At 65.7% G+C, this 40,830-nt stretch carries 38 protein-coding genes; 16 read left to right on the top strand and 22 right to left on the bottom strand.

All coding sequences use genetic code 11. The features are described 5' to 3' along the window. Positions 1 to 95 precede the first annotated feature (95 nt). The 4 genes from OXG30_03405 to OXG30_03390 all read right to left on the bottom strand — a co-directional run bounded on the left by OXG30_03405 (position 96) and on the right by OXG30_03390 (position 5,500). Entirely contained in the window at positions 96 to 386 is a 291-nt protein-coding gene (locus OXG30_03405; protein MCY4133947.1) for a hypothetical protein, read from the bottom strand. Positions 387 to 1,549: 1,163 nt separating this feature from the next. After that, on the bottom strand, positions 1,550 to 2,707 hold the full coding sequence (locus OXG30_03400) for an amidohydrolase family protein (protein MCY4133946.1): 1,158 nt from the start codon (positions 2,705 to 2,707) through the stop codon (positions 1,550 to 1,552). A 21-nt stretch (positions 2,708 to 2,728) separates the two neighbouring features. Next, positions 2,729 to 4,243, bottom strand: a complete 1,515-nt coding sequence (locus tag OXG30_03395) for a GMC family oxidoreductase (GenBank protein MCY4133945.1) — start codon at positions 4,241 to 4,243, stop codon at positions 2,729 to 2,731. A gap of 54 nt (positions 4,244 to 4,297) precedes the next feature. Then, positions 4,298 to 5,500 carry an amidohydrolase family protein gene (locus OXG30_03390; GenBank protein ID MCY4133944.1) on the bottom strand — a complete coding sequence of 401 codons (1,203 nt, stop codon included), beginning with the start codon at positions 5,498 to 5,500 and terminating at the stop codon, positions 4,298 to 4,300. Between the two features lie 76 nt (positions 5,501 to 5,576). On the opposite strand from OXG30_03390, the gene OXG30_03385 reads away from it, so the two are divergent. After that, positions 5,577 to 7,292 (top strand): amidohydrolase family protein, encoded by a 1,716-nt coding sequence (locus OXG30_03385; GenBank protein ID MCY4133943.1) that lies wholly within the window; start codon positions 5,577 to 5,579, stop codon positions 7,290 to 7,292. A 60-nt stretch (positions 7,293 to 7,352) separates the two neighbouring features. Here the strand turns inward: OXG30_03385 and OXG30_03380 are convergent, their stop codons facing one another. The 3 genes from OXG30_03380 to OXG30_03370 all read right to left on the bottom strand — a co-directional run bounded on the left by OXG30_03380 (position 7,353) and on the right by OXG30_03370 (position 8,605). Continuing rightward, positions 7,353 to 7,553, bottom strand: a complete 201-nt coding sequence (locus OXG30_03380) for a hypothetical protein (protein MCY4133942.1) — start codon at positions 7,551 to 7,553, stop codon at positions 7,353 to 7,355. A gap of 360 nt (positions 7,554 to 7,913) precedes the next feature. Beyond that, entirely contained in the window at positions 7,914 to 8,330 is a 417-nt protein-coding gene (locus OXG30_03375) for a type II toxin-antitoxin system VapC family toxin (GenBank protein MCY4133941.1), read from the bottom strand. Beyond that, positions 8,327 to 8,605: a type II toxin-antitoxin system Phd/YefM family antitoxin gene (locus OXG30_03370; protein ID MCY4133940.1), complete on the bottom strand. Its 279-nt coding sequence runs from the start codon at positions 8,603 to 8,605 to the stop codon at positions 8,327 to 8,329. The genes OXG30_03375 and OXG30_03370 overlap by 4 nt, the downstream gene beginning before the upstream one ends. A gap of 81 nt (positions 8,606 to 8,686) precedes the next feature. Here OXG30_03370 and OXG30_03365 point away from each other — a divergent pair, with 81 nt between their 5' ends. Beyond that, positions 8,687 to 10,399 carry an amidohydrolase family protein gene (locus OXG30_03365; protein ID MCY4133939.1) on the top strand — a complete coding sequence of 571 codons (1,713 nt, stop codon included), beginning with the start codon at positions 8,687 to 8,689 and terminating at the stop codon, positions 10,397 to 10,399. Between the two features lie 63 nt (positions 10,400 to 10,462). Here the strand turns inward: OXG30_03365 and OXG30_03360 are convergent, their stop codons facing one another. Continuing rightward, positions 10,463 to 10,678, bottom strand: coding sequence for a helix-turn-helix domain-containing protein (locus OXG30_03360; GenBank protein MCY4133938.1), 216 nt, complete (start codon positions 10,676 to 10,678; stop codon positions 10,463 to 10,465). Between the two features lie 585 nt (positions 10,679 to 11,263). Between OXG30_03360 and OXG30_03355 the strand changes: the two genes are divergently transcribed. Beyond that, complete coding sequence (locus tag OXG30_03355; GenBank protein MCY4133937.1) at positions 11,264 to 13,369, top strand: DUF3516 domain-containing protein; 2,106 nt, start codon at positions 11,264 to 11,266, stop codon at positions 13,367 to 13,369. Positions 13,370 to 13,850: 481 nt separating this feature from the next. Further along, complete coding sequence (locus OXG30_03350; protein MCY4133936.1) at positions 13,851 to 14,018, top strand: hypothetical protein; 168 nt, start codon at positions 13,851 to 13,853, stop codon at positions 14,016 to 14,018. Positions 14,019 to 14,024: 6 nt separating this feature from the next. Here OXG30_03350 and OXG30_03345 read toward each other — a convergent pair whose 3' ends face one another. After that, the gene (locus OXG30_03345; protein ID MCY4133935.1) at positions 14,025 to 14,975 is read right to left on the bottom strand and encodes an alpha/beta hydrolase; all 951 of its coding nucleotides are present in this window, start codon (positions 14,973 to 14,975) and stop codon (positions 14,025 to 14,027) included. Between the two features lie 61 nt (positions 14,976 to 15,036). On the opposite strand from OXG30_03345, the gene OXG30_03340 reads away from it, so the two are divergent. Then, entirely contained in the window at positions 15,037 to 15,840 is an 804-nt protein-coding gene (locus OXG30_03340; GenBank protein MCY4133934.1) for a thioesterase family protein, read from the top strand. Positions 15,841 to 15,859: 19 nt separating this feature from the next. Here the strand turns inward: OXG30_03340 and OXG30_03335 are convergent, their stop codons facing one another. From OXG30_03335 to OXG30_03325, 3 genes are read right to left on the bottom strand one after another with little or no spacing between them, the layout of a single operon-like run. After that, positions 15,860 to 16,645, bottom strand: a complete 786-nt coding sequence (locus OXG30_03335) for an SDR family NAD(P)-dependent oxidoreductase (protein ID MCY4133933.1) — start codon at positions 16,643 to 16,645, stop codon at positions 15,860 to 15,862. Positions 16,646 to 16,654: 9 nt separating this feature from the next. Then, positions 16,655 to 19,036 carry an MMPL family transporter gene (locus tag OXG30_03330; protein MCY4133932.1) on the bottom strand — a complete coding sequence of 794 codons (2,382 nt, stop codon included), beginning with the start codon at positions 19,034 to 19,036 and terminating at the stop codon, positions 16,655 to 16,657. Between the two features lie 33 nt (positions 19,037 to 19,069). Further along, positions 19,070 to 19,837: an ROK family protein gene (locus OXG30_03325; GenBank protein ID MCY4133931.1), complete on the bottom strand. Its 768-nt coding sequence runs from the start codon at positions 19,835 to 19,837 to the stop codon at positions 19,070 to 19,072. 141 nt (positions 19,838 to 19,978) lie between these two features. On the opposite strand from OXG30_03325, the gene OXG30_03320 reads away from it, so the two are divergent. Genes OXG30_03320 through OXG30_03310 form a run of 3 tightly spaced genes read left to right on the top strand, consistent with a single transcriptional unit; the run spans position 19,979 to position 23,512 of the window. Continuing rightward, positions 19,979 to 20,773: an SDR family oxidoreductase gene (locus tag OXG30_03320; protein MCY4133930.1), complete on the top strand. Its 795-nt coding sequence runs from the start codon at positions 19,979 to 19,981 to the stop codon at positions 20,771 to 20,773. 25 nt (positions 20,774 to 20,798) lie between these two features. Next, positions 20,799 to 22,502: a thiamine pyrophosphate-binding protein gene (locus tag OXG30_03315; GenBank protein ID MCY4133929.1), complete on the top strand. Its 1,704-nt coding sequence runs from the start codon at positions 20,799 to 20,801 to the stop codon at positions 22,500 to 22,502. Continuing rightward, on the top strand, positions 22,499 to 23,512 hold the full coding sequence (locus OXG30_03310) for an LLM class flavin-dependent oxidoreductase (GenBank protein ID MCY4133928.1): 1,014 nt from the start codon (positions 22,499 to 22,501) through the stop codon (positions 23,510 to 23,512). The genes OXG30_03315 and OXG30_03310 overlap by 4 nt, the downstream gene beginning before the upstream one ends. On the opposite strand, the gene OXG30_03305 is transcribed toward OXG30_03310, so the two are convergent. Next, a complete protein-coding gene (locus tag OXG30_03305; protein ID MCY4133927.1) occupies positions 23,509 to 23,916 on the bottom strand; it encodes a hypothetical protein in 408 nt (135 codons plus the stop codon). The two genes, OXG30_03310 and OXG30_03305, sit on opposite strands and share 4 nt — an antisense overlap. Before the next feature lie 137 nt (positions 23,917 to 24,053). Here OXG30_03305 and OXG30_03300 point away from each other — a divergent pair, with 137 nt between their 5' ends. Next, entirely contained in the window at positions 24,054 to 24,839 is a 786-nt protein-coding gene (locus OXG30_03300) for an SDR family oxidoreductase (protein ID MCY4133926.1), read from the top strand. Positions 24,840 to 24,855: 16 nt separating this feature from the next. Here the strand turns inward: OXG30_03300 and OXG30_03295 are convergent, their stop codons facing one another. Then, on the bottom strand, positions 24,856 to 27,255 hold the full coding sequence (locus tag OXG30_03295; GenBank protein MCY4133925.1) for a CoA transferase: 2,400 nt from the start codon (positions 27,253 to 27,255) through the stop codon (positions 24,856 to 24,858). Positions 27,256 to 27,314: 59 nt separating this feature from the next. On the opposite strand from OXG30_03295, the gene OXG30_03290 reads away from it, so the two are divergent. Beyond that, the gene (locus OXG30_03290; protein MCY4133924.1) at positions 27,315 to 27,719 is read left to right on the top strand and encodes a nuclear transport factor 2 family protein; all 405 of its coding nucleotides are present in this window, start codon (positions 27,315 to 27,317) and stop codon (positions 27,717 to 27,719) included. A gap of 3 nt (positions 27,720 to 27,722) precedes the next feature. On the opposite strand, the gene OXG30_03285 is transcribed toward OXG30_03290, so the two are convergent. From OXG30_03285 to OXG30_03270, 4 genes are read right to left on the bottom strand one after another with little or no spacing between them, the layout of a single operon-like run. Continuing rightward, positions 27,723 to 28,625 carry a DUF6159 family protein gene (locus OXG30_03285; protein MCY4133923.1) on the bottom strand — a complete coding sequence of 301 codons (903 nt, stop codon included), beginning with the start codon at positions 28,623 to 28,625 and terminating at the stop codon, positions 27,723 to 27,725. Between the two features lie 53 nt (positions 28,626 to 28,678). Beyond that, the gene (locus OXG30_03280) at positions 28,679 to 29,779 is read right to left on the bottom strand and encodes a hypothetical protein (GenBank protein ID MCY4133922.1); all 1,101 of its coding nucleotides are present in this window, start codon (positions 29,777 to 29,779) and stop codon (positions 28,679 to 28,681) included. Continuing rightward, positions 29,776 to 30,000 (bottom strand): hypothetical protein, encoded by a 225-nt coding sequence (locus OXG30_03275; GenBank protein MCY4133921.1) that lies wholly within the window; start codon positions 29,998 to 30,000, stop codon positions 29,776 to 29,778. Before OXG30_03275 ends, OXG30_03280 begins: the two co-directional genes overlap by 4 nt. A 21-nt stretch (positions 30,001 to 30,021) precedes the next feature. Further along, the gene (locus OXG30_03270) at positions 30,022 to 30,303 is read right to left on the bottom strand and encodes a hypothetical protein (GenBank protein MCY4133920.1); all 282 of its coding nucleotides are present in this window, start codon (positions 30,301 to 30,303) and stop codon (positions 30,022 to 30,024) included. An 18-nt stretch (positions 30,304 to 30,321) separates the two neighbouring features. On the opposite strand from OXG30_03270, the gene OXG30_03265 reads away from it, so the two are divergent. From OXG30_03265 to OXG30_03255, 3 genes are read left to right on the top strand one after another with little or no spacing between them, the layout of a single operon-like run. Further along, the gene (locus tag OXG30_03265; protein MCY4133919.1) at positions 30,322 to 31,917 is read left to right on the top strand and encodes a PQQ-binding-like beta-propeller repeat protein; all 1,596 of its coding nucleotides are present in this window, start codon (positions 30,322 to 30,324) and stop codon (positions 31,915 to 31,917) included. Between the two features lie 21 nt (positions 31,918 to 31,938). Next, positions 31,939 to 32,064: an alpha/beta hydrolase gene (locus tag OXG30_03260; protein MCY4133918.1), complete on the top strand. Its 126-nt coding sequence runs from the start codon at positions 31,939 to 31,941 to the stop codon at positions 32,062 to 32,064. 29 nt (positions 32,065 to 32,093) lie between these two features. Beyond that, positions 32,094 to 32,930 (top strand): NAD(P)-dependent oxidoreductase, encoded by an 837-nt coding sequence (locus OXG30_03255; GenBank protein ID MCY4133917.1) that lies wholly within the window; start codon positions 32,094 to 32,096, stop codon positions 32,928 to 32,930. Positions 32,931 to 32,968: 38 nt separating this feature from the next. On the opposite strand, the gene OXG30_03250 is transcribed toward OXG30_03255, so the two are convergent. Then, positions 32,969 to 33,832 carry a MaoC/PaaZ C-terminal domain-containing protein gene (locus tag OXG30_03250; protein ID MCY4133916.1) on the bottom strand — a complete coding sequence of 288 codons (864 nt, stop codon included), beginning with the start codon at positions 33,830 to 33,832 and terminating at the stop codon, positions 32,969 to 32,971. Positions 33,833 to 33,909: 77 nt separating this feature from the next. On the opposite strand from OXG30_03250, the gene OXG30_03245 reads away from it, so the two are divergent. Beyond that, positions 33,910 to 34,632, top strand: a complete 723-nt coding sequence (locus tag OXG30_03245; protein ID MCY4133915.1) for a hypothetical protein — start codon at positions 33,910 to 33,912, stop codon at positions 34,630 to 34,632. Between the two features lie 21 nt (positions 34,633 to 34,653). Here OXG30_03245 and OXG30_03240 read toward each other — a convergent pair whose 3' ends face one another. The 3 genes from OXG30_03240 to OXG30_03230 all read right to left on the bottom strand — a co-directional run bounded on the left by OXG30_03240 (position 34,654) and on the right by OXG30_03230 (position 37,625). Then, a complete protein-coding gene (locus tag OXG30_03240; GenBank protein ID MCY4133914.1) occupies positions 34,654 to 35,985 on the bottom strand; it encodes a cytochrome P450 in 1,332 nt (443 codons plus the stop codon). A 75-nt stretch (positions 35,986 to 36,060) separates the two neighbouring features. Next, positions 36,061 to 36,309 carry a DUF2461 family protein gene (locus OXG30_03235; GenBank protein ID MCY4133913.1) on the bottom strand — a complete coding sequence of 83 codons (249 nt, stop codon included), beginning with the start codon at positions 36,307 to 36,309 and terminating at the stop codon, positions 36,061 to 36,063. Positions 36,310 to 36,353: 44 nt separating this feature from the next. After that, a complete protein-coding gene (locus OXG30_03230; protein MCY4133912.1) occupies positions 36,354 to 37,625 on the bottom strand; it encodes a cytochrome P450 in 1,272 nt (423 codons plus the stop codon). A 107-nt stretch (positions 37,626 to 37,732) separates the two neighbouring features. Between OXG30_03230 and OXG30_03225 the strand changes: the two genes are divergently transcribed. After that, the gene (locus OXG30_03225) at positions 37,733 to 40,156 is read left to right on the top strand and encodes a CoA transferase (GenBank protein MCY4133911.1); all 2,424 of its coding nucleotides are present in this window, start codon (positions 37,733 to 37,735) and stop codon (positions 40,154 to 40,156) included. Between the two features lie 27 nt (positions 40,157 to 40,183). Then, positions 40,184 to 40,830 (top strand): alcohol dehydrogenase catalytic domain-containing protein (locus tag OXG30_03220; GenBank protein MCY4133910.1); only part of this gene is annotated, 647 nt, incomplete at its 3' end.

The raw sequence follows: 40,830 nt of genomic DNA, 5'->3' as shown, positions 1-40,830 counted from the left end.
CGGCGGGCGAGCACATCGCGGCCGCTCTGGTGCGCTGCAACCCGGCGTGGGCCAGTCAGCCCGGCGAGAACGCCGTGGAGCCGATGCCGGCTCGATTAGCCCGACGTGTTACGGGCGCGGTGCCGCTCGGCTATCTGCCTCCAGCGCCCGGAGAAATACCCGGAGGTATACAAGAACGAAATCCCGGGCACCACACCACCAATGGTGCGAAACCGGGCGAACCCCTGCTCGGTGATGAGTTCGATGACACCAAACGGAATGAGGGCGGCGCAGAGCACGGCCATGCCGATGTTGACCGCCGGGCTGGTCTCCCAGCTGGTCTGGGTTGCCGCCGCTGGTTCTTCCGCCGGTGGTTGTTCGCAGGGTTCTTCGTGAACAACTGCCATGCGGCCATTGTAGCTGCCAGCCGGCGGCTGAATTAATCGCGGCGGCGGCCCTTTGACAGTTACTCGTTGGGCCGCCGCCGCGGGGCCGAGCCTACCAGCGCAGCTTTGCGGCTGTTGCCCGACGTTCCTTTGTTGCTGTAGCTTCCCCACCAACACACAAGGGCCGTGGGGTCGTTCCCGCGAGCCAGACAAGTTGCGATGGCCGGGTTTTTGCTTGGCCTCCTTCGTGTCTGGCCGCGGCCTTTGTGTGTTTGAAGACTCGACCGCACGAAGAAGGTTGGGGTGAACAAGACCAGGCAGGTTCCGGTGTATGGCTATGTCACCGGGCGGGTTCGGGTTGCGCCGTTCACTGAGACCTACACCTATAAGCGGCCGTGCCAGACCGTCATTATCAGCGGCCAGGTCGGCACCTATTGCCCGCCATCGGAGACTAGAACCCGTGCGGTGTACAACTACAAGAGGGTAACCAAAAAATCGGCCCTGCGCGTTTTTGTGGGATACGTGGTTACTGGCACTGGTTGGGGGTCATGTCATCAACAGACTGATTCTCCCAGGCGACGTGGTGGCCATTCTCGATCCCTGGAAGCCCTGGCGCTCAGCGTGGCCTTTCCCGCTTTCCTGGTCCAGAGTGCCTACGCCTCGATCACGCGGGCATTCTCCTGCCGCGCGACGAAACGGGACCACAGCTGCATGGGCACCAGTCCCGCGACCCCAACAACAACTACTAACAGGAATCTAAACCAATCATGATCCATGTCAGGCAGGTACTCCGTGGCAGCACCCCATTGAACAACCCACCATATGCTGCCGAAGATACCGCTTCGGCCTCTGCTCAGGGACACCTACTGGGCCGCTGGCATAAAGGGCGGCAGCGTTTCACCGAAGTGCGGAAAACGAGGATCGTGAAAGGCGACCCCGAATGGGGCGAGATGCCCTTCCTTGGTGGCATAGGTGGCGCTATAGGCGCTCCGGCAATCCAACAAATGTCAGAGTCACACCGACCGTACGGGCAGTATGCGGCCATTTTTGTGCTTAATCTCTTGGTGGCGGGCATAGCCGCAGGCGTTTTATGCAGCTGGTTGCTTGCCGCGAGGAAGCTGCGTCGGTGGGAAGCCCTAGGTGGACTGCGCCGCGAGCCGTCCCCCCCCCATCTCTGGTCTTGGCTAGTCGTTTTCGAGCAGATCGAGGTCGAAGCCGTAGAGGGCGGCGCAGTTGTCCCGCACGATCATCTGCTGCTCGTCGGCGGGCACATCGGCCAGGGTCTCGGCCACCACTTCTCGGGACCGGGGGAAGGTGGACTCGGTGTGGGGGTAGTCGGAGCCCCACATGAGCGTGTGGGCGCCAAAGGTGTCCCGTACCCTCACGCCCACCGCGTCCTCCTGGAAGCTCACGAAGCAATTGGAGCTGAAGTAGTGGCTGGGGCGGGCGTCGGGATCGGCGAAGCGGTGCCAGTCGCCCCGCAGCGGCCGGTCGGTGTAGCAGTAGTCCATCTGGAACAGCCAGAACGGGATCCAGCCCACCTCGTGCTCCACCGATCCCGCCTTGAGCTTGGGATGGCGCTCGAACACCCCCGAGAAGATCATCTCGCCCAGCGACTTCCGCACGAAGTGGTCTTGCAGGTAAAACGCCGCCTCCGACACCGCCCTCACATCGTTCTTTGTCTGGCCGCTGGCGCTGGCTAGGTGCCGACCGGTGGCCACGTGCATGGACAGGGGGATGTCGAGGTCGACCGCGGCCGACCAGAACGGCTCATAGCGGGGGTTGTCGTAGCCCTGGCCCGCGGGGGGCATCACGCTGATCATCACTCCCGACAGTCCCATGTTGCGGCACCGGGTCATCTCGGCGATGGCCTCGTCGATGTCGTCCACGTTTATGAGGGCGATGCCCTTCAGTCGCTGGGGGTCGTAGGCACAGAAGTCGGCGATGAAGTCGTTGTAGGCGGCCATGGTGACCGAGCACAGCTCAGAGTCAGGGATGGAGTAAGCCAGCAGCGCCTCGCTGGGGTAGATCACTGAGGCGGCCACCCCGTCGGTGCGGTTGTCGGCGATGAACTTCTCCGGGTCGTAGGCCCCGGGACGCACCTCGTCGAACGACGCCTCGATGCGGAGCTTGGCGGGGTCTTGGTCGAACCGGTTGCCGGCTTGAAAGCCCAGGAACGACATGGAGCGCCGGCCGTCGATGTACCACCAGTCGCCGCCGGGCTCGCGGCGCACTTGAGGCACCCGCTCAGCCATCGGCCCGGTGCTCACCCGCTCGGTCCACAGGTCGGGCGGCTCGATGATGTGGGAGTCGGACGAGATCATCGTGGCGGTGGGGCTCATGGCGCTCCTTTTCTCATGCCTTCATTTCAGCAGTTCGACGGCCCGCTCGCCCACGGCGATGCAGGTCAGGTTGGTGTTGGCCCGGGGGATCATCGGCAGGATGGAGGCGTCGAACACCGATAGGCGGGCGACGCCGTGGACCCGGCCGTAGTCGTCGACCACATCGCCGGTGTCGGGGTCGGGTCCCATCCGGCAGGTGCCCGAGGCGTGGTACCAGGGAAAGCTGAACTGCCGAGCGTAGTCGGCTAGGGCACCGTCGTCTCCGTCGGCGAAGGCCGCCTCGTCGAGAACCGCTACCCGCTCGAAGCGGTCGGCCAGTGCCTCATGGGTGGCTAGCCGGTAGCAGAGCCGCAGTCCGGCGGTGAGCTGGGCGATGTCGTCGGGGCTGTCGAGCAGGTTCAGGTCGATCACCGGCGGGTGGCCGGGATCGGGCGACAGCACCCGCAGCCGTCCCCGGGAGCGGGGGGCCTGGATGCCGGCGCAGATTCCCCAGATCAGCTCCGAGCCGCACACCTCGGACAGGGGCTGGTTCTGGCTCAGGTCCCAGTGGTTCATCATCCCGATCTGCATGTCATTGGTGACCGGGCTGGCTGGGGAGCTGTAGCGGATGAGCAGTTGGTGCTGCACCATTTCGGTGGGCACTGCCCCTTCAGGGGGGACCACGAAGATGAACGCTCCCACATGGTCCATGAGGTTGGCGCCGACCCCGGGGAGGTCGGCCACCGAGCGGATGCCCACCGCCTCCAGGTCCCGTACCGGGCCGATGCCCGAACGCATGAGCAGCGCCGGGGAGTTGAGCGCTCCCGCGCAGACCACGATGTGGCGACCCCGGACCTGCTCCAAGCCGCTGCCGTTTGGCGAGTAAGCCACCGCGGTGGCCCGATCCCGCTCGATAACGATGTGGTGGGCGTGGGCGTCGCCGATGATGCGGAGGTTGGGCCGCCCGTCGGCCGGGCGGAGATAGGCCATGGCGGTGGACACCCGCACGCCGTCCACCACGTTCTGGGGCGACGGGCCGATGCCCTCTGACACGCCGTCGTTGTGGTCGTCTACCCAGGCCAGCCCGCTGTCTTCGGCGGCTGCTTGGAGTTGTTGCTGGGGGGTGACCAACTCCTCCTTGGCGGTCCGGTGAATGGGGATCGGGCCCCCAATTCCGTGAATATCGCCGCCGAGGGGGTCGTCTTCCAGGCGGCGAAAACACGGGGCCATCGCCTCCCACGACCAGTTGGTACTGGCCCACGCGTCGTAGTCGCTGGGCATCCCTCTAAGAGCCACCCCTCCGTTCACTGCCGAGCCCCCGCCCAGCGTCCGTCCCTGGGGGTAGGGGGCGGTGGCGTCGCCGGTGGTCCGGGCCCGGAATCCCCAGTCCCGCCCGGTGTGGGAGAAGTCCACCGCGCCCAACCGGTCGGCGTCGGCGTCGGGTTCGACCGGGCCGGCTTCCAGCAACAGCACCGACGTGTCGGAGTTCTCCGACAGACGGGCGGCCAGCACCGCGCCGGTGGAGCCTCCGCCGACGATCACGAAGTCGTAGATCATGGGCAGCGACTGCTACTGGTCGAAGGGCAGATCACGGGTTGCAGCCAGTGGCCATCAGTGGTCGAAGGGCAGGTGGAGCATCTTGATGGCGTTTCCCCGCATGATCTTGTAGATCACCTCGTCGGACAATTCCTCGCACAGTTTCTCGGCAAGCTCCTTGGTGTGGGGCCAAGAGCTGTCGTTATGGGGGTAGTCGGTCTCGAAGGTCACGTTGTCGGCGCCGATGGCCTCGATGTTGGCCAGTCCGAAGCGGTCGTCGAAGAAGCATCCGTACACGTGGTCGGCAAAGTAGGTGCTGGGTCGCTCGGGGATCACCCCCCATACCTCGTTCCATCCCCGGTTTTGCTCCCACACCACGTCGGCCCGCTCCAGGATGTAGGGGATCCACCCGATCTGCCCCTCGCTATAGGCGATCTTGATGTCGGGGTAGCGGATGAACGCCCCGGAGAACAGCCAGTCGGCCAGCGATCCCATGGCGTTGTTGAACGTCAGAGTGGACATCACCGCAGGCGGGGCGTCGGCCGAGGTGGACGGCATGCGCGACCCCGACCCGATGTGCATGCACACCACGGTGGCGGTTTCCTCGCAGGCCGCGAAGAACGGTTCCCAGTGCCCGTCGGCGTCGTGGATCGACGGCAGCCCGAGGTTGGTGGGCAGCTCGGTGAACGAGACCGCGTGCGCTCCCCGCTCGGCGTTGCGGCGCACTTCGGCGGCGGCCAGCTGGGGGTCCCACAGGGGGATGAGCGGCAAGGGGATCAGCCGGCTGTCGGTGCCCGCGCACCACTCCTCGATCATCCAGTCGTTGTAGGCCTGCACGCACAAGAGGGCCAGTTCCCTGTCGTTTGCCTCCAAGAATGTCTGGCCGCAAAAGCGGGGGAACATCGGGAAGCACATGGCGGCTTCCACGTGGTTGAGGTCCATGTCGTCGAGGCGAGCTTGCTGCTGCCAGCAACCGGGACGGATGTCGTCATAGGTGATCGGCTGGGGACCGAGGTCGTCTTTGGGGTAGCCCGACGCGGCGCTGAGGCGGATTAACGGGTGCTTGAGGTCCTCATATAGCCAGGAGTCGATCGTTCGCTCGACATCGCTGTCCACCCACTCCGGCATGTGGTTGATGATCGCCCGGTCTTTGAAGAGCTTCTCCCGCACGACCCGGGGTCCGACGTCGGCGTACTTGCGGGGCAGGCGGTCGGTCCACAGGGTGGGCGGCTCCACTATGTGGTCGTCCACCGAGATGATCTTGGGTATCTCCGGCATGGGTCGAGCGTACTTCGCGGTTGGGTGCCCAAGTCCCGCTGGGAGTCTGGGAAACCCACTGGCGTATTGTGGCTCCATGCTGGATCTGATCATCAAGGGCGGAACGGTCGTCGACGGAACTGGATCGCCGGGGTTTGCCGCCGACGTGGGCATCAGCGGCGGGAGGATCACCGCCGTGGGTGCGGTTGACGGGGCCGCGGCCCAGGTTGTGGATGCCGACGGGCTGGTGGTGGCGCCGGGATTCATCGACGCCCATACCCACTACGACGCCCAGCTGTTCTGGGATCCGCTGGCCTCTCCCTCCAACGAGCATGGGGTGACCACCGTGCTGGGGGGCAACTGCGGGTTCACGCTGGCCCCGCTCAAGGCCGACGACGCCGACTACATCCGCCGGATGATGGCCAAGGTGGAGGGAATGCCCCTGCCCGCTCTGGAGCAGGGACTGCCGTGGAGTTGGTCGAGCTTTGGCGAGTATCTGGATGCGCTGGACGGGCGCATCGGGGTTAACGCCGGGTTCTTGGTGGGCCACTCGGCCCTGCGCCGCTATGTGATGGGGGCCGAGGGCACTGGGAATGTTGCGTCTCCTGAGCAGGTGGCCGAGATGGTGCGGCTGCTGCACGAGGCGCTGGAGGCCGGCGGACTGGGGTTCTCGTCGTCACAGTCCACCACCCACTCCGACGGCAACAACGACCCGGTGCCGTCGTATTTCGCCGACCGCGACGAGATGCTGGCCCTGTGCGACGCGGTGGGCGACCATCCCGGCACGTGGCTGGAGTTCATCATCACCGGCTGCAATGCGTTCTTCAGCGATGAAGAGGTCGACTTGATGACCCAGATGTCGGCCCGGGCCCAGCGGCCGCTCAACTGGAATGTCCTATCCCATGCCTCCACGATGATGGACCGCACCCGGCACCAGCTGCGGGCCTCGGATGTGGCCGCCGAGGCCGGGGGCCGCATCGTCGCCTTGTCGATGCCGTCCATCGGCGGGCTGAAAATGAGCTTTGCCAGCTACTGCGCCCTGTACCTGCTGCCCAACTGGGGCGACGTGCTGTACCTGGACCACGACGAGAAGAAGGCCAAGCTGGCCGACCCCGCCGTGCGGCAGTGGCTGGACGAGCAGGCCCGCAGCTCTGAGGGCCCGTTCCAGTTCATCTCCACCTGGGCCAACATGGAGATCGGCGACACCTACGCACCGGAGAACGTCGGGCTGACCGGGCGCAAGGTGGGCGACATCGCCGCCGAGCGGGGGGTGGATCCGTTCGACGCCCTGCTCGACATCGTGGTGGCCGACGACCTGCGCACCGCGCTGTGGCCTATGTCATCAGACGACATCGACTTGGCCTGGGAGCAGCGGGCCGAGCTGTGGCGCGACCAACGGGTGCTGGTAGGGGGCTCCGATGCCGGCGCCCACCTCGACCGCATGTGCGGCGCCCGATTCCCCACCGAGATGCTGGCATCTGCGGTGCGCGACCGGGGCCTGCTGTCGCTGGAGGAGTGCGTGCGACTGCTGACCGACGAGCCCGCCCGATTGTTCGGGCTCAAGGGCCGCGGCCGCGTGGCCGAGGGCTATTGCGCCGACCTGGTGGTGTTCGACCCCGACACCGTGGCGTCTGAGCCCATCGTGGAGCGCACCGACCTGCCCGGCGGCTGCGAGCGTCTCTATGCCGGCGCCGTCGGCGTCGAGCACGTGCTGGTCAACGGCACCGAGATCATCAGCGCCGGTGAGTCAACCGGCGCCACCCCCGGCACCCTCCTCCGCTCCGGCCGCGACACCGAGACGGTGCTGCCGTAGGGCGGGCACTCTTTCAAATTGCCAGCTGATCTCCCAGTATGGGAAATGGAGTCTCGCCGGTCACTCTCCCAGTCGGCACAAAGTCTCGGCATGAACCGCCAGATTCCTCTCAGCCTCAGCGAGCCACGAGGTGCTCCTTTGCTGCTCTAGGAAGGTCATGACGATGCGATGGACTATCTCTTCCACGGTGAGTCCCGCCTGCTCAGCCTCAGCCAATAGGGCTGTTTCGCTGTCAGGGCTGAGGTCTAGTTCCACCACCACGCGGCCACCCTACCGGCGGTTCTTGCGTAGACCGCAGCCTATTTCGGCTGATGGACATGGGTATGGAGAGGCCATTTGAGGTCCAGAGGCATCAAGGGGCGGAAGAGAGAGTCGGCTTCGGAGCTAGACGAGCTATCGGGTGGGGTCGGGGTGAGGGGAGATCGCGGGCCGGGCAGTTCGTGGCACAAAAAAGGGACCCCGTGCGTTCCGGGTCCCATCGCCGCGGTATGTCGGCTGCATTCGGCTGACGCCTACTAGCCGGACCGGCAGGCAGTAGTGACTGTAGCGATGCCGCAACGAGGACGTCAACGGTTTTTCAGAGTTGGGTGGTTCGTCGCCATCGCTCCCGACGGCGGCTGGCTATTGAAGGGGGACGAGCTCCAGTCGTCCGGTCTGGTCGGCCCAGGCTTGTATCCGGCGGTCGGCGGTGGCTAGGGGCAGGCTTTGGCTCAGCGCGGTGGCCACGATCATCTGGTCCATCGGATCTCTGTGGAAGCCGCTGTCTGCGAGTTCGATGCTGTCGATGAGGATGTCACCACTCAAGGGGATTTCTCGCAGCCCGCTGCGCAGCAGGTCTTGACGGAGTCCAGCGATCGGGGGTAGCACGACTGCCGGGTGGTTCTTGCGGCGGGCGTGTCTCATCTCCCAAAAGGTGATGGCCGAAACCGCCACGTCGCCGGTGGCCACACCAGCGTCGATCATCTCCAGCAACGCGGAGCTGACCTTGCGCGTGTCGTCCAAGATGTGCCACAACAAGACGTTGGTGTCGAGCATCATGCTGCGTCGTCTGTCCCCGCGTGGTCGATGATGTCAGCCCATTCGGCAGCGGTGAAAGTCTTGGGAAGTCCCTCGTCAGGTATCCGTATCCGGTCCTTGTATCGCCCGCGGATGCCAGGGGCTTGCGGTGTGACCGGCACCAATAGCGAAACCGGCCGCCCCCGTTTTGTGATGAGAATCGCCTCACCGGTCTGATCCACCTCGTCCATAAGCTGAAGGCACTTGGTCTTGAACTCCCCGGCTGGGACGACCCGAGTGGCACTTTGGGGTTTCATGACAGCCAGGGTAACAGAAACGACCATAGACAATGACTATGGTTGGTAATATCTACCCGAGGCGCGCCTACTGTGGGGGCCATGTTTGATCTGGTGATTCGGGGCGGCACGGTGGTGGACGGGACCGGGGCCGCGCCGGTGGTGGCCGATGTGGCGGTGGCTGGAGGGCGGATCGTCGAGGTCGGCAAGGTCGAGGGGGCGGCATCTCGGACGGTGGATGCCGAGGGGCTGGCGGTGGCACCGGGGTTCATCGACCCCCACACCCACTACGACGCCCAGCTGTTCTGGGATCCGGCGGCCACCCCATCGCCGATGCACGGGGTGACCACCGTGTTGGGGGGCAATTGCGGGTTCTCCCTGGCCCCGGTGAATCCCGACGATGCCCGGTACCTGCAAGAGATGATGGCCATGGTGGAGGGGATGCCCTTGCCGGCGCTGGAGCAAGGGCTTCCATGGGACTGGGAGACGTTCGGGGAGTTCTTGGACAGCCTCGACGGCAAGACCGCGGTCAACGCCGGATTCTTGGTGGGCCACTCCGCGCTGCGCCGCTATGTGATGGGATCTGACGCCGATCAGCCCGCCAGCTCTGATCAACTCGACCGGATGGTGCAGGCCCTCCACGATGGGCTGGCTGCCGGAGGCATGGGGTTCTCCACGTCCTTGGCCCACACCCATTGGGACGGCGACAACGAACCGGTTCCCAGCCGGTTCTCCTCCACCGAGGAGGTGCTGGCCCTGGCCGGAGCCGTATCCGACCATCCTGGGACCTGGCTGGAGTTCATCACCTCCGGATGCCTCAGCATGTTCAGCGACGAGGAAATCGAGCTCATGAGCCAGATGTCGGCCCGGGCCCAGCGTCCCCTGAACTGGAACGTGCTCACCGTCAGCGCCGACACCCAAGACCGCACCAACCACCAGCTCGGGGCGGCGGACGCCGCCGCCGCGGTGGGCGGTCGCATCGTGGCCCTGTCGATGCCCACCATCGGCGGGCTGAAGCTGTGCTTTGCCACCTACTGCCCGCTGTACAACATGCCGGGGTGGAAGGACACCATGAACCTTCCCCACGAAGAGAAGATGGCCGCGCTGGCCGACCCGGAGACGCGGCGGTGGCTCAATGAACAGGCCCAGACCGGCAGCGGCGGCTTCTACCACATGGCCCAGTGGCAGAACATGGAGATCGGCACCACTTTTGCCCCGGAGAACGACGGGCTCACCGGTCGTCGAGTGGGCGACATCGCTGCCGAGCGGGGGCAGGAGCCGTTCGACGCCCTGTGCGACATCGTGCTAGCCGACGACCTGCGCACCGACTTGTGGCCCATCAATGCCGACGACTCGTCGGAGAGTTGGGCCCACCGAACCGAGCATTGGCGGGATCCCCGGGTGATCGTGGGTGGCTCCGACGCTGGAGCGCATCTCGACCGTATGTGCGGCACCCGCTACTTCACCATCATTCTGGGCGACATCGTGCGGGCCCGGGGGCTGTTGCCGCTGGAGGAGGCGGTGCGGCTGATGACCGACGTGCCGGCCCGCCTGTTCGGCCTGAAGGATCGGGGCCGGGTGGCCGAGGGCTGGCACGCCGATCTGGTGCTGTTCGATCCGTCCACCGTGGCCTCCGACCCCATCGAGGCCCGCACCGATCTGCCCGGCGACTGCATGCGTCTGTTTGCCGGGGCCCAGGGTGTACACCGGGTGCTGGTGGGCGGTACCGACATCGTGGTCGACGGGCAGGTGACCGGAGCCACCCCGGGAACTGTGCTGCGCTCCGGTCGCGACACCGAGACCGTATTGCCCTGAGCCCCGTCCGCCCCCGACCGCGCGGGGGTGTACGCAGTCGGGGGCAGAGGCTTGGGGGTGGGGTCAGGCGGCGAAGTGCTCGTCTTTGGCTCGGTAGTGCTCGTCAAGTCCACTGAGCGCGGGGTGATGCAACTCGGAGGGCCGGAATCGAACGGCCCCGCCGATGCTGTAGGCGGGAACGATGCCGTCGTTGATGCCTCTCAGCAAACTGCGCTGGTCGACGCCGAGCATCTGGCATGCCGCGTCCGGGCCGATGAGGTTTTCGATATGGTGATTCATGTGTCTGCTCCTTTCAGTGGCTTCGCCCCAGTCGCTGAGCACGGCCAAGACGGAAATGGAGCGGGCATTGTCGCGAGGCAAACTCTCGAATGATTCCCGCCTAGAGCCATTGAGCGACGAGATCTTGCTGTCCGTCTCGCTGTGATTTCTGTGGACTATTCTGTGGATGACTTCGAATACCGCCGTGACCTGGGGCTTTGTGGACGATTCTTGGGAAGTCCGGCGTAGGTGAGCCAAAGGCATAGTATTTTCAAGATTTAAGTATGTTTTTCTGAAATAAACAGATTTGCCGCCCCGTCGGTCACGTACCATGAACAGAATCGACCGACTACCTCGTCGGCGAAGCGGTCCAAAGTGGCCGGGCGGAGGCCAAATCGGGGTCATGAGTGCTATCCCGTAGCCTCCCACGCTTAGGGGCCGAGCGGATAGGTGAACCATATCGTTTCCTGAATCGCTAGGCGGACGCGCGGATTGGCGCGTATCCGCAGGTGACAGGTTTCTCAATGAGATATCCCTCGACGGCGTTATCCCAGGTAGGTTACCTATCCGCGCGCCCTCTTAGTCCACCCCTACCCTGGTAGGGCCATGTCTGCTCCTCCGCCACTCGGTGATTTCATGCCCGGCACCGGTGATCCCGACGAGCTGTTGGGGGCGTTCTGCGATTGGGCCGAGGCGGCTGGGCTGGAGCTGTACCCCCACCAGGAGGAGGCGGTGCTGCGGCTGCTGGCGGGCGACAACGTGGTATTGGCTACCCCCACCGGTTCGGGCAAGTCGCTGGTGGCGCTGGCCGGGGCCTTCGCCGCGCTGGCCCAGGGCCGTCGGGCGGTCTACACGGCGCCGATCAAGGCGTTGGTCAGCGAGAAGTTCTTCGAGCTGGTAGCGGCTTTCGGAGCCGAGTGGGTGGGGATGGTCACCGGAGACGCCACCGTGAACGGGAACGCCCCGGTCATCGCCTGCACTGCGGAGATCTTGGCGCTGCGGGCCCTGCACTCCGGCCCTGAGACTGACGCCGACCTGGTGGTGATGGACGAGTTCCACTACTACGGCGACCGGGACCGGGGCTGGGCCTGGCAGGTGCCGCTGCTGGAGCTGAGCCGACCTCAGTTCCTGCTGATGTCGGCCACTCTGGGCGACACCCTCGCCCTGCGCCGAGATCTGAGCAAGCGAAATGACCGGCCCACCGCTCTGGTGGCCTCGGCCCAACGGCCAGTGCCGCTTGATGTGGAGTATCGGGAAACGCCTCTGCATGTTTCCATCGCTGAACTGCTGGGGGCAGAAAGGGCGCCGGTGTACATCGTCCACTTCACCCAGCGGGAGGCCACCGCCCAGGCCCAGAGTCTCACCAGCCTCGACGTGCTGGATGCCCAAGCCAAGGCCGCGGTCAAAGATGCGGTGGGGGGCTTTCGCTTCGACACCCCATTCGGCAAAGACCTGCGCCGCTTCGTGCTGGCCGGGATGGGGGTACACCATGCCGGGCTGCTGCCCAAGTACCGGCTGCTGGTGGAGAAGCTGGCCCAGCAAGGGCACCTGAAGCTGATCTGCGGCACCGACACCCTGGGCGTGGGGGTGAATGTGCCCATCCGCACCGTGCTGTTCACCCGCTTGTACAAGTACGACGGCCGTCGCACCCGGGTGCTGTCGGTGCGGGACTTCCAGCAGATCGCCGGACGGGCAGGTCGCAAGGGGTTCGACGAGGAGGGCAGCGTGTGGGTGCAGGCTCCCGAGCACGTAATCGAGAACCGCCGGGCTGAGGCCAAAGCGGCGTCCGATCCGGTGAAGCGCCGCAAGCTGGTGAAGAAAAAGCCGCCCGAGCACAACTATGCCCACTATGACAACGACACCTTGAACCGGCTTTGGCACGGCCAACCCGAGACCCTGGAATCGAGCTTCGCGGTGACCCACTCCATGATGCTCAACGTGCTCGAACGGCCCGGCGACGGCTGCGCGGCCATGAAGCGCTTGCTGGTTGAGAACCACGAGCCCCGATCCCGCCAGCGAAACCACATCCGCCGGGCAATAGGGGTATTCCGGTCGCTCATCGACGCCGAAATCGTCGAGGTGCTCGACGAGCCCGACGACTTGGGCCGCCCGGTGCGGGTGAACCTCGACCTCCAAGACGAATTCCGTTTGAACCAGCCGCTCGGTCTGTTCGCCGTGGAGGCGCTGGAAGCACTGGAAATCGAGGCGCCCGATTACCACTGGCAGGCGCTCAGCGTGGTGGAGTCGGTGCTGGAAGACCCCACGGTGGTGCTGTTGGCCCAACGGGACAAGGCCCGCGATGATCTCATGGCCCAGCTCAAGGCTGAGCGAGTGTCCTACGAAGAGCGCCTTGAGCGGCTGTCGGAGGTCACATGGCCCCGCCCCGAGGTCGAGTTCATCGAGCCGGCCTTCGCGGTGTTCGCCCGCTACCACCCTTGGGTGGGCCACGACCGCCCCAGCCCCAAATCGGTGGCCCGCGATCTCATGGAGGTTGGTGACACCTTCAACCAGTACGTCTCCCGCTACGGCATCAAGCGTTCCGAGGGAGCGCTATTGCGCTATCTGTCCGACTGCTACAAAGCCCTAGTCCAAACCGTTCCCGCCGCCGCAGTCAACGACGCCTTGGCCAGTCTTACCGCCGAACTCGGCACCCTCCTGCGCACCACGGACTCCAGCCTCCTCGACGAATGGGAGAGCCTGCGCAACGGGTGAGCGGACGTGTCTCCGATATTGCTCTAATGACTACGGTGAGCACTTTGCGATCGTGGCGATGTACGACTTTCACAAGGATCGACCCGAGCGAATCAGCGATCTTCAATTGGTAGTCCACGAATCTTGGCGGATTGCCTCAACTAAGCGAGCCTCAGCCACTCGGGAGTACATCGGCTCAGTTCAAAAGATCGAGCAACTGGTGGCAGGGGTAGGCGAGTTCGACTCAGTCGAGGATTTTGAAGCCTACTGGCGGGCTCCGGCACGTAGTTGGAAGAAATCCCCCGAAGCCGAAAAGCTCCTACGTCGCGTTGTGGAGGGAAGACCAATAAAGTGACAGTGCGTTAGTCTGCAACATACGAATCGAGCGTTGCGCCTAGCCTGCGAGCGGCTAAGCCCGACCGCGGTCTCCTGGCTGAGCGATTCTAGGTGTTTCTCAAAGCATCTTGATCGAATCGGCAGGCAAGGATGGCACACTGGGTTGGTGATCGCCGACCGGATCGTGTGCGTGGATTGTGGGGGGTGGTGTCACCGGCTCACGCACTGGCCTGAGGATGATCCACCTCTGCCCGGCGACACGGTGGCCTATCGGTGCTCAGACTGTGGCGACCGCTGGGACTTGGTGCTGGATCAAGAGGACTTCGATGACTGAGCAGCCTCAGGGCAGCAGCGAGGCGATCCAGGCGTCGAAGCGCTTGGCGTGGGTCTTGGTCATCTCGGAGGGGAAGACCATGAATCCGTGGGGGGAGTCGGGATAAACGGCCAACTCCACTGGCGACTCGGCGGCAGCCAGCCGGGTGGCGAAGAAAAGCGAGTCGTCCAGGAGATGGTCATTGGCGCCCACCGTTACCAGGCAGGGGGGCAGACCGGTTAGGTCGGCAAACAGCGGTGACACATCGGGATCGCGTCGCTCGGCCTCGGACATGCCCGGCGTAAATGACTCGATCATGAACTGAAGACCTGCTGGGTCCAAGATGTCTGGGTTGCCGCCATTGCCGAAGATCGAAGGGGTGCCCCTCAGGTCGTACCAGCCGAATACCAGATTGGCGCCCAGCACCCGGTCGATGGCGCCGAGGCGGTCCCGCACCCGCAGCATGGTGACGGCGGCCAGATGCCCCCCGGCCGACTCGCCGCCGATGAACATCTTGTCGGTGCCCCAGCGCTCGGGGCCGTGCTCCAGCATCCAGGCCGCGGCCGCCTCGCAGTCGTCGGGTCCGGCGGGGTAGGGGTGCTCGGGGGCCAGCCGGTAGTCCACCGACAAAACGGCCAACCCGTGGTGGGTGGCCAGGTGCTCATTTCCCGGATCGCTCATTTGGGGACGGCCCAAAAGCCAGCCGCCGCCGTGGATGTGCAGGAACATGGTCCGTGGCTCCTCCGGCTCAAAGAGCCGCACCGGAATGTCTCCGCCCGGACCCGGAATGGTGGACTCGACCGCCATTGCCGACGGCTCGGGTTCGACGGCAATCATGTTCTGGCGCTGGATCTGGACTCGGGTCACGGGGTCTTCAGGGAGGTCGCCTCCGGCCGCGGGGAAGGCCTCCGCAAGAGCTGCCAGCATTTCCCGTGCCTCAGGGCGGTAACCGTCGATCGTTTCGTCCCAGAGCTTCATCGGTGTCTCCCGTCTGTTTCGTCTCGTGGCATCGAGCAGGGCGGTACTACGTTGCCCCTTTGTGGGCGACGATGCCATTTTCTATCAAGACGGCGACGCGGTCATTCCGACGATCTACGCACAGGGGCCGTGGGACGCCGGTGCCCAGCATGGCGGCGCGGTAGCCGGATTGCTGGCCCGGGCGGTGGAACAAGTGCCTGCGCCGGTGCCCATGCGGGTCGCCCGCTTCACCCTCGACATGCTGCGGAGAGTGCCAGTGAAGCCGCTGGCCATTTCCACCGAGGTGCTCCGCACCGGCAAGCGGATCCAAACTGTTCGAGCCGAACTCCACGACGGTGACCTGCTGGTGGCGTCGGCTGTCGCCATGTCGGTGCGGACCGGTGCGGGCATCGACATGGCGCCCTACCGCCAGCCCGAGGTACTACTCCCACCCCCGCCGGGAAGCTCCGACCAGCCGCTGTCATTCAACCCCCGGGCGGATATGCCCGAGGGATTTCCCCACGTGGTGGAATTTGACCGGGTGGTCGGCAGTTTCCGCGGAGGTTCGCCCAGCAAGACCTGGGTTCGATTCTTGGTGCCGTTCGTGCGAGGAGAGGAGACATCTCCCTTGGTTCGGCTGATGGCGCTTTCTGACTTCACCAGCGGTTTGGGCGCGTTTTTGCCCTACGACCAATTTGTGTCAATCAACCCCGACTTGACCATCCACGTGCTGCGCTATCCCACCAGTGATGGGATTTGCGTCGACGCCGAGACCTGGGTCGACGCCGACGGAATTGGGCAATCTAAGGCCCGGCTTTTTGACGAGGATGGTCTGTGCGCCCTCAGCAACGCCTCGGTGTTTATTGAGACCCGGGCTCGCTACTGACCGGGCACAACCAGCAATGTCAGGGGCCGCCGAGGGCGGTGATGTCGTCGAAGCCGACGACTTGGCCGCTCCAGTCGTCGGGTTGGCGGATCATCCAGTCGGCGCATTCCGCGGTGTATTCGGGGGTCTTGAGGGTTTCCAGGCCGGCGCCGCCGGTGGCGATCTCGGCGCCCTGGGTGTTGTAGACGTGCCACCACCCCTCGGTGGACACGATGGTGTCCACCCGCAACACGTTGAACGCCACTCCTCGGCCTCCGACCTCCAAGTGCATGGAGGCATTCCACCGCTCCATGGCCTGCTTGGACGTGGAGTACAGGGCCAGGTTGGGGCTGATGGCGGTGGCCGACCCCGAGCTCACGCTGAGCACCCGGCCCCGGCCCCGCTCCAGCATCCCCGGTACCAAGCCCTGGCACAGCTGCATCGGCCCCACCACCTGCACTCGGAACGCCCGCTCCCAGCGCGACCAGGGCACGTCGATGATCGGGCCATTGGAGGTGTAGCCCGCGTTGTTGACCAGGATGTCGCAGCCCCCGTACCACTCCAGGGTTCGGTCCACGATGCGGGCGGTTTCGTCGGGCGAGGTCAGGTTGGCCTGCACGCTGCGGGCCTCGATGCCCTCGGCACCCAGTGCGGCTACCGCTTCGGGCAGCGACCCCGGCAACAAGGCATTGGGGCCGTCGGTCCCGGTGCGCCCTACTACCACCAGCCGGGCCCCGGCCCGTCCCAGCCGGAAGGCGATCTGACGGCCGATGCCCCGGGTTGCTCCGGTGACCACTGCCACTGAGCCGTCAACCGAAAACGACACGCCCGGACCCTATCCCGACACCGGTTGGGCGCGGCGGTCGGCCAGCACCAGCAGGCAGGGAAGGATGATCACCGCGGCCATCATCGACAAAATCCCGGTGATGGCAATCAGAATCCCGAGTTGGCTCACCGCCAGCAGGGGGGCGAAGGCCAGCACGATGAAGCCCAACGCAGTGGTGGTGGCCGACCCGAACAGCGCCCCGCCGACGCTGTTGGCGGTGATTGTCAGCGCGTCGGCGATCTCGGTTCCTCGTTCGCGTTCGTGCAGGTACCGATGGGCGAAGTGGATGGTGTAGTCCACCCCGATGCCGATGGTTAGCGACGTCAACAGCGCGGTGAGCGCGTTGTAGTTGATGCCCATCACCCACATGAATCCCAGCAGCAGTATCAGCACCACCACGATGGGGGCTACCGTGATCGCTCCCAGCAGCGGTCGGCGGTGGGCCCTCCAGAAGTACACCGTGAGCAGGGCGAGCGCGGTGAGGACGGTGATGAACGTGGCGGTTGTCTGGCTGCGGGCCACCGCATTGGTGGTTACCCCCGGGTTGATTTGAGCCCCCGTCACCGTGAAATGGCCGGGAGCGTCGTCAGCCCAGAGGTCGCCAGACGCGTTGTAGAGATCGCGGGCATCGCTGTCGCTCCCGAAATAGGCCTGAATCGGGATGATGGTCACGTCATTGCCCGATGAATCGGCCAGTGAGGCGATCTTCGCAAAGTCATCGGGGGCGGCCTCCGACACCTGGCGGTACAACTGGCCTAGGTCGTCGGATGATCCCTGGGTGAGCACCGCTCGGGCATTGGGCACCGTCTCAGAGGCCAGCGATACCAGCGTGGTGCCACCCACGCCGACCACATGTTCGGGCTGCTCCAAGCCTGGAGGCGCCGATCCGCCCGACCCGGGTCCAGGTCCCCGCAGCCGGTCGTCCAGCGCCACCAACGCTTTTGCCGCGGTCGGATCATCCAGATCGGTGATGACCACTCCGGTGATCGTGGTGCTCAGTCCGCCGACCTCTTGACGGGCCAGGCGGATGTCTTGCACCACTTCAGAATCCTCGGGCAAGAACTCGTCCTCTTTGAACTCGGTGTCCACGTTGATCCCACCCGCTACCGCGGCACCAGCCAGCGCGGCGACGGCCAGCAGGGTGAGCTTGGGATGGCGGGCGCAGCGGGCCACCATCGGTTCCAGTAGGCGGCGCACCCCGGGAACGGAGTCAATCACGGGCCGGGTTCTCAATGGCCGCCCTCGGGCTATCCGCCGACGGTCGCCCAGTATCCTCACCGCGGGCACCAGCGACGTCATGATGAAGAACCCAGCGATGATCCCGCAGGCCGCCAATATGCCGAAGTCCCTGATGGGAGACAGGGGACTGGCCAAATTGGTCAAGAAGCTGAGGGCGGTGGTCAGCGCCCCCAAGCCGATGGCCGCGCCGGTGAGGGACACGGCCCGGCTGGTGGCCCGGCGCGGGTCGGCATCGCGTTCCTCACGGCGGCGGGACACGATCTGGAGCGAATAGTCCACCGTCAGGCCCACCAGCAGCACCGGCACGATGATGCTGATCGGTGTGATGCCGTTGATCTTGTCCAGGCCGTCGGGGCCGAGGTAGCCCGAAAGGCCGATCTGCCACAGAGCAGTCAAGACCACACCGATGATCGTGATTGCGGTGTCGGCCGGAGACCGGAAGAGCACCGCCAAAACGACCACCATCACCACCAGCGCCAGAGGGAACAAGAATCCGCTATCGGTCAGGGCCTGCTGGGCCCCCTGCTGGAATCGGGCGTTGGACAGGGTGCGGGCCGAAGCGTTCGGCCCGTAGTCGCCCTCCTGGATCACGTCATTGACCACCAACAGGGCGTCGAAGGAGTCCAGGTCGGGAAGGTCGATCTGTTGCAATCTGACCTGGCCCAATCCGGCGTTATCGCTGAGCAATTGGTCGAACTGAGCCGCTCGGGGATCAGCAGCGGGATCGACAGCCAGCGCCCGGGCTACGTCCTCAGCGGTGAGCTGGGCCGGTGGCACGCCGGCCAGCGCCACGATCAAATGGGCGTAGCTGCGGACTACTGGTTGGCCGTCTTGGGGAACGAAGGGCGCCACTTCGGGGTGGGCCAGGGCCATTTCCGAGCGGGCGATGACCTCTCGGATGACGTCGGGAGACGTCACGTTTCCCCGGGCCACGATCTGCGCGCTGGTGAACGCGCCCGATTCGGGGAACCGAGCCTCCAGCTCCTCTACTGCCCGAGCCAGGTCGCTGCCCGCGGGCACGAACGACCCCATCGCGTCGGGCTCCTCGGTGGTCAAGGCAACCCCGGGCAGCATGGCCGCGGTAATGAGGGCGATCACCGCGATAGTGCGCCAGGGGGAGCGGGTGACCAGGCGGGCGTACCGGTCCAGCATGAAGGTGCAGAGGCTTTCCGGCTGTCCTAGGGATCAGCTGGCCCCGGAGCCGGGTGCTCCTGCACCGACGGAAGCCATAGCCGCACCCACTATGCCGGCGTTGTTGCGCATCTCGGCGACGGCGACCTCGGTGTCGATGTCCAGCAGCGGACCCCAGAGGTTGAAATCCTTGCTGATGCCGCCGCCGAGGATGAACAGACCAGGCGAGATGATCCTCTCGAGGTGCTCCAGATATTCCTGAACCCGTCCCACCCACGTTGGCCAGTCCAAGTGATCCTGCTTGCGGACCTTGGCTGCCGTCCACGCCTCCACGTCACCGTCATGTCCGGCCAGGTAGAGGTGGCCGAACTCGGTATTGGGCACCAGGCTCCCGTTTACGAACACCGAGCTTCCGATTCCGGTGCCGAAAGCCGTGAAGCACACCGTCCCGTTTCGGCCCACTCCAGCACCGTGGGTCATTTCCGCGATTCCGGCGGCGTCGGCGTCATTGATGATCGTCACCGGGGCGCCGATCCGATTGCTCATCGTCTCAGCAATGTCAACCCCGGCCCACGAGTCGTCCAAATGCGCCACCCATTTGACGGTGCCGCCGACGATGGGCGCGGGAAAGGCGCAGCCCACCGGACCGGTCCACCCGAACGAGGTCACCAGTTGGTCGACCACATCGGCTACTTCGTCGGGAACGCCGGGCTTGGGGGTGGGAATCCGGAGTCGTTTTTCGAGCAGCTTGCCGGTGTCCACATCTACCGGCGCGGCCTTCATCCCGCTGCCCCCTATGTCGATCCCGAATGCTGCGCTCATAGCCGATACCGGTTTCCCGCCCGACGAAGGTACCAGCGGCCCTCCCCGGCAGGGGAGTTGAGCGCGGGTTGCGCGAAGCTGGAAAGAACCTGGAATCGGACAGAGCAGACCGAATCCGGTGACAGAAACAGGGGTTGAGCAATGGCAGACATGCTGGCTGGAAAAGTAGCGCTGGTGTCGGGCATCGGACTCGGTCTGGGCATCGAAATCGCCCGGCTCTATGCCCGCGAAGGGGCCGACATCGTGATGGGTGCCCGCCGTACTGAGGTGATGGAGCCGCTGGCCGCCGAGATCGAGGCGATGGGCCGCCGCACGGTGTGGCAGTCGACCGACATCACTGACCCCGACCAATGCCAAGCACTGGCCGATGCCGCGGTGGAGAAGCTGGGGCGGCTGGACGTCTGCGTGAACAACGCCTTTAACGACGGTTTTCCTGTCGTCAACGTGGAGAACGCCGATTTGGACCGCTGGCGCAACGTGTTCGACGTGAACTTCTTCGGGTCGCTGACCATGACCCGGGCCTGCATCCCCGCCTTGCGGGACTCCGGGGCCGGGCGCGTGATCTTCATCAACACCATGTCCATCCGCATCCGGCAAGCAGGCTGGGGGGCCTACAGCAGCTCCAAGGCCGCGTTGGAGAACATCACCAAGATCTTGGCCAAAGAACTCGGCCCCGACGGCATCCGGGTGAACAGCGTCCTGCCCGGGTACATCTTCGCCGACGCGGTCCGCAACTTCCTCCAAGGCCAAGCCGATGCCCGGGGGGTGGACTACCAGGTGGTCTACGACGAGACCGCGGGGGAGACCGCGCTCAAGTATCTCCCCGACGCTGCCGAGATCGCGGGAGCCGCCTTGTTCTTCGCCTCCGATCTCTCTTTGCCCATCACCGGGGCATCGTTGGATGTGAACGCCGGGCACTGGATCGGCGGGTCATGACCGACGAGCGTCTCTTTTCGATCCCATGAGCGACAGGACCCCCGCGGGCATCGCCATCGCCGAGGTGCTGGCCGATGCTGGCATCACCCATGTATTCGGGGTGCCGGGGGGCTATTCCATCAAGGTGTTCGACGGGCTGAGGAAAGTGGCCGACCGGGTGAACAGCGTGAGAGCGGCCCACGAACACCAGGCTTCGGTCATGGCCGACATGTACGGCCGACTCACCGGCCAGCCCGGCGTGTTCACCGGCCAGGGGCCGTTCGCCGCCTCCTCCGGTGGATTCGGCCTGATGGAGGGGTACCTGTCGGGCACCCCCATGCTGGTGCTCACCGAGATGACCGATCACGGCATCCCCCAGCACGCCCCTACCCAGGGCACCACCGGCGACCACGGTTCGGTGGACCTGCCCCGCATCCTGTCGGGGATGACCAAGTTCATGAGCGTGGCCACCACCCCCAACGAGGCGGTGCATGCGGTGGAGCTGGCCATCCACCACGCCACCTCGGGCCGCCCCGGTCCGGCCGCGGTGGTGTTTCGCCTCGACGCCATCTTCCGGCGCACCGACGAAGCCCGCCATCCCCGCCTCTACCGGCGGAACCGGGTGGCATCGGCTGCCCCGCCCCGGCCCGACGCATCAGCGGTGGCCGCGTTGGCCGAACTGCTGGCGGGGGCCAGGCGCCCGGTAATCGTGGCCGGAAACGGCATCCACCAAGCCCAGGCCTACGACCAGCTGGATGCCCTGGCCCGCCGGGCCGCGGCTCCAGTGGTGACCACCGCCAAGGCCCGGGGGGTGATTGCCGACGACCACCCGTGGGCGGGCGGTCCGCTCAGCCCGTTCGGCTGGCAGGGAGCGTTCGATCTGCTGGCCCGAGCCGACGCTGTGGTGGTGCTGGGATCGCGTCTCAACCCCCATGACACCCTGGTGGAGTCGCCCACTTGGCTGGATGCCGACCGCCAGCGAATTGTCCAAGTCGACATTGAAGCCGCCAACCTGGGGGTGAGCTTCCCGGTGGAGTTGGGCATTCACGCCGAGCTGGGATCGTTATTGACCGAGCTTGTTCCTGCGGTGGGGGTCGATGAGGACCTGGCCAACGACCGATGGGCCGACCTGGCCGAGATCAAGTCAAGGGCCGAGGACCCCCCCGTGCTGCATGAGCCGGCCGGCCCGGTGCCGCCCCAGCGGGTGATGCAGGTGCTCAACGAGGTGTGGCCCGCCGACGGCCGGATCACCCTTGACGCAGGCAATAACCGCATCTTCGCCTACCACTACCTCGACGCCCGCACCCCCGGACGGCTGCACCTGCCCGGCGGGCACTTGGGCATGGGCTGGGGTCCGCCCGCCGCGCTGGCCGCGGCCATGGTCCACCCCGGCGAGCGGGTGCTGTCGATCAGCGGCGACGGCGGCTTTTTGATGTCGCTGCACAACCTGGCCACCGCGGTGGAGTACAGCCTGCCGGTGACGTTCCTGGTGCTCAACAATCGGATGCTGGGCAACGTCTACGACTTCCAGGGGCCGGATCGCCGAACCGCCGTCGACATCGACGACCACGACTTCGCCGCGGTTGCCCGGGCCTTCGGCATGTACGGCCACCGGGTGGATGATGACGTTGCGCTGGCCGACGCCCTGGTCTCGTCGCTAGCCGCCGACGGCCCGGTGCTCATCGAAGTTTCCACCGACCCCGACCAATCGTCCGACCTGGTACGAGTTCGCGACTCCCGCTCATCATGAGCATCACCCTTGAGGCTGAGATCAGCCCGGGGATGAGCACCGCTGATGCGGTAATGCTGGCCCAGCTTGTGGAGGATGCCGGGTTCAACCGGCTGGGCATCTCCGATGTCGTCTACTGGCCCGACTGCTTCATGCTCCAAGCCCTCTGCGCCCAGGCCACCAGCCGGATCGCGGTCGGCGCCATGGTCACCAATCCCTATACCCGCCATCCGGTGGTGCTGGCCGGAGCTCTGGCCACCCTGGACGACCTGGCCCCCGGCCGGGCGTTCTGCGGGCTGGGCGTGGGGGCCGGCTTGGAGCCGCTGGGCATCGACTATCCCAAGCCGGTGGGTGCGCTACGCCAGGCGGTGGCCGACATCCGCGCCCTATTGGAAGGGGGAGAGGTAGGCGGCGAGCGATTGATTCGCCCCGCCGCCCATCCGGTGCCCCTGTCCATCGGCACCCGAAGCCCCCAGGTGATGCGATTGGCCGGCGAGGTGGCCGACATCGCCCTCGTCGGCGGCCGCTTCTTGTCGGCCGATCTAGCTGACACTTACCGGGTGTGGCTGGCCGAGGGCGCGGCTCGGTCCGGGCGCACTTTGGACGATTTCGAGACCGCTCCCCGGCTCACGCTGTGCTGTTCGCCCGACGGCGACCTGGCTCGAAGCAGCGTCAAACGGTATGTCGCTCACTATCTGACCATCATTCGACCGCCCGAACTGGATGTGGCCCCCGACCGCATGGCGGCCGTCGAGGCTGCGTTGGCCCGCAGTCGGGGCTGGTACTTCGACCACAACCGGTTTGACGACCCCGAATTGGACACGTTGATCGACGACCGGCTGGTGCAGGCGTTCACCGTCGTCGGCACGCCGGACGAGTGTGCCGATCAACTCCTCGGCGTGTTGGACATGGGGTTCACCAGCGCCAGCCTCAATCTGGCGGCCACCGCCCGCTCCAGCGCCGCCGAGGGGTTGGCCGAGACCATTACCAGCTTCGCTCCGGTTGTGGCCTCGCTCTCGGGTTCTCGCTAGCTGGCAATCAGGCGGCTGAAGGCCTGGCGGTAGAAGCCCAGGGCTACGCCGCAGGGGTTGGGGTCGCCCTGAATCGCCGCATAGGGCAGCGACGCCCCGCTGAAGGCATTGTCATTCCAAAACGGGTCTCCTGGGTCCACCGGGCCCCAAGGTCCCACATACAGGTAGGGCTCGGAGTGGGCCGCGTCTCCTGGCGATGCCCCGTAGGTGGCCCGGGTGATGCGCTCAGAGTCGGCATCGCCGATCTCCACTGCAACGTCGAAGTGGCCCGGCCACAGCTGCACCCGGCTGGGGTCTGGTGCGTCCGGGGTGCAGCGCAGTTCTTCCAGCGCCGCAGTGGCCATCCCGAACCAGTCGCAGATGAAAGCCACCAACTCGCCGCCCACCGCCGCCCACGATGGCATCGGTCTCGGCTTGTGGGTTTCGGTATCGGGGTGTCATGGTGCCTTACAGGAAATTTATCGGCGAACGGCAGCAATCACACCGCTTCGCTGACAGTCGGTGGGACCTCGCCGACGACCACGAACAGGAGGACACACTCATGGGAAGACTGGACGGCAAAGTTGCCCTGGTAACCGGTGGAGGTGGCGGCTTAGGCACCGCCATCAGCGTGTTGTTCGCCAGCGAGGGCGCCAAGGTGGTGGTGCAAGACCTCAACGAGGCCGCGGCTGCGGCCACCGCCGATCAGGTGATCGCCAACGGGGGCGAGGCCATGAGCGCAGCTTGCGACGTGTCCGACAGCAAGGCCATCGAGGCCATGTTCGCCGACATCGACGACCGCTTCGGGCCGGTTACCGTGCTGGTGAACAACGCTGGCGTGGACAGCACCCCCGGTGACGGCTCCGGGGAGGGAAACACCGGTGGCGATCGCCAGATCGTGGACATGGGCGACGACGGCTGGCAGCGGATGCTCGACATCCATCTCAACGGCGCCTTTTACTGCACCCGGGCCATGCTGTCCCGAGTCATCGACACCGACCTGAAGGCGTCAGTTATCTGCATGTCGTCCATCGCCGGACTGGCCGGGTGGGGGCCGATTCACTACGCCACTGCCAAGGCCGGCCTGTTGGGGTTCGTCCGGGCGATGGCCCGATTCTGCGCTCCCCACGGCATCCGGGCCAACGCAGTGTGCCCCGGCGTCATCGACACCCCGATGGTGGCCGGAGTGGACGAGACCATGATCGAGGGACTCAAGATGATCACCCCCGCGGGCCGCATCGGCCAGCCTGAGGACATCGCCTATGCCGCCCTCTACCTGGCCTCCGACGAGAGCGACTTCGTCACCGGCGAGACCATCACCCCCAACGGGGGTCTCGTCATCGGCTAACCGCGCTGCTGGCCGATCAGTCCTCGGGTAGCGGGACTTCGAGGGCGCCCATTTCGACGAGCCGGTCCACTTCGGCGGGGTCCATGCCCAGATCCTCGATGCAGATCTGGCGGGTGTGCTCGCCGAGGAGGGGGGCGGCGTGGACCGGGGGCGTGGGCATTTCGCTGCCGTAGAAGCAGGGGCCTTCCAGCACCAGGTTGCCGGCGCCGGGTTGGAAAACCTCGAGCGGGAACCCACGCTCGCTGAGGTGGGGGTCGGTCATGTGATCCAAGGCGGTCAGCATGGCCGAGCCGGGGACGCCGACGGCCTGGCAGGCATCTTGGACTTCCAGCGGTGAGAGGTTGGCGGTCCACTCAGCCACTCCGGCGTTGACTGCTTCCCGGGCAGCCATGCGGCCGACCACAGTGTCGTAGGCCGAGTCGTCGGCCCAGGCCGGGTTGCCCATGGCTTGCTTGAGCGCGGCCCAGTCGGCGTCGTGGCGCACACACACCACGCTCCACTGCTGGTTGCCGGCGCACTGGAACACACCCCAGGGAGCGCCCTGGTCGGAGTCGTTGCCCACCGGCTGTACCGATCCGGGGCTGAGCGACTCGGCCATGAACAAGTCGCCCAACGTGTTGACCAGCGCCTCAGCTTGGCTGATCTCGGCTTGGGACCCTTCGCCCCGGCGCTCCCGGTTCAGCAACCCGACCAGTGCGCCCAGAGCGCACAGCCGTCCGGCCAGGTGGTCGGGGTGAATGGCGTTGGACCCCGGCGGCGGGTCGCCGTCGGTGAAGTTCCACAGGTACTTGATGCCCCCCACGGTTTGGATGGTGGGCCCGTAGCCGATCCAGTCGGCGTAGGCTCCGGTCGAGCCCATGAGCTGGCTGCTGGCCATGCACACTCCGGGGTTGATCTCTTTGAGCGCTTCATAGCCCACCCCCATGGCGTCCATGGTGCCGGTGGAGTTGTTCTCGATCACGATGTCGGCTGTTTTGGCCAGTTCCTTCAGCACCGCGAGGCCCTCGGGAATCTTGGAGTTGACCCCGAAGCTGCGCTTGGTGCGGCTCGACGAGGCGAACGAAGCCGTCATCTCGGTGCCGGTCACCAATCGCATGAAGTCGGGATAGGTGCGGGTCTCGATCTTGATCACGTCGGCGCCGTATTCGGCCAGCATCCGCCCGCCCTCCACGCCCACGCCGCCGTGGCCGAAGTCCAGCACCCGCAGCCCGGCCAGCGGATGGGCCAACTCACCGGCATCAGGCACGGGCCCTCGGGGCTCGGCGACCGCCACCTCCGCGGCCACCTCGTCGTCGTGCTCGCCCACTGCCGGTGCTCCGAACCGGAACCCCTGGCGCTCTTGGTTCATCTCCATGAATCCCGAGGTCGCGGCCGCCTGCACGCCGGGGGACACGTCCATCGGCACGAACGTCGATCTGGACACGTAGTGCTCGTTCACCAGGATGTCGGATGGCTTGAGCATGGGGGTGACTACTACGCCTCGGCGCTGAGCCTCGGCCGCGGCCTCTTCCATCATCATGGGGGCAAAATGCTCGGCGATCACCGGGTTCAACACGTCGCCGTTCATGATCCGGGTGATGGTCTGGCTCCACATCTCGTCGGCGAACGCCTCGGGACGGCCCATCCACTCCCACATGGCGAACCACTGGCGGGGGCTGAGGATCACCATGGTGATGAATCCGTCGGCCGTCTCGAACAGCGGGTACACCACGGTGGTGCCCGAACGGACAATGGGCGGATCAATGCCAGCGTCCAAGGTGGGCTGCATGTTGGCCAGCTGCCAGGTATTGAGTTGGATGGCCGCCTCCAGCACTGAGAAGTCCAAGTGCTGGCCCCGCCCGGTGCGCTGTTTGGCCACCAGGCCGATGAGCACGGTCAACGCGCCCACCACCCCGGCGGCGTCGTAGGCGAAGGCGCCGGGGATGAGCAGCGGCGGCTTCTCCGGGATGCCGGAGGCGGCAAGATGGCCGCTCAGAGCCTGGATCACTTCGTCGGTGGCCTCGAATTGGGCATAGGGACCTTCCTGGCCGAAGTCGGTGATTGACAGCACCAACAAATGCTCTAATTCGGTGGAAACCTCTCGGGGATCCAGTCCGTAGGGGGCCAGTGTTCCCGGCTTGGAGGACTCGATCCACACGTCGGCGCTGGCCAGCAGTTCTCGTAGCTGGGCCTGTCCCTCAGCCGCGGTCACATCCACGGTGATGCCCCGCTTGTTGAAGTTGCGGAAGGCGAAGTACAGGCTGGTGTCGCCTTCGGGGGCGAACGGGGGCATGCGCCGGGATTCGGCCCCGCTGGGCGGCTCCACCCGGATCACGTCGGCACCGAAGTCGGCCAGCAACCGCCCAGCCAACTCACCCTTGATGTCGGCCATGTCGATGACCCTCAGGCCGCTCAGCGGCAGTTCATTCGAAGACACGAAGCGCGACACTACCCCCAGCATTCACGCGGGTTCGAAGAACGTGGTCAACTAGCGAGATGAGCAAGCGGACCAACCTTGAGATCCTTCAGTCGGTGTTCGACTCCATGGGCGATGCCGACGCAGTGGTGGCCCACTACACCGACGACTATGTGCTGGAGCTGCCCTACGCCCATCCCGAGAATCTGGATCGGACCGAGGGCAAAGAGGCGGTGCGGGAGCGGCTAGTGGGAGCTTTCCAATTGTTCCGCTTCACCCTGCACATCACGGAGGTGTACCCGTGCGCCGATCCCGATCTGCTGATCGCCGAATATGTCAGCCAGGGTGAGGTGATCCCTACCGGCCGCCGCTACTCCAACCGCTATATCGGCGTATGGCGCTTCCGCGACGGCAAAGTCTGCTTTACCAGGGAGTACCTCAACCCGGAAATAGCCCGGGCTGCGATGGCGCCTGCTGAGGGCTAGCGGTTAGAACCTGCCGCCCCCGAAGCCCCCGCCGCCAAGACCCCCACCGCCGAAGCCTCGCATGAGGGGACCTTGGGACCGTTCGTTGAAAGTGTCGCTGATGCCGGATTGCTCGAACCCCATGGGCACCTGGCCGGTGGTGGCGTAGATGTAGAGAGCCATTTGAAAGATGGCGGTGAGGGTGCTGATCACCACCGACACCAAAGCGATCCAGCCAAACCCGATAACGATCGCGACCAGTGCGCCTACCGATCCTGCTGACGCCCCCAAAGCGATGATGATGATGCCTGGGATGGCGACCACGAATCCGATGATGCCGAACCCCACCTGGGCGATCAAGTTCTCACCCCAAGTGTGGCGCAGCAGCTCTCCTGAGCGGCTCAGCGACTGGAACGGCCCGGTCTGCTCGACCACCAGGATGGGCACTACCAGGAAGGTGAGCACCCCCCAGGCCATGTTGAGGAGGCTGCCGAGAATGCGAGCGACGATGTTGTCCGAACTCTGTATCAGTCGAATGATCATCCCGACGGTCAGCGCGAGAATCGCCCAGGGCACGATCACGTGAAGCCGGGAGAACGCACCCTTGATGGCGCTGGAGATTGTGGGATCACCCCCGCTGAACCTCTCCCGGGCTCCCGATACCACTGCGGCGTTGAAGAACACGGTGATGACTGTGACGGCAAGCAAGATGATGATCCCGCCAATCCACAGCATGGGATCGCTTCCCGCGCTGCTGCCCCCGTCGTCAATCCCATCGGTGGAAAGCCAGATGGGCAGGCCAACGGCTAATACCACCGCTATCGAGGCCAGTGCCCCCAGTATCGGCAAGATCGCCAGTTCTCGATCATGTTGCAAAACCGCCCATGACGCTTTGGCGGTGTCCATAGTTCGGCGAAATCGACCCATAGCCGAAATGCTACCAGCGAAGGACGACGGTTTTGCGGCGACGAATTCGAGGGCTATTGACTGGCTCGTACCAGCGGCACTTCGCAGGACTGGTCGAAGTCGATCTCCACGGTGATGTGGCCGTTGCCGTGGGGACCGGCCCCCCAGGAGGGCATGACCGCGGAGTACAGGCCGGTGCCTCCGGCGACCAGGATGAGCAGGGCCTCGGGGCTGCTCAGGGCATGGATTGTCACGTCTGGATCTTCGCCTTGGCTGCGCTGATGGCGGTCGATGCCCGAACCCCGGGCCCGAACCGCAGACAGCTCCGACCAGGATCGCTTGGCCCGTTGATGGAGTGCCTCGGCGATGGAGGCCCGGTCGTGGCCCACGTCGGCCAGGGCGATGGCGTGGTCGGGGTTGAGCACCAGCACCTGAGTTCCCCGGGCGAAATGTGTGTTGTTGGCCCCCAGCCCCGACAGCGAGGCGGCCAGCACATTCAGCAGGTGGTCGGCGTACACCTCGGGGTTGTCGTCGGGAAAGCACAGCACCGAATGCGGCCCTTCGGTGCATGACACTGTGACCGTGCTCTGGTCGATGCCATAGCCCAGTGAGGTGTGCAGCGGCGGGAAGGGGCTGGCCTCCTCGTCCTCGCCCAGACAAAAAGTGAATTTGCCGGGATGGCCGAGCAGCGCCATGTCGGAGGTGCCCGGTCGCCCGCCGCCGATGTTGATCATGGCCAGGCGCACCGCCCGGCCAATGCTTGCGTTGGCCCGGTGGCCGGGGCCCAGCGCGCCGAAGCCCGAGGCGATGCCGCACGCTCCTACCGCCGGTCCGTTGACCACTAGCAGCGGCCCCAGGTTGTGGGTGGTGGCCTGTACTTCGGTCATGTCCAACCGGGGGTCGGACACCGCCCGGACAGCGGCCACCACCACCGGGAAGTAGTCGGACAGACAGCCGGCCATCACCGCAGCAATGGCGGCCTTCTCCACAGTGGCCTCGCCCAGGTTGGGGCCAAGCTGGCCCAGCGAGACATCGCCGTCGAGGCCCGAGGCCAGAACCATGCGCTCGACCCGGGCCGGGGTGGGTATCACCACGGGCAGGCCGTCGGTGCATCCCGCCTCGTGGAGCTGTTCGAGAGCGTCCTCCTCGGAGAGCGCTGTCAGCCGTTTGCTCATTCGGCGGTGCCCAGCGCCTGGAGCACCTCGTCAGCGATGTCGTCGGCCACCATCTTCATGGCCTTTTCCCCGGTGCCGGCTACCGGGTGGGGGAGGATCACCCGGGGAATGTCGGGCATGCCCGCCGACCGGGATACGAAGTCGCCCTGGGGGGAGAATTTGGTGGTCACCAAAGCCACCGCTGGGGTGTCGTGGTGGGCGGCTTTGATGGCGTCACGCACGGTGCCGCTGGTGCAACTGCCTCAATGGCCGTACGCAGCCACCACCGCGTCGCACGTCTCGGTGATCTCGCCCATGAGCTGGTCGTCGGCCACCATCGAGGCGTTGCCCTTGTTCCAGGCTCGAACCTCCACGTCGGGGCGCACCCTACGCAGGCTCTCGCCCACCGCATCCATGAACGGCACCGAGTCGGGAAATCCGTTGGCCAACAGCCCGATGGTGAGAGCTCCGCTTCCTGCGGACAGCTCGTAAGGGGTTACTGATTTGCCCGGATCAGCCTGTGGGTCCAAGTATTCGATCGCCATGGCTCTACGGTAGTGCAAGTGCGTCAGTGGAAAGCATGGGCTGTGATTGCGGTGATCGCCGCCACCGTCGGAGTTGTGGCCGTGGTGGTGGATCGGCAGTTCTTCGTTGAGGAAGATCCCGTGTTCACCACTTCACCGGCACCGATCCCGTCGTCGCCTGTCTCGACTCCCGCATCGACGGCCCCGCCTTCGCCCGAACCCACGCCCACTGGAGAAACCACCCCCACCGAGGCACCCACCCTCACGCCCACTCCGGTACCCACACCCACGCCCTATCCCGGCTGGGTGGATCCAGCCACTGCCTTCCAGCCGTCCAGCGGTATGCCCGGGTTGCTCACCTTCCGGGGCAATCCCACCCGCACCTTTTACGGCACAGGTCCGGCTCCCCAGGCGCCGGAGGTGCTATGGCGGTTCACCGGAAGCGACGAGCGGGATCTGTGCTCGCTCACCACTTGGGAAGCGGGCACCACCCTGTGGTGCGGCGCGGGCTGGACTGGCCAACCGGCGGTGATCGAGTGGGATGAGCGCACCTGGGTGATTGCGGGCACCTACACCCCGGGGGTCCACTTCCTGGACGCCGCTACCGGCGAGCAACTGCTGCCCGAGTTCGTCGTGGGCGATCTTGTAAAGGGTTCGGTGACCGTCGATCCCGACGGCTATCCCCTGGTGTACTTCGGAGCGCGCGACAACGAATACCGGATCATTGCCTTCGACCGGGAGGAGCCGACCCAGCTCTGGTCAATGCATGCCAATGAAGTGTCGCCGGTGCTGTGGAACGACGATTGGGACGGCGCCTCCCTGGTGTTGGACGACTACCTGTTCCAGGGCGGGGAGAACAGCCACTTCTTCATCATCAAGCTGAACCGCGGCTTCGGCGCTGACGGGATGGTGACCGTCGATCCCGAAGTGGTGTTCTCCAACCCCGGCTGGGACGACGAGCTGCTCAACGTGGTGACCGACGGCAACGTATCCATTGAGGCGGGAATGACCGTGGTGGGCAACACCCTTTATTTCGCCAACTCCGGGGGCCTAGTGCAGGGCTGGGACATCTCCGGGGTGGCCGACGGACAGGTGCCCGAGCGGGTGTTCCGCTACTGGGCGGGCGACGACGTGGACGCCACCGTGGTGGCCGACGGCGAGGGCTTCTTGTACGTGGGTGTGGAGTATGAGCGGGGCAATGCCCGCAGCCAGGAGTTGGGCCAGATGCTCAAGCTCGACCCTTTGGCCGAGGATCCCCTGGTTTGGGGCACAGACCTCCGCAACGCTGACATCGACGGGGTGTGGGCCACCCCGGCGCTGACCGAAGAGATGGTGTACGTGCCCACCAACGCCGGCTTCCTGTACGGGTTGAGCCGCGAGACCGGCGAGGTCGTTTGGTTCAAGCGGCTGATCGGTCCGGTGTGGTCATCACCGGTGGTGATCGGCGAGGTGCTTATGCAAAGTGACTGCGCGGGCAACATCTACGCCTACGACATCTCGCTCCCCTCGGTTGAACCGCCCGAGCTGTGGCGCATGTCGCTGGGCGGCTGTGTGGAGGCCACCCCTGCGGTGTGGAAGGGCGTTATCTATGTAGCCGACCGCGTCGGCGGCTTCTACGCCATCGGCGATCGTTGAGCGCTCGCATATCCTGACGCCGTGGCCGAGCCCTACTACAACATCACCCGGTGGACCGAGGTTGACGACGGCGGCCACTTCCCCGCCCTTGAAAACCCCGATGTGCTGGTGGAAGAGGTACGGGCCTTCTTCCGCCCCATTCGCTGAAGACCCCTGAGCAGAAAGAGACCATTGCCATGACTCGACTGGGAATCATCGGACTGGGCGACATGGGCGGCGCTATCGCTGAGGGCGTGCTCACCGGCCAGTGGGACGACGAGGTGACCGTGGTGGGCTACGACATATCTGCCGAGGCCATGGACCGGTTTGCCGATCTGGGCGGCACACCGGCCGCCTCGGTAGGGGAGCTGGCCTGCCAGGTGGACTTGGTGGCGGTGGTGGTGATCGATGACGCCCAGGTGAGCCAGGTGTGTCGGGGTGCCGATGGGGCCATCGCCGGGGCGGCCGAGTCGGGGGCGATGGTGGCTGTTCACTCCACCGTTCTGCCCGCCACGGTGGTCGAGCTGGCCGCCGAGGCCGACGAAGCCGGGGTGGCGCTGATCGACGCTCCGGTCACCGGCGGCACCTATGCGGCTCGAAGTCGTGACCTGGTGGTGTTTTGCGGGGGTGATGAGGCGCACACCGAGCAGGGGCGCCCCCACTTCGAGCGCTATGGCGGCATGGTGGTCAACGTCGGCCCCCTGGGCGCAGGGCTGCGAGCAAAAGTGGCCCGAAACCTCATCAGCTACGCCGAAATGGCCGTGGCCTTCGAGGCCATCTCGTTGGCCGCAGCCGCCGACGTGGACTTGAAGGCGTTCGCCGACATCGTGAGCTATTCCGACCGCAACATCGGCCCTCATATGGGCGTGTTCACCCGCCCGATCGTCTATCCGCCCCTCGCGTTCGGCGGCAGCTTCACCCGCATTGCCCACAAAGACCTGGGCGGCGCGCTCGCCTTGGGCGAGGAATTGGGCGTCGAGTTGCCCATCACTGCGCTGGTCGACCAGCACATCGATGCCGCATTCGGCGAGTAGCCGCGACGCGGGACTAGGGCTCGGGCAGTACCCGGCGGCTACTCGAAGGTAACGGTCCCGGCATCGAGCACCACCCGGTCGCCCACCCTGGTCTGGAACCGGGCTGACCCGCCGCCCTCGTCCCAGATGTGGACGTCGAGGGTCTCGCCCGGAAGCACCGGCGAGGAGAAACGGCCGTTCATCGACTTGAAGCGAGCCGGATCGCTGGCGCACAGGGAGTGCAGCAGCGCCCTACCGGTGAAGCCATAGGTACACAAGCCGTGGAGAATGGGGGTATCGAATCCGCCGGCGGCGGCAAACGACGGGTCGGAATGCAGCGGGTTGCGGTCGCCGTTGAGCCGATAGAGCAGGGCCTGGTCGGAACGGGTCTCGTAGGTGACCACATGGTCGGCGTCGCGCTCGGGCACCTTCGGCGGGCTAGCCGGACCCCGGTCGCCGTCCCAGCCCCCTTCGCCCCGGATGAACAGCGAGGTGACGTTGGTGAACAGCGGCTGGCCGTCGGCGGTGTCGGTGGCCTCGCTTTCCAGCACAACTAGGGCGGCCTTGCCCTTGTCATAGATGCCGGCCACGCGGCTCACCGAACTGACCGTGGCCGCTACCGGCAGCGGCTTGTGGAGGGTGAACCCCTGCTCGCCATGCACCAGCAGCGCCGGGTTGTAGGTCCCGATCTTGGCCAGAGGGCTGTTGGCGCTGCCCACACCGCCGCCCAGAACCACGCACATGGTGGGCAGAGCCTTCTGCTCCACGTCTTTGGTGTTCTCGGTGGTGAACTCCAGCTCGAACCCGGTGGGATCGCTCATGCCCGCGCCCACGCCCAAGGAGTACAACAGGGCATCTTTGGACTTCCAGCTTGAGGTGCTCGGATCGCTCTCGGCGCCGACGGCGTTTGGGTCGAGGGGCATGGGGGACTCCTAACGGGATTGGGGTTCTTGGGCGCCTGGTTGCGCCGTGACGGTACCCAAAACATACCGTTGCCGTCGTGGCCCATATCAATCAGCCAGGCGGCCCGTTCCAGGCCATAGACCATCCGGCGGTGGCCAGCCGGGAGCGGGAGCTGCGGGCGCTGGCCGACGCGGTACGACGGCTGGTGGCCGCCACCGTCACCAACACCGCCTCGCCCGCTGACACCGCCGCGCTGGCCGACGAGGCCAACGCCCTAGCCGACCGCCTCGAGGCCCATGTGCCCGCCGAGCCCCCGCCCCGTTACGGCCCTGGCGGACATGAAATTGAGGGCCCGCCCATTACCCACAAGCGGGCGCCCTTCGACTATGTGACCGGCATTTGCAATCCCACGGCGGTACCGGTGGAGATGACCGTTCACATGGACACCGATCCCCCCAAGACCCGGGGCCGGGCGGTGTTCACAACCGTGTATGAGGGACCGCCCGGATGCGTCCACGGGGCGGCTATCGCCGCGGCGTTCGACATGGTGTTCACCAGCGCTTGCTCCACCCGAGACGCCAGCGGGCCCACCATGATGCTGTCGGTGCGCTACCGGCGCCCCACGCTGCTCAACGTGGAGACCGTGTTCGAGGGGTGGGTGGAGACCTTCGACGGCACCATTACCGAGGTCAAGGGCCACGCGTTGCAAGACGGCCAGGTCACTGCGCTCGCTGAGGGGGTGTTCCGCCACCTCGACCGCGAGAAGCTGAACCAGCTCGCCCAAGCCCGGGGGCCGAATTCTGAGAACGTCGCCGACTAAGACGGCCCGGCACCGACAGCTCTAGCCCGTTACCCCCACCGGTTTCGACGGGGTGAACTCGGCGGGCAGGTGCTTGATGCCGTGGATGAACGCCGAAGACAGCGGCTCCGGCTCGCCGGTGGCGCGGATATCTCCGATGCGGGTGAAAAGCTCGCGGAACATCACCTTGATTTGTCTGCGGGCCAAGTGGGCGCCGAGGCAGAAATGCGGCCCGGGACCGCCGAAGCCGATATGGGGATTCGGGTCGCGCAGCACGTTGAACGTGTGGGGGTCGTCGAACACCGAGGTATCACGGTTAGCGCAGATGTAGCTCATCGCCACCATGTCGCCCTCTTCGATCTTCTGGCCCTCCAACTCGGTGTCGCACAGGGCGGTGCGGCGCATGTAGGAAACAGGGCTGGCGAACCTTACGATCTCCTCCACCGCGCTGGCGGCCACGCCCTTGAAGTCGTCTGTCCAGATGCGTCGCTGGTCGGGGTGGTCGGTGAGGTACACCAGCCCCCAGCTTGTGGAGTTCCGGGTGGTCTCGTTGCCGGCCACCACCAGCAAAACGAAGAAGCTGGCCAACTCGGCACGCGTCAGCTTCTCGCCGTCGACTTCGGCGTTTACGAGAATGCTGGTCAAGTCGCCGGAGTCCACCCCCACCTTCGACTCCGCCACCTCGTCCATCAGATTCGACAATGCCTCGCCTGCTATGAGAATGGCAGTGACCAGGTCGGTCGACTCGGGTACGTACTCCTCATCGGCTGCGCCGAGAATCACATTCGTCTGATCGAACACGAAGTCGTGCTCGGACGCAGGTATCCCCATGAGGTCGCACACGATCCGCAACGGCAGACGGGCCGCCACTTCAGTGACGAAATCGCACTCGCCCTGCTCGCACACCTCGTCCACGATCAGCCGGGCCTGGTCGTGGATCGAGCTTTCCAGACGGTCGAGCATCCGGGGGGTGAAGCCCGCCGATACGAGCCGCCTCAGGCGGGCGTGGCGGGGGTCGTCCATGGCGATGATCGAGTTGAAGTACTCGTTGAACTCCGGGGGGAAGTCGTTGATGGTCACCCCCGAAGACGAGGAGAAAATCTGCGGGTTGCGGGACATCTCGAGGATCGTGGAGTGCCGGGTGACGAGCCACGCGCCTGGCGTCCGCACGCTTTCCAGATCGCCGGTGAATTCGAACCCGGGATAGAACGTGAGGGGCCGGGAGCACACCTCTTTCAGGTCGGCGTCAATCACTCGGCGGTCCCGCCTCCAGAAGGCGTTGTGCAGCGGGTTGTGAGGGTCGGCCTCAGTAGCAGGCGGAGGCTTGGCGAAGGTGTCGCTTATGGCTCTCGATTCGGTTGGCACTGCGGTCATATGAGCAACCTCTGTTCACCTAACTCTCAATAGCGTGATGTGGTCCTGACTGTAATGGCTAGCCGGATACCGCATTCACCATGGCCATTTGGAGCGCAGGTGCGGCCCGAAGTCCTCGATGAACTCCAGCAGCGGCTCCTTGACGTGCTGCTCATACCGCCACTTGTTGTCAGCGAACCATTCTCGGTTGTTGTTGGCCTGCAAGTCGGACAGGAATTCGAAGAGTTCTGGAGTGAAGTGAGGCTGTACAACCCGTGTCCTATCGCATGGAGTCGTGCTGATGCGAAATCGGGGGCTTACGATCTGCACGGCTGGGCTGCTCACATCGCATCATCTACACCGCGAGCGAAGGTCAGATCTCTGGCCAATTAGACCAGGGTTGAGAGGTTCTGGTCGGGGGCGGGGCCGGGGTTGACTTTGGGGCCGGGGGTCCAGGCGACGGGGAGGTGTTTGACGCCGCCGATGAAGTTGGAGCGCAGCCACTCGGGCTCGCCCACTCGGTGGATGTCGGGCATGCGCTCGATGATCTCCTGGAAGATGAGGCGCAGCTCCATCTTGGCCAGGTTGGCGCCCAGGCAATAGTGGGCCCCGCCGCCGCCGAAGGCGATCTGCTCGTTGGGGGTGCGGTTCACGTCGAAGGTGAACGGGTCTTCGAACACCTCTTCGTCCCGGTTGGCCGAGATGTGCCAGATGACGATCTTGTCGTGCTTGTCGATGTGCTGGTCCCTGATCTCGGTGTCCTCGGTGGCAGTGCGGCGGAAGTGCAGCACCGGGGTGGACCACCGCAAGAGTTCGTCGATGTGGGTGTCGGTCACCCCGTCGGGGGAGTTCTTGATGCTCTCGAACTGCTCGGGATGGTCCATCAGCGCCAGCATCCCCTGGGCGGTGGCGTTGCGGGTCGTCTCGTTGCCGGCCACGGTGAGCAGCAGCATGAACATGTCGAATTCCAGCTCGGTCAGCCGGTCGCCGTCGATCTCTGCGTTTATGAGCTTGGTGACGATGTCGTCGCGGGGGTTTTCCGCCCGATCCTTGGCTAGCTGGTTGGTGTAGGCGTATAGCTCGGCACCAGCCGCCACGCCGTCTTCGGCGCCGCCGGCGTACTCGGGGTCGTCGACGCCGATCAAGCGGTTGGACCAGTCGAACAGCATCATGCGGTCTTCCTGGGGCACGCCCATGATCTCGGCGATGGCCTGGAGCGGGAGTTCAGAGGCCAGATCCACCACGAAGTCGGCCTCGCCCTTTTCGATCACGTTGTCGACAATGAGGATGGCTCGGTGCCGCAGGTATTGCTCGATAAGGCCGATCATTCGGGGGGTGAAGCCTTTGTTCACCAGCCTCCGGTAGCGGGTGTGCTTGGGGGGATCGGTGGTGAGCATCATCACGCCCCGGGAGTCGAGGCCGCCGTTGTCGCGGGTGCCAGGGTCGGGGATGGAAGTGCCGCCGATCTCAGAGGAGAAGCGCTCGGTGTCGCGGTTCACCTCCACCAGATCGTCGTGTTTGACCACGTTCCAAAACGCCGGGCCGTTGGGATCCTGGTGCAAGAAGACGGGGGCTTGGTCCCGCAGCACCTTGAACATCTCATGGTGCTCTTGGCGCACGAATCGGTCGGGGTCGAGCAGGTTGACTTCGGTGAGCTTCACAGTTCTTTCCTTTGCTGTGATCGTTGCCGAGTGTCGGCCAGTGTACGGGACGGTCCGATGCGACAAGATACCGAGGTGCGAAATGACGGGGAACCGGTGAGGCAGCTATGACAGCAGGGGCTAACCAGGGCGCTGAGCGGGCCGACGGAGCCAGCGTGGGCGAAGGCGTCCACATGCAGGCCTCGATCCTGGAGGGCGTCCGGGTGGTGGACTTCTCGACCGGGGTGCCTGGCCCCTATGTCACCAAGCTGTTGGCTGACGCCGGGGCCGACGTCATCAAGGTGGAGGACGGGGAGGGCGACCCGGTACGCCGCTGGTCGGCCACCCGGGCCGACTTCGAGGGCGACAGCGCGCTGTTCCAGTTGCTCAACGCCTCCAAACGGGGCATTGTCGGGACCCCCGGCGACCCCGAGATCGAGGAGCTGGTGGCCACTGCCGACGCAGTGGTGGAGTCGTTTCCCGCCGGATCGGGCCTGGGGCGGACTTGGGCCGAGCGCCACCCCCACCTGGTGGTGCTGTCGGTGACGCCCTACGGACAGGACGGTCCGCTGGTTTCCCACCCGTCTACCGAGTACACCGTGCAGGCCCAGTGCGGGGCCATCGCCTGTCGGGGGCGGCCCGACCAGCCCCCGATCCACGCCGGAGGGGGCATCGCCGAGTGGACCGCGGGGGCTTACGCCGGTCCTGCGGTGCTCTCCGCGCTGCTGCGGGCCCGGCGCACCGGGCGCGGCGAGCACATCGATTTGGCGGTTGCCGACGTGATGGGCATCGCCTCCACCACGTTCAGCGACCTGGCCCATTCCATGCGGGGCGGCGGCCACGACTTCGACCGGGTGGCCCGGTCGGTGGAGGCGCCCTCCATCGAGCCCGCCCTCGACGGCTGGGTGGGGTTCAACACCAACACTGCCCTGCAATATCAGGGCTTCGTGCTGATGATCGAGCGCCCCGACCTGATCGACACCGAGTGGAGCCAGATCGGGGAGAGGGCCGGCCGCTTGGACGAGTGGAATGCCATGGTCCACCCCTGGACCAGTCGCCACACCGTGGCCGAGATCGTCAAGGCCGCCTCCGATCTGCGGGTACCGGTGGCCGAGGTGAACGACGGGCGCAGCGTGCTCGACAACGAGCAGTTCGCAGCCCGGGGGGCATTCGTACGCAACCCCGGCGGATTCCTCCAGCCCCGACCGCCCTACTTGATGGACGACGGCGGCGAGCGGCGCCCGGCCACGCCCGCGCCCCAGTTGGGCGAGCACACCGGCACAATCGAAGCCCGCCCCCGGCCGGAGCCGTCGGCTGCTGACGGCTCGCACGATCTGCCCTTGGCCGGAGTAAAGGTGTTGGACCTCACCAGTTGGTGGGCCGGGCCGTCGGCCACCGGCACGCTGGCCATGCTGGGCGCGGATGTGATCCACATCGAGTCCACCGGCCACCCCGACGGCATGCGCATGACCGGGTTCATGTTCGGGACCGAGGACTGGTGGGAGTGGAGCTCGATGTTTGTGGCCATCAACCCCAACAAGCGGGACCTGACGTTGGACTTGGACACCGAGGCGGGCATGGACCTCCTGTGGCGGCTCATCGAGGGTGCCGATGTGGTGATCGAGAACTTCTCCCCCCGGGTGGTGGAGAAGTGGGGCCTGAGCTGGGAGGCCGTCTCGGCCCGCAACCCCCGAGCGGTGTTCACCCGGATGCCCGCGTTCGGACTGAGCGGGCCGTGGCGGGATCGGGTGGGGTTCGCCCAGACCATGGAGCAGCTCACCGGCATGGCCTGGGTCACCGGCCATCTCTACGACCAGCCCCGCATCATGCGCGGGCCGTGCGATCCCATCGCCGGGATGCACGGCGCCTACGCCGCGATATTGGGCCTGGCCGTGCGGGAGCGCACCGGCCAGGGAGTGTTCGTGGAGTCCACCATGGTGGAGGCCGCCCTCAACTGCTCGGCTGAGCAGATCGTGGAGTACACCGCCTATGGCAACGTGATGGAGCGGGCCGGCAACCGGAGTCCCTACGCCGCCCCCCAGGGGCTCTACCCCTGCCGGGGCCATGAGCAATGGCTGGCGCTGGCTGTGGCCACCGATGAGCAGTGGCTGGCGCTGGTGGAGGTGCTCGGGTCGCCGGACTGGGCCGATCGGCCGGAGTACGCTACCGATGCCGGTCGTCGGGAGAGCCACGACGCCATCGACGAGGGGCTGTACGCCTGGGCCGCCGAGCAGGACCTTGACGAGATCGTGGCCCGGTTGGTGGAAGCGGGCGTGCCTGCCGCTCCGGCGTGGGATCCCCGTCTTCAGAACGAGAATCCCCAGCACGCCCATCGGGGCCTTTTCGAGATGGTCGAACATCCGGCGGTGGGCACCCACCCCATGCCGGGAATGCCCTATCGGTTCGCCTCGGTAGACCGCTGGATCACCTCTCCTTCGCCCACCCTGGGCCAGCACAACCACGAGATATTGGCCGAGCTGGGCGTGTCGGCTGACAAGATCGCTGCGCTAGAGGCTGACGGCGTTATCGGCACCCGCCCCAAGGGCCTGTGAGCACCCGCCCGGTGAGAGGATGAAGCCATGAGAGCAGTGCGATGCGTCGACGGCCGTCCCACCACCGTGGAGGTGGCCCCTCCTGAGGGCGCGGGAGTGCGGATCAAGATGGCCTCGGCGGGAGTGTGCGGCTCCGATCTGCACATGCTAGAGCTGGGAATGCTCAACACCTTCACCATCGGTCATGAGTTCGCCGGCTGGCTGGAGGACGGCAGCCCGGTGGCCATCGAGCCCATCCACGGCTGCGGCACCTGCGAGATCTGCCTAGCCGGCGACTACAACCGCTGCCCGGTCACCCTGACCGACATCGCTGGCATCTCCCGCGATGGAGGAATGGCCGACGAGATCCTTATGTGGCCCGAAGCCGTTGTGCGGTTGCCCGCGGGAGTGGACGCCCGGGATGCCTGCCTAGTGGAGCCGCTGGGCATCGCGGTACACGGCTTCCGCTTGGCCGGGTTGCGGGGCGACATGCGGGTGGCCGTGATCGGCGGCGGCCCGATCGGCCAGACTGCGCTGGGCGTGGCTCGCCTGGCCGGATGCGAGGTGGCCATCTCTGCTCGCCACGACGCCCAAAAGGAGGCCGCCGAGCGCCTGGGGTCGGCCCCGCTCACCGATGAGCCCTACGACATCGTGGTGGAGGCCGCTGGTACCGCCTCAGCCCTGGCCGATGCGGC

It is taken from the genome of bacterium, assembly GCA_026708015.1.
Classification (GTDB): Bacteria; Actinomycetota; Acidimicrobiia; order Acidimicrobiales; family Bin134; genus Poriferisocius.
The sequence above is the reverse complement of the archived record's forward strand: the minus strand, read 5'-3'. Positions and strand labels throughout refer to the sequence as shown.

Excerpts from the sequence above, each read along its gene's own strand:
- OXG30_03365 (MCY4133939.1), top strand. The coding sequence starts at position 8,687 with ATGTTTGATCTGGTGATTCGGGGCGGCACGGTGGTGGACGGGACCGGG.
- OXG30_03280 (MCY4133922.1), bottom strand. The coding sequence starts at position 29,779 with ATGAGCAAACGGCTGACAGCGCTCTCCGAGGAGGACGCTCTCGAACAG.
- OXG30_03305 (MCY4133927.1), bottom strand. The coding sequence starts at position 23,916 with ATGCCATCGTGGGCGGCGGTGGGCGGCGAGTTGGTGGCTTTCATCTGC.
- OXG30_03375 (MCY4133941.1), bottom strand. The coding sequence starts at position 8,330 with ATGATGCTCGACACCAACGTCTTGTTGTGGCACATCTTGGACGACACG.
- OXG30_03330 (MCY4133932.1), bottom strand. The coding sequence starts at position 19,036 with ATGCTGGACCGGTACGCCCGCCTGGTCACCCGCTCCCCCTGGCGCACT.
- OXG30_03325 (MCY4133931.1), bottom strand. The coding sequence starts at position 19,837 with ATGAGCGCAGCATTCGGGATCGACATAGGGGGCAGCGGGATGAAGGCC.
- OXG30_03385 (MCY4133943.1), top strand. The coding sequence starts at position 5,577 with ATGCTGGATCTGATCATCAAGGGCGGAACGGTCGTCGACGGAACTGGA.
- OXG30_03390 (MCY4133944.1), bottom strand. The coding sequence starts at position 5,500 with ATGCCGGAGATACCCAAGATCATCTCGGTGGACGACCACATAGTGGAG.
- OXG30_03370 (MCY4133940.1), bottom strand. The coding sequence starts at position 8,605 with ATGAAACCCCAAAGTGCCACTCGGGTCGTCCCAGCCGGGGAGTTCAAG.
- OXG30_03405 (MCY4133947.1), bottom strand. The coding sequence starts at position 386 with ATGGCAGTTGTTCACGAAGAACCCTGCGAACAACCACCGGCGGAAGAA.
- OXG30_03360 (MCY4133938.1), bottom strand. The coding sequence starts at position 10,678 with ATGAATCACCATATCGAAAACCTCATCGGCCCGGACGCGGCATGCCAG.
- OXG30_03240 (MCY4133914.1), bottom strand. The coding sequence starts at position 35,985 with ATGACCGCAGTGCCAACCGAATCGAGAGCCATAAGCGACACCTTCGCC.
- OXG30_03395 (MCY4133945.1), bottom strand. The coding sequence starts at position 4,243 with ATGATCTACGACTTCGTGATCGTCGGCGGAGGCTCCACCGGCGCGGTG.
- OXG30_03285 (MCY4133923.1), bottom strand. The coding sequence starts at position 28,625 with ATGGGTCGATTTCGCCGAACTATGGACACCGCCAAAGCGTCATGGGCG.
- OXG30_03345 (MCY4133935.1), bottom strand. The coding sequence starts at position 14,975 with ATGAAGCTCTGGGACGAAACGATCGACGGTTACCGCCCTGAGGCACGG.
- OXG30_03255 (MCY4133917.1), top strand. The coding sequence starts at position 32,094 with ATGACTCGACTGGGAATCATCGGACTGGGCGACATGGGCGGCGCTATC.
- OXG30_03290 (MCY4133924.1), top strand. The coding sequence starts at position 27,315 with ATGAGCAAGCGGACCAACCTTGAGATCCTTCAGTCGGTGTTCGACTCC.
- OXG30_03310 (MCY4133928.1), top strand. The coding sequence starts at position 22,499 with ATGAGCATCACCCTTGAGGCTGAGATCAGCCCGGGGATGAGCACCGCT.
- OXG30_03300 (MCY4133926.1), top strand. The coding sequence starts at position 24,054 with ATGGGAAGACTGGACGGCAAAGTTGCCCTGGTAACCGGTGGAGGTGGC.
- OXG30_03225 (MCY4133911.1), top strand. The coding sequence starts at position 37,733 with ATGACAGCAGGGGCTAACCAGGGCGCTGAGCGGGCCGACGGAGCCAGC.
- OXG30_03355 (MCY4133937.1), top strand. The coding sequence starts at position 11,264 with ATGTCTGCTCCTCCGCCACTCGGTGATTTCATGCCCGGCACCGGTGAT.
- OXG30_03400 (MCY4133946.1), bottom strand. The coding sequence starts at position 2,707 with ATGAGCCCCACCGCCACGATGATCTCGTCCGACTCCCACATCATCGAG.
- OXG30_03250 (MCY4133916.1), bottom strand. The coding sequence starts at position 33,832 with ATGCCCCTCGACCCAAACGCCGTCGGCGCCGAGAGCGATCCGAGCACC.
- OXG30_03270 (MCY4133920.1), bottom strand. The coding sequence starts at position 30,303 with ATGGCGATCGAATACTTGGACCCACAGGCTGATCCGGGCAAATCAGTA.
- OXG30_03315 (MCY4133929.1), top strand. The coding sequence starts at position 20,799 with ATGAGCGACAGGACCCCCGCGGGCATCGCCATCGCCGAGGTGCTGGCC.
- OXG30_03320 (MCY4133930.1), top strand. The coding sequence starts at position 19,979 with ATGGCAGACATGCTGGCTGGAAAAGTAGCGCTGGTGTCGGGCATCGGA.